We start from the raw sequence: 57,671 nt of genomic DNA, 5'->3' as shown, positions 1-57,671 counted from the left end.
TATTAATTCTTTAGCGCGATTGAGTTGACCATCATGATTAGATGCTATATCTGCAATAAAATAAGCAGGAGCGTTTAGAGATATCTCGCGCCCCTTAACTTCAAATTTATGATCATAGATCACTTAATTAACCTCCCATAATAAAGCGCTAAGCTTTCAATTACCTCTTTAAACCCAGGAAATCGATACCCTAATAATTTTTCTGCTTTTGAGACATCTAATCCTATGCTTTCTGCGCGAATGCAATCTGTTAAGCTTTTAACACTCCCCATTCGAGTCTGGTCCAGTGACAAATCTAATTTACTTGCTAGTGCAGTTATAAATTCCGCCTTATTAGAGACATCGTGTGAAGCTACATTTAGAATCCCTTTGGGGCGAAGTTCTATCAATTCAAAAAGTGCAGAAGAAAATTTTAAAACATCTAAACTGGAGGTATAGAAATCTTCAAATAAGGTAATAGGAGTCTTTTCCCGTAAAGCATGTATGATACCCTCTACAAAAGTTGGCTGCCCATTTATGTGCCGAAAACCAACAATATTCGTTCGTACCACTAGAGAATTTGAAATTGTAAGTGCAAATTGCTCCCCTGCATATTTGGTTCTTGCATATTCATTTATCAGGAAAACGGGATCCGATTCTGTATGTTTTTTATCTTTATCACCGATGTAATAATGATCTGTTGAGATCTGCACCAAATAAGCTTCAATTTGTTGAGAAATAGCAGAAAGTGATGCTACTGAACGCGCATTTATCATATAAGCTTCCCCAGGATTTCGCATACAAGCTTGCAAACTGGTCATAGCAGCACAATTAATAATTACTTGGGGTCCAAATGTAACTACAGCTGTTTTTAGTGCTTCCTCGTCGGTAATATCAATACAGATATCTGCTGCCTTTCTTGCAATTCCAGCAACGTTTATATTACGTTTATGCGCTTCGTGCATGACAGCCCTGCCAAGCATTCCTGTTGAACCTATAACTAGCACCTTCATCAGATTATCTCTTCTCCATTAGAAACCATGTAACATCATCCTGAGCAAAATTAGGATCTCTTTTATACACAAAGCCATAGTCCACAAGCTGAAGCTCCGAAAAGCGATCCATAAGTTCTCCAGCAAAGTCTCTTTTAAATAATTTACCTTCATGGCCTCGATATGTAACCTCTACTGGACTTGGATTATAATACTCTATAATACATATATATTTGTTACTGGTAGAATATAATAGGTCATAAATCTTAGATAATTCATCGGGATTAATATGAATTAAGACTGTTTTTATTAACGTCAAATCATATTGAACAGTAGGAACAAAGTTTAATAGGGACTCATGGTAAACTTCAACACCCTCTATCTGCCTTAGCTGTTCCACCGCCTTTTGATTAATTTCTATTCCCGCAAATTCAGCCCTTGGTATTATGTGTTGCAATGCTTTTAAATTCATCCCTATATTAGCACCACATTCAATAATTGAATTTACCCCTGTTGTTCGAGCAATAATTTTTGAGAATAGGGCTACGTTGCTACGAAATAAATTTTGATCTTTGTTTCTATCTATATAAGCATCCCCGAATTCGCTTGCCCAGAATTCCTCTTGCTCTGTTTTATATGTTTTCATTTTGAATTTTCCTCCTCTAATTTCAACTCGTCTAGCTCTTTTTGATGAATATGTCGATTGATTTCTACTAACTCTGGGTGCTTATCCATCAAATCAAGGCAAGCATTCAATGAAAATATTTGGCCTGGATGATAAAGTCGCTTGAATATTTCTGAAATAAGTTCCCAATCTTCTGGCGTGTCTAAAGTCCACCTATGCTGGGAATGGTCAACCTCTCCCTTATAGAAATTAAATTTAAATTGGTCCGGATTTTGATAAATATATGGCGTTACATGCTCGCGTTGTTCTGGCTTAACCGCTTTATTATATGCTTCATTGAGAGCTCCCATAGTGAATACCTCTGTGTCCAAGCCTCGTGGAAAGGTCTTCACTAGCTTATTAGTAAGATAATCTAAATCAGACTGAAGAAAAGCTTCAATTATTAAAGCTGTAGTCTCCGGATCTATTAAAGGACAATCCGATGTCACTCTTACAATTATTTCAGCATTTGCACGAATTGCAGCTTCATAATAGCGAGAAAGAACATCTTGTTCACTCCCCCTAAATACGGATACTCCACATTTAATCGCTTCGTCTTCAATTACATCATCCATCTGCAAAGTTGAGGTAGCTACAATTATTTCGTCAATGAATTTGACTTGCTGTAATCTGTTGATAACGTGCCCTAGGACGGAACGATCCATTAGTTGCATCATTACTTTCCCTGGTAGTCTAGTTGAACCCATACGGGCTTGTATGATGGCTACTGTTTTCATAGTTTGCTCATCCTTTCGATAATGTCTTAATTCAATTAGATCAGTTGCTCTGTTAATATCCAGTCACGTAAAGTTTCCTTGCTTATGGGGTCTCCGGAATGGGAATTAAGATTACTTATTATTGGTTTTGCTCCAAGCGGCATTTCTTTATTCTCAATAAATAAAGGTGGAATGACAAACATATCTTGCATTTCCCAGCCTAAACGGGTTTCGTCATCTGTCATTAATTCCTCATACATTTTTTCTCCGGGTCTTAGGCCAATTTCTTTTATTTCTATTTTCCCGCTAATGCCATATTTACTTGGAACTTCTTCAATCATAACTTCAGCTAGATCCCGCATGCGGACCATGGGCATTTTTAGTACAAAAACTTCTCCACCTAATGCAAGCTCATTCGCCTTTAGCATTAAGGTAATAGCTTGAGTAGATGTCATCATAAAACGAGTCATATTCAAATCTGTTACCGTTATTTGTCTGTTCTCTATTATTTGCTTTTTGAACAAAGGAATTACAGATCCCCGAGAACCCATCACATTTCCAAATCGCACCGACGAAAAGATAGTTTGGTTTGTACCTTTTTGATATTCGGCTGCAGATATTAATCTCTCGGCCATTAGCTTAGTTGCTCCATAAGTATTGGTTGGTGAAATGGCTTTATCCGTACTGGTAAACAGAACCTTAGCGACGCCTGTTTGAATAGCGGCTAGAATAACATTCTGTGTTCCTATTATATTAGTTTGTACCGCTTCAAAAGGATTATACTCACATGCAGGTACATGCTTCATTGCTGCCGCGTGAAAAACATAATCAATATCCTGCATCGCGCGTTGAACACGAGTACTATCGCGTATATCACCAATTAAATATCGGATATTCTTGTAATCCTTCAGCTTATGTTGAAGTTCAAATTGTTTAAACTCATCTCTACTTAATATTCTGACAACTGCAGGTTCGTCTGCCAAAATTCTCCGCAATACACTCTGGCCAATCGTCCCTGTTCCACCTATAATCAATACTTTTTTATCTTTAAAGAACGCCATTATCGCACCCCTATTGTCTGGTTTTTAATAGTTTATATCGGATGTTATGCTTCTGAAATAAACACCTTGATGTCCCAAATATGAGATTGAAATGGACTTTCATTCTCACTTCTAACTTCTTGGCAATATAATATAAAAGCACCAAATATTTTCACGATAGCTCTAGCTTTTTCGATAATATTTTCTATTGAATTTAATTCACTTAATGACTTTTGGAATATATCATGTTGTACTCTCATCATAGGTTTCAGATAAACACTATAGTATAAATTCTCAAACAGCTCTTGGTTTATAAGTGAAATTTGGTTGACTACAGCTGCCGTTTTAGTACCATGAAAAGTATGTGCTGTTACTTCCAATTTTTTTATTATCTTTACTATATTAACCATCATCTTGCCAAACTCTTCATGCTGTTTAAGCATAGCATTCATACGCGATTCTATAACTTCCTTATCATAAGAGGTCGTATCGCCCCTAAACCAATCTTCCTCGACAACTTTCACACTCAACCTTTGCTTTATCACTTCACTTAATTCAATATAAGTCGTGCCTTTTATAGCAGCCCCACCCTTGGTAGAATTGATTACCTCTACATGGGGAGCCGCATTAATAAAATGCTCCATTTGCTTCCGCGATAAATTATGCATTTCTTGTGTTTGGGCAATACCACCATCGACGGATTCAACATTAATTAATACACTGCGCTCTTGATCCGTAAGCTCTGTTGGTCGTTCCTGATAACTTATTCCTTTAGAATAGAATTGATTATTGCGTATTGCAAAGTTCTGTCCTACTAAAACTATAGTTTTAACATTCAATTTTGCTAATAACTGCAGCGTAAGGATCGCAATTGAAGTTGCATCCTGTATGGCCTCTTCATCTAAATAATAAGCAGATATAAAATCCTGACTTGTAAACATATGCAGCATAGGACCTGGATAAATTTTAACAGTTTCTGTGCCAACTGAACTTCCATAAATCAAGGGAATAGTATTTATTTTGTTATCAATAATATCATTAAATACACGATGATTGTAAGTATTCGGGTCATAAGAGAGCACCGCATCGGGATAAATATCCTGCGCTAATAAAGCTTTGATTGCAGATCCAACTGAAAATATATAGGCTAACCCATTTTCTTTTATATAGCGCAGATTATCAAATTCATCCTCTAAAGAAGGACCCGCCGCTACTAAGATTACAGGCTTATCCATAAAAAAAGATTTCTTTTCTCTAATCACATTTTGTGTATTCAGTACAGTCTTAAAGTTAGATTCACTATTATAGGTCCATAATCTCTCATACCCCATTAAAGCCTTATAATTGGCCGCTTTAATCCGAATTTGTTCTTTGAAAATATCAATAAAAAGCTTCGTTTGCTCAGGATAATGTCGTTCATAAGCTGGATTAATTATAATCAAAACATCCGTTGTAAAGTTTTCTAGATAATAACGAATGTAGTGATCTGCTGAATCACCAATAAAAACATTGCTCAGCTTTTGTATGGGCATATCAGATAATAATTTAGTTTGCATGAAATTATAAAAAACAGAGGGGTTGGGTTCATAGATTGTATAAGGTATCTTGGAATTCCTCATCAACTTATCTAAATGGTAACCCATGCCGAAGCCATAAAAGAAAACATGTTTAGCTTCTTTAACTGAAGCATGATAGCCTGCTATCCACTGCTCAGCTTCATTTTCTGGGTTATATTGGCTATGTAAGTATGCCGTTTTTCCATCCAAATCTAGTTTAATGTTGGGTTGACCATTCTTTGCCGGAAAGACCAGAGAATCCAGATCTTCAAGTTTACTAGCTCTATCCGTAATATACTCCCAGGCATTGAGATATCTTAACTTTAAAACCTCCATATTCTTATTGAAGATCATTTCGTTTAACCTCACTGTCTATCGTATGTGTAAATAAGCCTTGGAGCTTTTCTAAATGCGGCTTCAATTCATAATTTAGTATATCAGCCATTAATGCATTATCTTTATTTATTGAAGCTTCCATTAGTTGTTGAAGGACTAAATTAAGTTCCTGTAAGAATAAAGCGGAGTTTGGAAAGGTTGTATATCTATTTACAGATTGGCTAATAGAATCCAAAGTATAGATTACATATTGCAGCCCTTCTATAAACACACTAAATTTATTCCATACTAGATCATTAAGGCCCTGATACAATTGATTAATAAATAAAGTCATTTCAGGAAGTGCTCTTGTCAAGTATTGCGACGAAGTCACGAGCATTTCATCTAACATCTCACGTTTATCTATCACCTGAATATGAATTTCATCAATTGAATCTATATTTTCAGATAGGTAATCCATAAAGTCCCCGGTGATTTCAGTGTCGTCGATTATTATCTGTTGAATTACTAAATCCGCTTTATTCGTTAAATCATTTAACTTGGAAAATAGAGGTACTATCTCATTAACATGATTGCTATATTCCCATACTTCATCTAAAATATAAATTTTTATCATCTGCAGATTCCCCAATTCTTAATAGCTATCTTTAAGTTTTTATCGGTTATTTATCTATTATTATGAAGTGGTAAAAAAAAGAAACCCCGAAAAAGAGAGCACTGCAAAACGAATACAATATTTGTAAAATGGAATCCAGTACCGTATAGGTGCTGGGTTTTCTGCATTTTGGTATAATAAAAGAAAAAAAGAAAGAGTGAGAAAGCATGCTACACTCTGCCAAACAAATAACCGCCTCATTTCATGCGGAATTATATAAACTCATACCCGAAAGCCATTTACTTCGTAAGATTCATGAAGTTGTGGATTTTTCGTTTGTCCATGAACTTGTGCGATGCTCCTATTGCGAATATTATGGAAGACCCGCAAATGAACCTGAATTGTTGTTTCGTCTCTTGTTTCTGCAGATTCTCTATGGATTATCTGACGAAAGGATGATACAAGATGCTCAAGTGAATCTAGCTTACAAATGGTTCATAGGGTTGAACCCCGAGGAAGCCCTTCCAGATGCCTCGCAGCTTTCTCGGTTTCGCAATCATCGTTTAGGCGCAAGTCAAATTGACGAATTGTTGAAGGTAATAGTAAAACAATGTATTGAAAAAGGATTGATTAAATCCAAGGCGTTAATCTTGGATTCTACGCATTCTCTAGCAGCGAGTCAAAAGCAAAGAGCCTTAGATGTTTTGCGAGATGTGGCGAAGCGACTCTTACGAACCGTCGTTAAAAAACATCCCAAGCTCGAAAAAAAATTACCTAGACAACCCGAGCTTAAAAAGGATCAAGCTGATGCTGAAAAGGTGATGCTGCATTATTTGGCTCAGCTCGGTGAATCGGTCGAAATATTACTCCCTGATCATGAGGGTGCTATTTCAGAGAAATTACAGATCGCGAAGCAAATTGTTGAAGATGAACGTCTACTTGCAAACAAAGGGATTATGTCCGCCATTGACCCAGAAGCGCGATTCGGATGGAAGAGCAACACAAAATCTTTTTTTGGTTACAAGAACCATATTGCAATGACTGAAGAGGAAATTATTACAGCCGTTGAAGTGACGGGTGGCAGTAGTGATGATGGAAAGCAATTACCGAATTTGCTCAAACAATCTTTAGAATTGGGCTTGGAAGTGAAAGAAATCCTCGGAGATACCGCTTATTCTGGAAAAGATAATTTATCTAAATTGAAAGCACACGAAATCCAAGCCATTATTCCTCTAAACCCAATCGTACATAATGGAGGTTTGAAGCAAGAAGGGTTTGAGTATAACAAAGATGCGGACTTCGTTCTTTGTCCGGCTGGAGAACACAGTATTCGAAAAGCGCTTCAGGGAAGTAAAACGTCTGGAAACAGCCGGTCGTTGGTATTCTACTTTAATGTAGAAAAGTGCAAGACATGCCCACTCCGAGAAGGGTGTTACAAACCTGAATCCAAGAGTAAGACGTATTCGATTCGAATCATTGCCGAGCAATTTAAGGATCACATGGCATTCGAGAAGAGTGAGTCATTTAAAAAACGAATGAAACGGCGACCAATTATTGAACACAAAAATGCCGAATTAAAAAGACATCATGGGCTGGCCAAGGCGAAATACCGTGGTCTCTTTCGCATGCGAATGCAAACACTCCTCACGATATTTGTAGTAAACGTCAAGCGAATGATAAAGCTAATGGACAAAATGCAGCCAACCTCTTGAAGAGGATAGCTGCATTTTTTGGATAGAATCTCAGTTTTCTTGTATAAATTTAATTCCATACTTCTAAAAAAGCTAAATACGTGCTTTTTGCAGTGCTCTCCGAAAAACGAGGTTTCTTTCGATAAAGCATATAAACAATCTTATCTTAACAATTGCAATACGCCTTGTGGTTGTTGATTAGCTTGAGCCAACATGGATTGAGCTGCTTGAGAAAGAATGTTGGATTTAGTGAACTCCATCATTTCTTTCGCCATATCAACATCACGGATACGGGATTCAGCTGCAGTCAAGTTCTCAGAAGCTGTGTTCAAGTTGTTGATTGTGTGCTCCAAACGGTTTTGAACAGCTCCCATTTTGGAACGTTGTGAGGAAACATTTTTAATAGCAGAGTCAAGAGTATCAAGTGCTTTAGAAGCAGATGATGCAGTTGAAACATCTACAGTAGCTAATCCTAGAGCAGCTGTACGCATATCACCGATACCAAAACCAATAGTTTGACCACGGTTAGCACCAATTTGGAATACTACGCCGCCGCCGCCAGCTGCTTCAGTTTGTGCTTGAGACAAACCAAGATCAGAAAGACCTGTATTACCAGCGCGGTCTGAGAAGGAAATAGGACCAGTTGGGCTAGCTACTTGGAATCTACCATCTTGACTTACTGTTACAGAAACTTTTTCAATAAATCCAGCTTGTCCAGCCGTAAAGTTGTTTGTAGTGTTGTAACCACTGATTGAAGCGTTAATTCCTGATTGCAACGCAGCTGCGCCTGAAGCCATTGAAACGGCACCTGACATTGCTGGTACGTCAAGACGCAAGTTGATGTTTCCAATAGTCATGTCGCCTGATTGTGTAGCAGCGATAACTGAACCATTATAGTTCGTAGTCCCTACTGTACCACTAGCGCCAGCGCCTACAAATTTCGCAAGAACCCCACCTGAACCAGCAGTGATATGTGAATCTTTACCTTTACTTCCACTTTCAATTACAAGCACACCACTGCCATTTACATAACCTGTAACATGAGCTGTGTTGTTACCGATTTTATCGATAGCTTCATTAATTTTAGAAATAACCAAGTCTTTAGCAGCATTTTGGGTTGCTACAGTTCCGTTAACTCCTGTAAGAGTATTCTTCTCAGCAGTTGTCATCGATGACCAATCTACTTGGACATCCAATCCATCAACGTTAATTGATTCAACTATTCCTGAGTAATCAGTATTAGTAATTGCGCCTGACATTGCTGCACTACCACTAAGAGTACCACCAGTTAATTTTGCAACAATCGATCCAGTTGTGCTATTAGCGCCTGTAGCCCCACCAACAGATGACTTCAGATTACCATTCAACAATTTTTGTGTATTGAATTCAGTGCTGTTACCAATACGGTCTATTTCGTCTTTCAATTGCTTTACTTCTTCTTGTAGAGCTGCACGGTCATCAGCAGTGTTCGTACCATTCGCTGATTGATCGGCAAGTTCACGAACACGTTGAAGAATTGAATGAGTTTCGTTCAATGCACCTTCAGCTGTTTGGATCAAGGAAATACCATCTTGAGCATTCTTGGAAGCCATATCAAGACCGCGTACTTGCGCTCTCATTTTTTCGGAGATCGCTAGACCAGCTGCATCATCACCAGCACGGTTAATACGAAGACCTGAAGATAGTTTTTCCAAAGATTTGTTAGCTGCTGCAGTGTTACCTGTTAATTGACGGTGTGTGTTAAGTGCTGCTACGTTATGATTAATTCTCATTTTTCTTCCTCCTTGAAGTTGGGTTATTCCACATCCATGTGGATACTTGTGGTTTATTCATAGGCCGGCCGTCCTATTAAAAAGACCATTATCCTATTTATCGTACTTCGCATTATAAAAATGAATAGCAATTTAGAAATATTTGAAAATAAATTGTGTTTATTCAGGTTTTTTAAGGTATTTGGATATTTCATCCATAGTTAGGATATTCTCCGCAGCTTCCCGATTAGCTAACTGAATGGAACGATATACTTCTTTACGAAATATTTCGACTTCCTTAGGAGCCTTTATGCCAATACGTACTAAATCACCCTCTATGGCTACTATGACTAATTCAATATTGTCACCGATCATAATGGATTCACTCTTTTTGCGGGTTAGTACTAGCATTATAAACCCTCCTCAGTTGCAGCTGCTTGTTCTGAGTTCGGTAAGGACAGCTTGTGTTTAGTCTCATAATCCGAGTCGTGGAGAATGATTTGCTTGCCGCGTTTATCACGCACATTAACGACTATGGGGGCTAGTAAGTTTAAAGTAACTTCGTTGTTCTGTCTGTCAATTGTGACTACTGTCCATACGGCAACATCCGCTTCGTTTTCTATATTTAGTTCCTGTTGACAAGCATCAGAGAGCTGAAAATCATAATCTGCATAGAATAAAAATGGATTGCAAACGAGAAACGCTAAGCTGCTTACTTCAATTGATTGAATATAACAAAATTGCATCTCTGGATCGGGCTGTACAATAATATAACGTTGATTATCTTCAAAGCCTGGAATACCGCTAGTAAACTCATATACATCCTTTGGATCGATATCAAGCTCACCAAAGCTCTGTGTATTAACAATCATCTATCATTCCAACTCCATTCCTCATAATAAAAAGCTGTATATCAGCTAGCTATAGCTTGATTATACAGCTTTATAATTTCAAATCAATTGCAGGAGGTGTAAATTCAATGGATGGCCATTTTGCCATGTAGATCTCAAGCTTTCCTCTATTGTATTCAATTTGAGGGGGGCTAGGTTGAGTCTTAATGTTCACTTTACCCGCTGTATAGCTTACTTCTACTGGATGAGCGATGTACTGTTCCTTGACATTTAAATAAGAGGCTTCCCCTACTGTATCAAGCCCATTATTCTGAGGTGGATTCTTGGCGAGCTCTTTAATTACATTCTCATGGTTTTGGATAGCTGCCATCCGATTACCCTCTAGAACTCTCCTAGTTACTCCATCAATCGCCACTTGCTTTGAGTTAGTATAGATTTTTTGCATGGATTCCAGATGCCCACCAAGGCCCATAGCATCCCAAGCCCGGCTTGAATCAATGAATAACTCACCATTTGGAGAATGTAGTTCAACTTTAGGGCGATCAGTTGTCATTTCGTATACAGGTCTTGGTTGCTTAATATCTTGCTTGCCTAGATCAGCATCAATTCCAAGTCTAGCTGGTTGTTGTGAAAAGTGAATTTGGGGAATTGGCATATATTCCCTCCTTTAATCGGCTTATAAACTACCTTAAAAAGTCAATTAAACTAGGCTTAATCAATTTAGCACCAACATCTAAGGATGAATTATAAACATTCTCATCGGTTTTTAAGCTTGTTATAACTGCCGCTACATCAGCATCCTCTGTTTTCGATTGCAATGTTGTTAAGTTAATTCCAATGTCCTTGAGGCGGTCCTGAATCATTTCAATTCGATTGGTTTTGGCACCGATATCAGCACGTGTTTCAAGAAAGGCATCCATTCTTTTATCTAAACGTCCAATACCATCCGTTAAAGCTTTCATGTCATTTGCATCCATCGATTTCTGAATGTCCTTCAAAACCTTAAATAAATTATCTTCATCGCCTGCCTTGCCAAAAACTTGATCACCGTTTACACTGATAGCAATCTTGACACCAGCACCTAATTCAAAATTAATATTCGATTGATCAGTCTCTTCATTCTCTGCATTTTCGAGAGTATAAGGTCTCTTATCCGTTAGCTGACCATTAAAAATTTGTTTACCATTAAATTCACTATTCCCTATAGTAACCATTTGTTCTGTAAGTTGAGTTACTTCGCTTTTAATGGCTTGAAGCGATTCTGGTGAGTTAGTCCCATTAGCAGCTTCTACCGTTAACTCGCGAACCCGCTGTAGTACACTTCCTGCTTGATTCATTGTAACATCTGTATAATCCATCCAAGAAACTGCTGCATTTGCATTGGATTCATACTGATCATTGGCTGCAATTTCACTCCGATAACGCAGTGCAAATGCAATTCCAACCGGATCATCGGAAGGTTTATTAATTCTACGTCCCGTTGCCAATTGGTTCTGGCTGTTATCCATTCGACGCATATTGCTATTCAAGTTACGCATCAATTGTGTATTCATCATATTCTGTGTTATGCGAGTGCCCATTGTTTACCTCCCCATATCTGTAATGCAGTTGTACGTAGAGTAATAATAATTATCTACCCACAACTCCCATACTATTGATAACTTTATCTAGCATTTCATCAAATGTAGTAAGCGATCTTGCTGCAGCATTATATGCATGCTGGTATTTAATCATATTCGCCATTTCTTCATCCAGGGAAACACCACTTACTGATTGTCTGTTAGAATCAACTTGGTCAACTAGTACCTTTTGATTCGTCGCTTGCCTTGTGGCTTCTTGTGACTGTACACCTAGTTCGCCAACTAAAGAGCGGTAAAATTCATCAAAAGTACCATCTGTCAATATTGGGTTTCCTGAAGGGCTTGGTTCAAAATTAACCTTCTGATTTCGGACAGCAGATACTAACAGGGCCATATCGTTATTCCCTTTAACTACTTTTTCAACACCATCTGAATCCATGAAAGTACGAGTAGAGGTAGATATGTTAGCCACATTATCCAATATATCCTGATTTACTGTGACGCTAGTAGCATTAAATTCGGTACTGCCAGGCTTCAACGTAAAGAAAGGAACTCCTGTTTTTACAACTCCGCCAATTCCTGAATAGCCCAGAGAATGTAAACCATTAATGCCTGCAACAGTAACTTCCATTGGAGAAGTTATGGTCCGATCTTCAACTGAACCTGTATAAGTTGTAATCCCGTCGAATGAAGTTCCCTCAGGGATAACAGTCCCCTTAGGCAGAGTAACGTTTATATCTCCTGTTGCGATAACTTTCATCATACTATCCAATTGAAATTTAAAATTCGCGACATTAACATCTCTCGACTGTATCATCCCGTGAACTTCACCACTATCTAAATTACCATCAGCAAAGCTAGCATTAAAAATAGCGGATGTTAAGGTAGAAGTAACATCTTTACCGTTCACAAGTTCAATCGTACCCATTTTTACATTATATCCGGAAGGATCTTCAGTAACCGTTACATTAATTATCTTTGATAAATCATCTACAAGTAAATCTCGTTGATCTCTCAGGTCATTAGCATTATCGCCCAAACCTTCTACACGAAAGATCTCGTTGTTCAGTTTTGCAATTTGACCTGCATAAGAATTACTTTGATTGACCTTTACTTCAATATTCTCAGTTAGATCCTTAGACAAATCATCTAGCTGCTTGCCAGTATGATTAAAGGCATCGGTTAAAGCTAAAGCTCTTTCTTTAACTAAAACTCGCGCCGTTAAGTTTTCTGGTGATTTAGAAAGCTCCTGCCATGAATTCCAAAAGCCTTCAATAACTTGGCGAATTCCCGTATCTGAAGGTTCCGCTACAATAGCTTCTAATTTATCTAGAGTATCTCTTCTAATTTCCCAATCTCCGAGATTTTTATTTTCATTCTGAAATTGGTTATCCAAAAACTTCTCACGAATCCGATCTATATGATCAAACTCAACGCCCTGACCCATCTGTCCAGGTACTGTACTTCTCATCAACCCTACTGCCTCGAGAGGCTTTGCTGCGACCATATTCACGACTTGCCTTGTATATCCACGGGTATTTGCATTAGCAATATTATGCCCTGTGGTTTGTAATGCGGCTTGTTGCGTGAACAAGCTGCGTTTAGCAATCTCAATCCCAGTAAATGTGGATCTCATATGTTCACTCCTTCTACTATCTAACGAACTGCTTAAGCCCTCGAGTCAAACATTCCGTTTCGTTTCAAGCCTTGCTGTTGATGCGAGGGATTCTGATAGGTGACTCCGTCGTCGGGGGGACCCAAGACAAGATCCATAGAGTACTCGATGAAAGCAAGGGAATGCTCAATTAGTTTTTGGTTCAATTGATTCTTTTCGCGTAGTTGATCAATAGTTCCAAGCAGCTGCTTCTGCGCATCCGACAATAATTTCTTGTCTTCTGCTTTAACAACGAGCTTTATTATATCACCGACTGTAATTTTCGGATTAGGCTTGTATCCTCTTTCTAGAAGAAGCGCACTTATATCTTCTATTCGCTGAAGATCTAATATTGTAATTTGCTTCATAGAACTGGTCTCTTTGTTGACAATTTGGTTAAGTTTATCCACTTGGTTATGGACGAGAATATTAGTTTTCTGTTCAGCCAGCTCTAACAATGAGATGTGCACCTGAATCAACTTGCTCATGGTTTGTAATAATCCTTGTACAGACAATTCAGTCACCTACTTTTCTGTTGAGACTCTATAGATACGGCAGCAGTTTCTCTGCAATCTTACTAGCTTCAACATGATACGTACCCGTTTGATAGGATTGCTTTAAATCTTCAACCTGCTGTTTAGCCCCAGAAGCACCTTGTAACTCTTTGGCTTCAGAGGATATATTCACTTCATCTTTCTTCTTCTGTTTCTTACCTTCTGTTTGAATAACTCTATCCTCATTCGACTTACGATAAGTATTGGCCGCTGCAATTCGTTGTGTATCATTAATTTTCATTTAGCTCACCTCTTAGTCATTCTATAAAAATAAAAATACCGATATACTATATTAGTATTATCGGCATAAGTCGTTGTAAACTTTATATTTTATTTTGGACGATCGTTTAGGCGATCACTGATCTTATATGTAACTTTATTTTCTACTCTTTTTTGTTCTTCTATACGACGATGATCCTCCATTGTATTCCGAACATCCTTCTTGAGCTTCTGTCTGCAAGAATCACACATATTCCTCTCACGAATTCCTTGCCCGCAAACCTCGCACGGATAAAAAATATTACGATTGCCCATTATCGAAATGCGGCCCTCTCGCATAAACTTGATAATTAAAGATTGCGAAACATCAGTAGCATCGCTTAGTTCCTCAAGTGAGATACCGCGATGTTCTCTTAGATATTTAATACAAGTCTCACAGTGCAATTCAACCTCTTTAACACAAGACTGACAAATGTCGTGCAGAAGGTTCTTTACATATACTTTGCCACACTTCGGGCAATTGGCTACATTCATACTCACTCTGTTATCCCCCTGTACCATCCACGATCAAATCTATCAAATTTATTGTAACCTTTCTGGCTTATTTTGTATAGTTTCAAAGATTTGATTTACAAAAGATTACCTTGCCCATGTTAGTCCATAGACCTGTGCATTCAGATGTTTTCGAATACTGGATGATGCTTGATTCAAGGTACTTCCTGTTGTATATACATCGTCGACCAATATAATGTTTAAGGGTGTGTCTCCTTTTAATTCTAGGGTAGAATTATCTCTGTACTTAAAAACATGCTGTAAATCACTTAACCGTTGCCCTCTAGTTTTGTAGCTTTGTTTACCTGAATGTAGCACTCGTACTAATAGAGGTATAACCGGTATGCCATATAGCTTACCAATACCCTGTGCAAGCTGTTCAGCTTGGTTAAAGCCTCTTTCAGCCAACCTTTCCGGGCTTAATGGGATGTAGGTGATGCAATCAAATTGCTTTTTCGGTCTACTAAGCGCTTGTATTAAAGATTCACAAGGAAATCGCAGCATCTCGATAAGCAACGGAAGTAAGCTTTCATCCCCACGGTATTTATAGCGAGCTAGCCATTCCCGCATTTCATCACTATATTGAACAGCACTTCGATTGACCTCAAAATAAACCTCTTTTCGCTTTATGCAATCATAACATTTCTCATATCGTCCGCATTTTTGGCACTCAACACTACGAATCCATGGAATCGACTGCGTACATAGATCACACAAACCAAACATTCCCTTGTTATTTTTCTTTTGAGCGTGACAAAATACACATTGAGAATTGCTTGGTGAGAATAACTTTAAAATAGAATCAAACATTCACTTACCTCCAATTCATAGCAAAAAACCGCCGAAGCTGGGTTACCCCGTGCTTCGGCGGTTTAATGACAGATATCTTTATTAGAAAATATTAACTTACTACAATATCAACTGTTTTGGTAAAAGCGCCGTCGTCACTCGTTACTGTAATTGTTGCAGTACCTGCAGAAATACCAGTCACTTCGCCAGTTGCACCATTTACAGAAGCTATTCCATAAGCACTACTTTTAAATCTAAAAGTTTTAACTCCAGCATCTGCTGGAAGTACATTAGCTAATAGTTTAATCGTCTTGTCGATTTTCACTATTGCTACATTTTTAGATCCCCATACTATGTCAGTTACTGGTTTAGGTACAGTTACTGAAATAACTCCAGTTTTCTTAATATCCCCTGCTGTTACTGTTACAAGGATTGATTGTTTACCAACTTTAATTGGTGTTATTACTCCTGTAGTTGCATTAACATATACAACATCTGTTACATTTTTAACAGGTACAACTGAGTAAACAATATTAGTTACGGAAACTGGATCAACAGTTACACCAACAGCGTCTGTAGTTCCCATCTTAACTGTTACAGTTGTTTTAGCTAATGTAATTTTCGTTAAATTTGCGTAAACATTTAGAGCTACAGTTTTAGTAATGGTTGAATCGTAGTCAGATGTAGCTGTGATTGTAGTTACGCCTATTTTTAATGGTGTTATAACACCTTTATCAGTAACTGTAGCTACTGTAGGATCTCCAATCGACCAAGTTACTACTTTGTTAGTTGGAACTGAAGCTGTAGTTCTGCCATTGACTGTTACATCAGGTCCTACAACTGTAAAAGCAACAGGTGCTGACTTTGTAGCAAGGCCATTCTTTACAATGTAATTTAAATTAATTGCAGGTTTAACAAACTTTATTGCAGCTACTGGAGTCGGTACAATCACAGTATAGGTTGTAGTCCTTTTTGCTGCTGCTCCAACTAACCCATCGAGCATTACAGTTGCTGTGATAACTGTTGTTCCACCGGCAATTGTAGTTACTGCGCCTGTATTTAGATCCACAGTTGCAACACCAGGTTTGCTGCTAGTATATGTGATACCGGTCACAGAAGCATTAGCAGGGGTAAGAACTGGTTTGTAAGCAGAAGTTGTTACATTCGGTTTAATTGTAACAAGCTTTTTATCATATGCTACGGTAGTTAAAGAATTAAATACTTTAACAGTGATTGAATCTGTTAAAAGAGGATAGTCTTTAACAGTCCCTTTAATTATTGCAGTTCCAGCTGCTACTGCCGTTATCAATCCTGTTGTAGGATCAACCGTAGCTACTCCAATTGCATCTGAAGACCACGTAACTACCTTATAAGTTGCATCTGTTGCCGTTGAAAAAGTTACCGCTGGTTTATTAGTTTTTACACCAACTGTGAAAAGATTTACTGAAGCTGCAGTAATATCAAACGTAGTTGGTTGTACTTTTGGTGCCCCAAATGCTGTTAAACTAAAAAGTACCGCCTGTAAAACCATTAATACGACCAAAAACTTAGCGGTCATTTTCGATGTTGCTTTGAATTGTTTTCCCATTCGTCTTTCACTCCTTATGTGATAGTCTACTTACTCATTCTCCTAAAATACGACAGCGCTCTACAAAAGTCAAACCATTTTTTGTAAATTTTATTCGGACTGTGCCGATTTAACAACCCCTTTCAAAGTGTGAGCTACCCTTAGCTCTGTTCTTACCCGCGCCATCTAGGTAAAAATACACAGTCTTCAAGTAATTTCTTGTTAATGAATTATATATCGGCAGATCATGTCCAAAAACTGACACTTTTTTTGAAATTTTTTATATTTTTATTTTATGAAGATTAAGACCTTAGAACTACTTATGTATTTTGCTTAAAATAACCCTTCTGCTTGGCTATCCCGTTCATACGGCTGATTTGATTGATTGCGCTTACTTGAGCTTTGGTTCTCTGGTATGCGACAAAATATACATTTCCAAATGGATCGTCTTTAGACCTGCCTGCTCTACCTGCCATTTGCACTAATGAAGCTTCATCAAATAATGCTGCGTCTGCATCTAGTACGAAGACGTCTGTTTTGGCTACGGTAATACCCCTTTCCAAAATCGTTGTTGTAACTAGTAAATCGATTCGTGTTTGGCGAAATTCAATAACTTTCTCGCTGCGCTCCTCATCCTTGGAATGTGTTCCTTGAATCTCTTTATCTTGAAAATAACTTCTTAATAGAAGAACCAAAGGCTCAACGTTGCGAATTTGCGAGACAAATAGAAATAACTGCGCATCACGCTCCAGCGATTGCTCTAATCTACTTAGCAGCTTAGCTGGTATTTGCCGTTTATCAATCCAGTTTCTTAATGGTGGAATGGAAAGCACCTTAGGTACTGGCAGCGGATGCTGATGAAAACGTACGGGTACTCTAACATGTGGGAGGCGATTACGTTTAGCACTCTTTTGCAGCTTGGGTGGTGGAGTGGCGGATAGATAAATGAAGCGGCCATTTGGCTTGCATGCTTTTTGGGCTGCGAATTCTAGCATCGGGTTATTATGGTAGGGGAAGGCATCCAACTCATCTAAAATAACCAGATCAAAGCCCTGAGAGAAACGCAGCAATTGATGTGTGGTTGCCAAGGTAATTTCCCCTTGCTCCCATCGCTGACGACTTCCTCCATATAAAGCTATAACAGACTGCTTTGGAAAGGCAGCTTGAATACGAGGCAGCAGCTCCAGTACAACGTCTTTACGCGGAGTCGCAATCATGACTTTACGTCCCTGTGCAAGCTCATGCTCAATTAACGGGTAAATCATTTCTGTTTTACCCGCTCCTGTTACCGCCCATATTAAAAAACACGGTATATCTCTTGGAAGCTGCGCATGTCCTGTCAGTTGTATAGCTGTCTGTTCGAGGAATTGCAGCCCCGCTGCTGCCGCCTCAGTTTGCGCCGCATTCAAGCTCCATTGCGCCAATGACTTCATAGGTGCAGCTTTCCAAGCAGTCTCCACTACATTCACTCCGTGAACCAGCGGTGTGCAGAATCGAGCTCGTCCCATAGTCAAGCATTCCTCACAATAGGGGCATGGCCCCTCACAGAAAACACAAAAAGTCCAACGCAATTGCGCTGAACCACTTCCGCATCGAGAACAGCGAGGTTCGTAATTAGTTCGCCATAAAGACTGTTTCTTCACAAAAAAAACACCTTGCGATACTTCAATAAGTCCTTTTAAATAAGCTTCCTGTAATTGAAGCGTCCCTTCTGTAATGGATAACGGCTGTGGTGAAGGCTTCATTTCATTAAGAAAATCAATCCATTCGTTAGGAAGCAGCGCCCTTCCTTGCATAGCCTTCACCCATACTAAAGAGCTTCCTTTATTAGTCGTCTGCTCCAACAGCTGTCCATTCCATAAGCTCAAGTTCAGCTTTCTCAATAAATCCGGACTCGCTTTTACAACTCTTAGTGCTTTTATTAATTCCCACCTGACCTCAGTTAAATCAACATCTTTAAATCGTTGTGAACATTCATTCATCCATTGCTGCAGCCATAGAGCCTGTCCCCATGAAATAAGCGGATACAGCTGCATAATTTCCGGTTTACCCTCATTATGGTGAAACCAGAAGGCTTGATCCACTTTATCATTCAAAGATGCTCGCCAGGACCACTCTTGATTGACTCGAATTGCATAAAGCGATGCCTTCATTCCATCCCACCTTCTGACCAAATTAAACTTAATCTTTTGTAAGCGCTCTACAAATGTGGTTTAAGCCAGCTAGCTTCCTTAGATTGATTCATTAATTGCAGTACGATCACCGCATCCTCGCCATGCTGATTCATATAAGTAGAAACTCCATCTGTAGAAGTCTCAACTTTAATATTATCCCGATCTAAAGCAAGCTTAGTAACGATAGCTAAGGTCTCATCCGTTGAGCCTGCATCGAACACCGTTAGGTAAATCGAACGGCCTCTTAGCACGGATACCCATAGAAACGAACGTAGATACCACTCAATCTGTGTTTGGTTATTCAGCGTAACCAAAGCCACATGAATCGGCTTTTTCTGCTGCAATCGATGTAACCCAAGCACTAGCAAAGCACATAACCCATATATCCCCATAATCCAAATCAATCCTATTACCATAAGGAATCCCTCCTCTTAGCGACAGTATATGCCGAAAAGTGAAGTAGAGTTCCTAGGGTTCATAGGATGAATACTGCTATTTTTTACTATTTTATAAAGTGACCCAGCCGTTTTTAATAGCATTGATTACTGCTTGGGTACGGTCGTCCACATTTAATTTCTGTAGAATACTGCTTACATGATTTTTTACTGTTTTCTCACTGATGAATAGGAACTCACCAATTGACTTATTGCTCTTTCCTTCAGCCATTAAACGTAGAACCTCTGCCTCACGTCTTGTTAACGGATTCGTTGGTGAATCCACAAATTTAACTCCAGCTTCCTTAACCTCTGCTCCGCGGTTGGCTTCGCTCACTTCGTCCAGATAAGTCATGCGGCGCAGCTGATTAATCAGTTTACCTGTAACCTTAGGATGTATGTAAGCATGCCCAATTACAACAGAGCGAATTGCGCTTATTAATGATTCTGGTTCCATATCTTTCAACAAGTACCCAAGCGCGCCCTTGCGCAAGGTTTCAAAAACATATGACTCATCGTCATGAATAGAAAGAATAATTACCTTAATATGTGGAAAAATTTCGCGGATTCGTTCAGTGGCCACAACTCCGTTCTCAACGGGCATGTTAATGTCCATAAGCACAATATCTGGATTCAACTCATTACACAGCTCAATGACTTGAATACCGTCACCACACTCACCGATGACTTCCATATCGTTCTCCATATTAATAATTCGCTTCACACCTTCACGAAACAGCTGGTGATCGTCGGCGAGAACAACTTTGACTACTCGATTGCTATTAATTGCTGCATTCATAATACGATCCTCCTCTATTGTGTTTCGGAACTTATAGGAATAAGCATGGATACGCGTGTACCTTCGCCTTTAGCAGATTCAATATCCATCCGCCCCTCAAGCAGTTCCACGCGTTCTCGCATGCCCATTAATCCAAAATGGTTGCCAGCAGATGCTCTAGCTTCTGTATAATCCACATCAAAACCAATTCCATTATCCATAATCATTATTTTGACCATTTGCTTCTGAAACGTTATTTCTAGAGTGACCGAGGTAGCACTGGAATGCTTAAGAACATTAGAGAAAGACTCTTGTACTAAACGAAAGATCGCTATTTCCATACCTGACGGCAATCTAGTCTCTCTTCCCAATATATCTAGCTTCGTGTGTACCTTGGTCTTATCTTCAAAATCTTGTATATATTTACGCAGCGTTGGCGTGAGACCTAAATCATCAAGCGCCATTGGACGTAGATTAAAAATAATCTTCCTTACTTCTTCCAAGCTTCCTCGTACCTGTCCTTTAAGATCAATGAGCTCTTCCTTCACAGCGGGGTACTGCTGCATACCTAGCATTCGTTCGGCAATCTCCGACCTAAGAACTACGTTAGCCATGGTTTGTGCCAACCCATCATGAATCTCACGAGCGATCCGCTTACGCTCCTCTTCTTGTGCCAGAACAATCTTCAGACCCAACAGCTGACGATTCTTCGCTGACTCCAGAATTCGCGTAACTTGATTCAAGTCACCAGTTAAATATTCCGTAACTACGTTCATCTGGGAAACAACTGTTTCCGCACGTTCAACTTGCTTGTCCACGTTCTTGACACGCTTCTGCAGGTCATCCCTGCGTTGCTTCAAGTTCTCTTCCTTCTCGCGAAAGAGGGTCAACTGCATCTGAAAGCCAGTTGCAGCCTCATATGCAATGCGAATGTCATCTTCCGAGAAGCGACGAAAATCACGACTGACTTCGGTTAAGCGAATACGTGAGCGTTTGTAATCCAGCTCCAGCTTATCGACAATATCAATCGTTTCCGTCGTTTCCTCCATAACTCGCTGAAGCTCACTATACAGTGAATTCCTCTCACCACGAGCCGTTTCGCATATTTCAAAGATTTGATACTTGCTGCTTTCTACCGCTTCAAGAGCATTTTTAAGAATATTATCTATGGAATCCAGCTGCAATTGAAACGAGCCTCCCTAAAAACGTATACCTTTGTAATCTATTTTATCATATTTGTTCACAATTGAAAGATCATATAGACCTAATATCAAAAGTAACCAAATTATTCCAAGGTTATTGATTTCGTTTTATCATTCCAGGTAACCGTCCAGCCCAGTTTTTCGGACAATACACGAAGCGGCACCATCGTACGGCCATTAATAATTTGTGGGGCTGCTAAAGAGGTAGCTGCTGTTCCACTCATAATAAAATCCTTTTTGCCGATCCAGAAATCAATCAACTGATTGCCCCGCAGGATAGAAACTTTTTCTTCTTTTGGATCCCACTTAATAGCTCCACCTAGCTGCTCGATTACAAACCTTACTGGAACTAGAGTATTTCCGTCTATATTTAGCGGAGCTTGGTCAATCGTTTTAGATGTACCATTAACCGTGATGGTTCTTTTATTAATCGTCAGCTTCACCTGATTCTTAGCAAGCTGCGGCAATGCAGTTTTATAAGAGAAGATAACATCATCAAAATAAATTTCGCCTGTCGTAGCTCGTTCATCCTGACCTAGCGCTGGACTCGCCACATAAATGTGTTGAATGGAGATCGGATAAACAAGGTTGAGCGAGCTTAGGTCCACTTCAACTGTTTTCCACCCCGTCCAATTAATACTTTTAACGATATCAATTCTTTGCAGCTTACCATTCTTATCAAAAGCTTCAGTACGCAGCATATTCAAGCTATTATCTCCATATAATCGTAGACTTAGCTTTTGCGGCTCGCCCTTAACAGGTGTACCTTTCTCAGGATCGCCAAAAACCGCATAGGAAGCTTTATTGCTTGCTCCGCCACCGGTAAAATCATATTGTAGATGAATCTCGTTGTTGATATTATATACAGCCCCTGTTACGCCAACAGGATATGCTTCATAGGACAATGTAGGATTCACTTTTTCAAAATCAGCCCATAATGTGCTAGTACCAATTGGTAGAGTAAGCATGCTGCTAAAGCCGTCATAATGCACTACGATCTGTCCCATAGTACTTCCATCCAAGCTAGTTACATGAAGCTTATCTCCATTAATTTCTCCTTTAAACCCACTGATTTCCATAGGCAATCCTGCCGCAGAAATAGTACGGGATACTCCCGATTTAGTAGTAACCTTAATGGTCAATGGGATGGTAGCATCCTCACTTAAGAATGGCGTAGCTGGAACCAGACTCAAGCTAGCAATATCCTCTCTACCAATAACCTGCACTTTCAAGGTTTGACTAATTCCGCCTACCGTTGCCTTTACCGTCGCCGTACCCGTTTTTTTGGCTTTAAATATATTGCCTTCAAAAGTACCTATACCCGATGCATCTGTCCATTTGGTATCCGCAGGAACTTCTATTGGATTATAATACTCGTCGTAGCCTTTAAGCGTAAACGTCACAGGCTCATTCAAAAAAACCGCGTTAGAGCCTGTAAAAACTAAGCCCTTCAAACTGCCTTTTGGTGCTGAAGAATAGACGCCTACACCATTTACAACGGGACGTTCATAGCTATTCTCAGTTTGATTAACCATAGAGACCGTTGTCGATCCCAAAGGACGAGCCACCAATTGAGTAGAACCGCCACCATCAAGATTCATACCCTTCCAAACCCCTGCCGCTACCATAATTTGCTGGAACTCTGCTATACTTGCCCCAGCACTATCATTGCTAGCTTCTGCTGTAATCAAATAAGCATATCGCTGATCCTGTGAATATCCAATCCCTGTGCGTGAACGGTAACCGCCAATTTCAGCGCTTGTCCGCGAGTATGCAGAAGGCTTGCCATTGTCCACCAAAATCGTTTGTCCGCCTATCATCATTTTAAATTTACTAGTGTCATAGGTTTTCGTTGGATCTTGCGGAATAATTCCATAGGTTGATGTAATCGGATCGCCAACATGCATATGATCTCTTACAAATTGAGCCGCCGTTCCCTCTGTCCGTAGAATATAACCATCTACTGGAGCAATGATCGGCAACGCACCTTTATCAGCAATTTGCTGAATAACATTATTTTGCACCAAAACCTCTTTTAAATTGGCATTTCTATCAACTGCACGACCTGTCTTTCCCCATGCATTGGTATAGACAAAAATAGAGTTATCATGACTGTGGTGCACAGTTGGGGACTCCGTCCAATAATAGGATTTGTTCACACCATTAATCGGGAATACGGCACCGTCTGCTGTTTGAACCTGTCCTTGGAAAGAAAACATATCAACGACCGGCTTATTATCCGCCGTAATTGCAAAATTATAATAGCCTGGTGTCTCCAGCTGTGGAGATGTCATCAGCACGCCCTGTGCAATATCCGCACCCATCGGCACATTTTCAGATTGTGTATTGAAAAAGTCTCCATTCGTCCCTGCTACGGCTCCTGTTGAATTTGCCATATCACGAACACTATCTTTTATAGTAGTCTGATTGTTCACTCCTGTCATCACATCTAAACGGACATAGGCATTCTGTAAATCTACTTCTACGACAGACACATCCGTGTGAATCTCTTTATTAGCACGTATAGAAGACCATACGTAATTGCGCAAATAAGCTCCTGCTGTAAGAGGCTCCTGTTTTATATTCACCCAAGCCGGGACGGATAATTTCGGTGTTGTTGCTGCTGTAGCTACGTTAATAGAGGGTGCCAAATTCCCTAAACCAAGTGGTTGTAAAGCGGATACGATCAAGGTGGAAGCGATACAAATCCCTGTAATTTTCTTCAATAATGGCTGCGTTGTCTTGATTTTTTGCAGATTCATAGCTGATCTCCTTTTAAGTGTTATGACTAATAGACTCCTAAACTAGTAAAAAAGTTACGATATTCGTTATAGGGCTTTAGTCACAAATCCAAAAAAGGGCTGGAAATATAAAAAAGCCACCCCGAAGGATGGCCTTAATTTATCGTTATTATATATGCCGAGGCTTATGCAAACGCATCTGCTTTAAGCTTGTCCGCTTTGTCTGTTCTTTCCCAAGGAAGATCTACATCCAAACGGCCAAAATGTCCATAAGCCGCTGTTTGACGATAAATCGGACGACGAAGATCCAATTCCTTGATAATCCCAGCCGAACGCAAATCAAAGTTCTTGCCAATAATTTCAACAAGCTTAGCTTCGCTGACTTTACCAGTACCAAATGTATCAACTGCGATAGATACCGGACGTGCAACTCCAATAGCATAAGCCAATTGAATTTCTACTTTATCCGCTAAACCAGCAGCAACTACATTCTTCGCTACATAACGAGCAGCATAAGCTGCAGAACGGTCTACCTTAGTTGGATCTTTACCCGAGAAAGCGCCGCCGCCATGACGCGCATATCCGCCGTAAGTATCTACGATGATTTTACGCCCAGTTAGCCCTGCATCCCCTTGCGGTCCACCAATTACAAACCGACCCGTAGGATTAATAAAATATTTGGTTGCTGCATCCAATAATTCAGCTGGAACAACAGGTTTAATCACGTGTTCATGAATATCCTGTTTGATCTGCTCTAATGTAATTTCTTCTGCATGCTGTGTGGAAACAACAATGGTATCAACACGAACCGGTGTATCGCCTTCATATTCAACGGTTACTTGCGTTTTACCGTCTGGACGAAGGTAGCTTAATGTACCATTCTTGCGAACTTCTGCTAAACGGCGTGCAATACGATGTGCAAGTGCAATTGGCAACGGCATTAGCTCAGGTGTCTCATTAACTGCAAAACCAAACATTAAACCTTGATCTCCTGCACCTAGTGCTTCGATCTGCTCGTCCGTCATATCGCCTTCACGGGCTTCTAACGCTTGATCTACCCCTTGGGCAATATCAGCTGACTGTTCGTTCAAAGAAACCAGTACAGCGCAAGTCTGGGAGTCAAAACCGAACTTAGCACGAGTATAACCAATTTCTTTAATTGTTTTGCGTGCAATTGCCGCAATATCCACGTAATCTGCTTTACTGCTAATCTCTCCAATAACCAAAACCAGACCGGTAGCAACGGCTACTTCACAGGCAACACGCGCATTAGGATCCTGTTCTAAAAATGCATCCAATACAGCATCCGAAATTTGATCGCATATTTTATCCGGATGACCCTCCGTCACTGATTCTGATGTAAACAAACGCTTAGCGTTTGAAGTCGTCATATCCTCGACCTCCCCAATTTATTCTACAGATTATGGTACTTGATTTGTCGGGTAGTGTCAATTTTTTCGGTCCCTTGAACCAAAATCTTAACAATAATTATCCGCATAAAAAAACACCAGCCAATCATAGATTATCTACGTTTGGCGGTGTTTATTTAGTGAGGAATTATTTTATAGAAAATAGCGTTTCTTCTGCCCGTTGAATCAATCTTTGTGTAATTGTTCCACCTACAGCTCCAGAATCTCTTGAGGATATATGTCCCCAATAATCTTCATGTAAACTTGAAGCTTGGATAGAACCTAACTCAGATGCAAACTCTGTGTTGACATCAAGTTTGCTTAGATAGCTTTTCCCTACTGGCAAACCTAATTCAGCGGCAATTTCGTACTTTAACATATCCAATGCGTTTTTCGATTCTGGAACAACCTTAGCTTTACTTCCTCTAGCCATTATGGTTTCACCTCCTCGTTAATGGTGTAACCTTAGTATGGCTTTAGGCAGGAATCTAAGACGAATAGAATTTTGTCACAAAGGGTAAAATTAAGGAGAAATCACTGGTGCATTAGTTGAACCTGCGGTTGGAACAGCTGTTGGAGTAGCAGTTGGCGTTGCATCTGGTGTAGCTATTGGCGTAGGCGAAGGAGTGGCCTTTACCGCTCCACTTCCACTAATCAGCTTATACTCACCGCGTACCATTAGGAAAATGGTGTCGGTTTTCTTAGGATCTGGTTTTACCCCTCTTTTATCCGTTGGGAAAATCAGCAAATGATTCGTTGCAATGGCTGCATTCACTGCAATATCTTTACCCCCTGTAACATCAGGAATCCCATTACCATCGTTGCTAACAGCAGTGACATAACCATTACGCACAATTACCTCACTACCGGCCTCAGCCATCAAGGTTTGTCCTGGTGCAAGCTGAACCACAGTTAAATCTGAACTAGTCCCCTTGCCGCCACTTAAAGCTGCTATAGCCTTCTTTAATTCCTCAATTTGCGCTGAAACATCTTTATTTGCCTGGTCTTTGATTTGTGCCGCCACCTGAAGCTTCACCTGTTCATCCACATAACTCTTGGTCACTGCTGGATCGTTAACAGAACCGGGTTGTATAGCTGCACCATCAGCGCTAGTCGTGTAATAAGTAAATACTAAGAATAGCAAGGAAGCTCCAAGTAATACGGTAAAAATCTTCTTTTTATCCATGATTTTCACCATTCTTTAGAATTATAGAATTCTTGCCGTCAGCTGCAGATCTTACATTTAAACCTGTAATATCCGTTAATGAGTTGAATTTAAAAGTATAACTCTTTGTTAAGTCAAGATTATCGAATTGAAGTATCAAAGTAGTGGCGTCGTATAAGGTAACACTATAAGGTGTTTTAAGAATAAATGTGTTTTTCCCATCCTTCAATTCCAATGAATAGTTATTTAACGTTAAGTTATTACCATTATCAAGAAGCTCTTTGGAGCTTTTAATTTTAATAGTATCTTTACCAATAATAATAGCTTCTGTAAGCGTGGGTTTTATATCCATATTACTAGAACCCGTAAACGGTACTGATATAGTATCTAAAGTAGAAATATTCCCTAATTCGTCAGGTACAACATTCAGTACTTTAAGCTTATATAAATTTGAAGCAATAAATTCATTACCTGCAGCAAAATAAAGCGTTAATTTAGAGTAGTCCTGTGGATTAACATAAACTTTATTAGGAATAGTAATATAGTTTGGATCCGTTATACCAGTAATCAAATAGTATGGAGCGTTATTTGCGATATTACTATCGAGTTTTCTATCAAAGCTAACCTGTAATGTCGCTTTATCAGTGGCAGCAATACTATTAATTTTAAAAGTTTTTAAATCGGAAATTGCTTTGCCTGAGAATGAGGTGCTTAGATCCTGAATTGTAGAAATTTTTAATAAGTCCTCAATAGTACTCATTTTTAATAAGTAGTTAACTGCAGGATCAAAAGTCGTGGTAATCGTCAGTTGAACCATTTTACCTTTACCTGCTGCAGACATTACAGCTTTACTAACAGGAAGAACAGTACCGTTTGGATGTGTAATCACATAGTTATTAGTTTGTTCAGCAGTCCTTTCATCTATATCCTTGTTAAATTCAATATTCAATGTTTTGGAATCCAAAGCAAAGACACGATTGACTTTTAATTCTGGATTTTCTAACTTCTGCCCTGTAAAGATAACACTATCTCCAACACCATCATTTAGTTGAACACCATAAGCACTGCTGATATCACCGCTAATTTTCAGGCTATATAGCGCATCATCTGAAATCAATGCATTTTTCAAGTAGACGCTAACCGCATTGTTATTACTTGCAAGTACATTTACCGTCATATTATTTTTACTACCTTTTACATAAAGGCTATTATTCTTATAAATATCATAGTAAACTGGCAAAGCTGCTTCATTGTTAATGATTGGCTGTGTAAAGTAAACATTTAATATATTCTTACTTACTGTCTCAATCTTACTTATTCTAAAATAATCGGATTTGATCTCAGTAATTGGAAGTGCTTTAAAGACTGCCGTTACTTTACTTATATTCTTACTATCATCCGTTGTAGTAACCTCTAAAGTATAGCTTTTGTCCGGAATCTGAGTTGAAGTATTGATACTGATAACACTATATACCTGTGAAGTTACAGATGCCGTGAGCAAATTGCTTTTATTGTCCGTTTCATATATAACAATATCGCTATTGCCTATTAAACTGACCGTCTTGTTTAATGTGACGTTAAGATTCGCTTGATTTAAAACTTCAATCTTATTAATGGTGGTTGGTATGATTTCGTTAACCAATCCTAATTGAACTGCAGTTGCTTGAGTTACCACATTCTTTTCTATGAGAGATTGAATGATTGATTTCTTTAATCCATTGATATTAATTTTTAATGAGTTATAAAGCACCTCAACAACGTCAGACCTCAAATATTGAGTATTATCTGCATCTTGAGTTTTATATTTTACATCACTCACTACTCCTAAGTTAAAAGAAGACTCATAAATGGTATCCCAAACAAAGTTCTTATCAATAATATAACCCAACGCACCTAAAACAAGCTTTAAAAAAGCTTTTTCACTAATGGGATCGTTAGGATGAAACGCACCATCTGGAAAACCAGCCAATAGGTTTTTTTCCTTGCAGAATCCTACATAAGCAGCAAACCAATCTGTAGCTTTTACGTCACTAAAGGTATTTGTTGTATATTTAGCTGCATTTGTTTTTACATTAGCTTCCTCGCCCATGATTCTAACGATAAACGTAATGGCTTCACTTCGTTTCAATTGTCCAGTCAGATTAAAGTTAATGCCATCTCCTTGGAGAATAGCAAGCTTGTTCAGCGCACCTGCCTTACCATCCACCGTTGTTTCTAATGCATAGGACATAAAAGGTAATGCTATTAGTGAGATTAGTGTTGCAAATATTACAATCATCTTCTTCAAAATTGGGCCTCCTCTTTTTTATTCTATCTTACCATTAAGACGTCGAAATATGTCATTTGTTGCGGATTCAACATATGTAAATTAGAAAAATAATGAAATGTTTATAAAATACAAAAAAGGCCCGAATAAACCGGGCCTTTTTCGTTCAAACTAATTATTAAAGATTATTGAACACCAAATTGTAAATCGTCTGATACTGCAGATTGACCATTAAGATCAGTAATTGTAGCATTAGCATGAATTTTAGCAATTTGTGATGTAAGAGCAGTTGCAAGTGTGATTGTTACTGTTTTGCTATCTACCCAAGCAACATTACCAGTAACAACAGTTCCATCTGCTTTAGTGATTGTAAAGTCTGAAGGAACAAAAGTTGTATTACGAATATCTTCGCTGAATGTTACTGTAAGAACTTTGTTGTTAACTGAAACACCAGAGATTGTTGGTTTAGCATTATCAAGTGATGAACCGCCTAATTGTTTCGTGTTAGCAGTTGCAGCCGTATCTAATGTTAAGCCTGACAAATCATGGATTACAGAACCTGTTGCAACATTAACTGTATATACCGTACCGCTTGAAAGTGCTCCACCTGCAGCATTTAAGCGGACATTTAATGTTTTACCATCATCATCTAAAGATTTGCTGTAAGTAAGAAGTGTTACAGTACCACCAGTAATAGTATAAGTTGCATTTTTTGCATCAGTACCGTTAACTGCTTCGCTAAAGATGATTTTAAAGTTGTATTTATCAACAGGGATTGTAGTTACAATTGTTGGAGCAACGTTTACTACGTTAGTTCCACCAAATGTCTTAATAACTTTAGCTCCAGAAACTGAAGCAACTGCGAAATTATATCCTGCTGCGTCTGAGAATGCAGTTATTAATTCCAAGTTATTAATTGTACCTTGTGCAGTAGCTGGTGTGTAATAAAGAATTGCTTCTGTTACTACATCACCAGTTGTTGCTACTGAAGTGGTTGTTGGTAATCCATTTACTGTAAATGTATTATTGTTAATGTTCTTAACAGGCTCTGTGAAGATTACTTTAACACTAGTGCTATCAACTGGAATTGCTGTTTTAATTTCAGGTAATGCGTTAGCTATTGAAGTTCCACCAAAAGATCTGATGTTAACAGCAGTTGTTGATGAATCCAACCCAGTTACACCTGCAACTGCAGCTGTATATACCTGACCTTGAGCAAACAAGTTAGGATTTGCATTTCCGTTATTAATTGCAAATTGAACTCTTACAATTTTCTTATTAGCTTGAATAATTGCTTTGTAAATTAAATTTGATACTGTAATGTTTGGAGTAACTGAAAGATTTGTAATTGCTGCATCTGTCACTTCGTTGTCGAACAATAAATCAACTGTATTATAATCTACAACTGATGCTCCAACATATTTGATAACGGATGCTGTTGAAGTTGCTTTACCAACGAATGATTTAACAACTGCTGCTGTAGCATTAGCGTTAAGATCAGCAACACCAGTTACTGTAACGTTGTAAACTTTACCAGCTGTTTGAGGAGCTGTAGTTAAAGTTACAATCATGTTAGTACCATCTGTGTCAAGAGTTGCTCCGATTGGATAACCAAGGTCACCATCAAAGCTATAGTTTGTTAATGTAGTAGCTGTTTCAAGATCTACTTTTTCACCGTATTGAATAGTTAATTTAGTATCTCCTGTTGAAGTTGCTACCGTAATTGTAGGAGCCGCTACGTCTTTAGCAATACCACCAAAGTAGTTAGTAACGCTGTCCATAGTAGTACCTAATGCAGATTTAACATTAGCAACAGTAAGACCATAAACGATACCTACTGATTGAGCTGATGTTGTAAGTGATACAACTGTACCCGCAGCGTTAAGCTCTGCTTTTGTTACTGTTAATGAATTGTCAAGCGTGTAGTTAGCAACGTTTGTTGCTGAAGCTACTTCAACTGCTTTTCTGAAAGTTACTGTTACTTTAGTATTATCAGTTACTTGAACTGAATCTACTACCGGTTTGCCAAGATCCTTAGCAATACCACCAAAGTATTTAGTGTTAGTTACTGTGTCGATGTTGTTATCCAAAGTATCTTTAACATTGCTGATTACGATTTTGTAAACAATTCCTACTGATTGATCTGATGTTGTAAGATTAACTGTTTTACCAGTTGTATCTACAGTATCAATTTCTGCTTTCAATACAGTCAAGTTGTTGTCAAGAACATAGTTAGCTACGTTTGTTGCAGATACTGGATCTGCTTTTTTACCAAATACTACTACTACTTTGTTGTAATCCATAACAGTAAGTGAATATACTGTTTGGTTTACTGTATCTTTTGCAAGACCACCAAAGTATACAGTTGCGGAATCAATTACGTTTCCTGAAAGATCAGCTACTCCTGATACTGTCAAGCCATAAACAACTCCTACTGATTGAGCTGAAGTTGTAAGAGTAACAATTTTACCTGTAGCATCAAGAGCAGCTTTTACTACTGTTAAGCTGTTATCGATTTTGTAGTTAGCTACATTAGTTGCTGTTGCTGCACTTACTTCTTCGTTGAAAGTTACAACGTATGATACATAAGTATCAGTAGCGCCTGTAAATGTTGCTTTTGTTGTATCAACTGGAAGACCAACAAAAGTTTTTGATTTGCCGCCTGCAGTTAATGTATAAGCTCCATAAGCTTTTTGAGCTGCTGTAGTAAGTGTAACCACTTTACCGTCAGCGCTTAATGTAGCAGCAGATACTGCCAAGTCTACTTTTGCAAAGCTTTGAATTGCGAATTGTGATTTATCAACTGCAGTAACTGCATCTTTCAAAGTTACTTTTACAGATGTATTAGTGCTTGATGCAACTGCACTAAGTGCAAATGCAGCTGGAGTTGGTGTTGGTGTTGCGACTGGTCCTTTTGATGCTTGGTATGCTACATAACCTTTGATACCAATTGTGAAGATTTCACTGCGTTTTGCAGCTTTTGTGAAGTCAGCTGAATCATCAACCAACTTAGCTCCAACTACAGCTCCTACATATCCTTTAGCCCAAGTTGATACTTTACCAGTACCAGCATATGCTACTGCAGGAAGTTTAAAGCCAGTTGCGATTACTTTAGCGATTTCTTCAAGTTTAACGTTGCCTGACGGGTTGAACTTACCGCCGCCTACTCCGTTAAGCAATCCTGCTTTAGTTGCTGCGCCGATGTAACCAGCTGCCCAACCTGCTCCTGAAAGGTCACTGTAAACAGTTGATCCTTCTGGTAATTCTTTTAATTCCCAAAGCTTAGCGATTACTTTTGCGAATTGTGCACGAGTTAGGTTACCAGTAAGGTCAGCGCCTTTAACTGGGTCACCTTCAACGATACCTGCTGCTTTTAATGCTTCAAATGCTGTTTCTGGTGTGTAAACTGTTGCAGTCACCGGTGTTGGTGTTGCTGCTGGTGCTACTGGATCCGCTGCTGAAACCACGGAAGCAAACATTGTGAAAACCAAAGCCAATGCTAATATAAGTGATAAACTTTTTTTCATAACCTTTTTGTCTCCTCCTTGAATCTTGTTTAGTTTTTGAGAGTTGCTAGGTACTAAATTTGAGCTCGATTCCCTCATTGTTGATTCACCCCCTTTCCAGAGTTGAGCGAAATATCTATTTGATGTATCTGAACGCCCGTAAGCGACAGAAACTAGTAAACAAAAAGAAAACAAACTAGAGGCACTTATGCCACACTTAAACATTATACATGGGCACCGAATCGTCGTAAAGATATATTTTGGGAGGAATATCCTTCTTGATCATTACTGATCACCACTCCCTGTTGGTTTCACAGTATTAAACGCACAGTTTCGAAAAAAGTTGCGGATGTGATAAAAGATTTTTTAATATATCATCTCGTATATATGTTTCCACAAAAGTTAGTATATACTGACGAGCCTATTACTGTCATGCCGCAGATTTTACCAAGCAATTATGGGCTACAATCTAATACTTAAACCTTCTAATAGATAATGAAACATCCTAATTACAAAAACACACCTCGGACCGAACCTATAGCAGGTCCCGATCTGAGGTGTATGGTAAGTCCTAATTTGAATCAATTATTTAGGTATTTTCTTTTGTTGCTTCAATACTTGAATGGAGACCTGTGCGGCTTCTGCACGGGTTAATGTAGCGCCTGGGTCATAACGGAAGCTTTGTTTCTTCTGACCTTCTATTAGAACATTGGCTATCCCATTAATTAAGCCCGCTTTAGTGACTGCTTCTATAGAAGTACGTGCATAAATGCTTATTGAATTTGCATCTGTGTATGCCTTCTGTAAAGTCACAAGTGATTTATCGGTATCAGTTCCAAGCTTAAGATTAGCTGCTCTGGCGATCATAGTTGCAGCATCTTCTCTTGTTATAGTAGCGCTTGGAGAGAACAGTCGTTGTCCTCCTCCACGTACAATACCGACCTTTGCTGCTGTTTCAATACTCATGTAGTCATAAAGCCCATTAGTTGAGGGATCCTTACGATATACATCATCAAAAGTTGGTGATTCGGAATATTGCAGAGGGAAGTCGAAAATTTTCACTAGAAGTGTAGCAAACTCACCTCGACTAATCGGATCCTCTGGTTGAAACATTGTTTCGTCTTTATTCAACATTATCCCTTTGGAGAACAAAGTATCGATTTGATTTCTTGCCCATCCATGCCCCGTTACATCATCAAAGCTTTGGTTCATGTACATGACTTGATAATAGCCGAAGGTATCGAATGGTACTGTAATCGTATGTTTAGATGTATCCACTACACCGCCAAGGTTCTTCCAATGATATTGAATTGAACCTGTGTAGTCCTCGTAAATATCATAATGATAAACGGTTAGGTACTTCCATGAATCATTACGAATATTCGGATCATACTTCAATGTCAAAGTACCTCGCTTGGAAGGCACAACCAAGTCAGAAATTGCACGGCTATTGAAGTTTTCAGTGTCATATGGATCTTGGCCTGTTCCGTTCAGAGCCTTATTCATATCGGTTTCATTAGAGGAAATTGTTCCTGCATCAAGCCAATACAATTTACTAGCTGCTCTAAAATGAAGGGGTGTATCCAGATATGCTGCTAAATTCGTGTCAATTTCCGGATTAGGATTACCTATCTGTGCATCATCACCTGATGGATGCAAGATCTTATCGACGCGGCCATCCTTACTGCTGGCAATTCCAAACAGGATGGAACGATTGGTGGAGATAAATTGATTAACTAACGTTGTGTCATTCCGCAATAAATTTGTATTGGCCGGGAATGAAAGTTGAACCTCACTATTAAAGGCATTCAGCTTATTTTTTAGAAGGGTTTTAAATTGGGCTCCTTCTATTGGAGTATCGGCATTAAACAGAATAAAGGATTGTTTGGTCGTTACATCTCCCTTTACAACTGTAAAGCTGATGTTGTTCGCACCCGCCTTTAACCCTTTGGCTTCATAAAAGTAACGAGTCACTAAGGAATTGCTATTATTAATATCTGGGACCTGCCTTGCAACTGCCTCATCCTTACCGAAGGTAACTTTATCTGCCCCTTCTGCTTCCATTTCAATTTCAATGTAATTGGAATTGATATTGGCCTGCAGCTTTTTAGCTGGTGTTAAGGTAAGCTGCGGCTTAATGATACGATAGGTTTGTGGCTCTCGTATTATTGTTACCGTGCGAACGACTGTTTGTTGTGTTGAATTGGTGATTGCAAATTCAAAGGTAGTATTCCCTTTCTTAGCTAATTCAATTGATCTTGTTGTAAATATACCCGTACTTCCATCTATATCAAGATACAATGGATTGTTGTCAACCGGATCTAGTGTACCAAATGTTGATCCATTGTATAGGTCATAACGTCGATCGTAATTAGCTACGATTTGCCCGGTCTCGTCTACGGTTTTGACAGTAAGCTTGATATCCGTTGCATTGGCAATCTGTCCGATAAAAGCAACCTGTGTTTCACTGGTGGCATAATTATCTACTTTAGCAGTCGCCACATATTTAACTAAATTTGCGTTAATTATAGTTTCATCAGGCTTAAGCGTAACAAACGAAGGGCCTGAGCTTAATAAGATAAAGACATCAAAACTATTGACAGCCACAAGCTTGCCACTGCTGTAAATGGAGAACTTAATCGTATTTTTACCTTCTGTGAGTGCTTGTTGTCTTTCAGATGCTGTTGAATTAGGGCCAAATTGAAAGGTGAATTTACCAAGCGGCGGCAAAGGATCAAAATCCAATGGGTTTCGCAAATTAGATTTCACGCCATTAATGCTTACTTCAACATTAGAAAATTCAGTCTCTGGCACATTAACCAAACGACCGGAAAAACAGCTATCCTTAGAATTCTCGTTACAAGTCAATAGATTCGTCTGATCTTCTACAGCTATAGTACTTGGGTCATCTTTAAGAATTAAACCATTATATAAATTATCCAAAATAACATATGGCGTACTTAGTATGTTCAAATCATATGTTCTTTGACCAACCAAATTTTCACCTAATTTAGCAGGCTTTGTTGCATCATCTACTGTACTTGGTACTGCTGTTATCTGAGTTGGTCCATTAGGAAGACCGCTTATATTAACAACAAAAACATGATAGCCTCCATTAATTGTAAACTCTAAACTTTCTTGAGAAAGACTAAAGGCATGCGTTTGTTTAAAAATGATATCGCTAGTTCCAGACGGGTTGGAAACGGTATAGCTGCCAATCCCAATCTGATTCAATCTTGCTGCAATACTGGATGCTACTTGATCGGCATTTTTTCCTTTTACAGCTATAGGATCGCTGGTAATAGGAAGCGTCAGGCCCCCTTTATCAACAGTAACTGTAATGGAATCAGCATCTCCAGCTGAACCCATTACTGTTGTCTTAAATGCGCCTAATGTAACCGATTCGTAGGGAGTTTCTATTGAGACACTAGCTGTTCCCCTAGCAGAAGATTCCGTTACAGTGAGCTGTATAGGGGATTCATAACCGCCATTCTGTTGAAATGTCACTGAAGTACCTGAATAAGTTGTCGAATACTTAGTACTGATAGCTGGATTACCAAGTAATGCTGCAGCTAAGTTTTGCGCTATTTCACCGGCTGAACCATCGCCAACATCAAAGCTATTAGCGTTGGCTGTTAGATTTGTGGCTACAAAGGTTATATTATCTATAACTATCTTATCACCTGGCAACCAGCTATCCTCTGCCCCCCCGATATTTAATTTAAATTCTCCAGGAATTGCTTCGGCAGCTAGACCCTCTTGAGTAGGTCCTGATGCTGTCCATTGGGTATTAAGTTCTTTGTATGCTCCTGCTGTCGATTTGTGAATAGTTTTGTATATCGGTGCATTAATTGAATCACCTAGATATAAATTGACTTTATTCGTATTCGTGTCGGCGTAAATATTAAAAGTTTCTGGAAGTTCATTGATTTCATTAACACTGTTTAATGAAAGTGGGAAATCACTTAACAGCTCTCCCTTGCTTATATGATCCACATAAGGAAGACTGGAATCAATATAATTGAATAAGAAGGTTCTCGGCTGCAAGAGCACTCGATCCGTTGCTACATTGTAGAATTGGAATTTAACGCTTTGAAGCTTGCTGTTGCTGAGACTTAGATCTGCTTTGAAATCGAAGACTTTATATCTCCCCGATCTAGACAATTCAAGGTTTTCCTTTAACAAAGAGGCTGATGAATTGACTACATAGGAAGTACTTCCTGCAGGAATTCCATCATTAAGCAATGTGACAGTGTATGTCCCTTGTGCAAGATTTGCAGGAACCATAAACTTAGCTTCACTGCCTTTAAGCAAAGAATTAGATACCACGGATTGAAGTGAAATAACCACAGTTGGATCTGTATCATAGGTGAATTTCAACTTAAGCTTAGTCTCATCTCGTCCAAAGCCCGTACCAGACGCAGTAATTGCAACATTCTCAGAGCCAGCAGAAGCAGGTGAGATTTTAGTTAAATTGGGATTAGCTAATACAAAAGGAAACTGAGCTAATGTATACGATGAGCTTATACCATACATGACCCGAAGCATGTAGTTGCCTGGAGCTAAAGTTGGTGATAAGTGACTAATAACCGTACCCGGTGAAATAGTTCCATTGGTTAATGTTCCTGATCCTAAAGCAACCTTTGCCCCATCTTCAAAGAAGGCTTGTACCTTAACATTTGCATTTAAATCATTTCCATCCAATTTAATGTCTTCTGTATTTTGAGTAGCGCTTTTATTCAGCTGAGACGGACTTAAATTAGTAATATATTGACTATCGTAGGCAATATTGCCGGATGCTACGGGAACTATGACATGCGTACGTCCTACCTTTTGAGCTTTAACAATAGCTGTATCCGTTGATGAAAGTGTACCATCTGCATACCGCAATTTTTGTTCAAATTCTAAATTATACGTCACTCCATTAAGATCATCGAATACGGAATCTGAAGTGTTATCTACTTTGAATATTATGCTGGTGCCTTGCATAATGACTGGGATTATTGGTTCTGTAGTGGTTATCACAGTTGCTGGATCGGCAGCAGCTGAATTCTCGAAATTAGGTGGTGTACTAGCTTGAGAATAAGTATAGTCATTGTACCCAATGACCAGACCCGCACTATCCAAGCTAACTATCGATAAATGCTGACCATCTGCAATATCTACAGTTGTACCTATTTTTAATTGACCTTTATAAGGGGATCCAGCACTTAGCACATCGCTAGCATTAGAAGCAGATGCACCTATTGAGTATACAATAGATGTAACAGTAGCATCATTTCCACTTAAGCTTAGGTTTTGACTGCTTGCATTATAAGTAACCTGTGGCCCTGCCGTCAAATTTGCAGTTAATTTAATTGAACCATCTACGATATCTTCAGGTGCTGTAGCAAGATTTGTTCCCGTTACCGCAAAATAAGTAGCAGTTGAATCCGCCAATGTAGGTATTGCACTTTTAAAATTAGTCCAAACTAATGGAGTTGAAGGTGTTTTGGTGGTTGGAGCTGCAGGAGCTGGCCTTCCAACTTTAAAGAAACGTTCTGCCAGCTTATTGCTGGAATAAGAAACTCGCATTTTGTATGTGCCTTCTTTTAAGCCAGAAAGCATGTTGAAATCGACACTTGTATCCTTTAAACCTGTATAAGTAGCAAGCGGATTGCCTTGTCCGTTTAAGTTTAAGACATCAACGGTCACTGCTCTAGAATCAAAATTTGTTGTAATACCGTTAATGGTTAAAGATTGAATTATATCATTATAGCCTTCATTTATTGGATTAGTGTCAAAATCAGGGAAGGTCACTTCTGTTTGAGTGAAAAGTGTGGTCGGTGATGGTAGACCCACTGTAATAGCAAAGGTATTCAATACAGTCTGACCGTCCATGACCGTTAATTTATAAGGTGATTTCGAGTTAGTAAGCCCTGCGTCTGCTTTTAAGGTGTATAGGATAGTTTGTTTATCCTTACTCATTACTTGCGGCAAATCAGCACCCTCAAGAGTGGGCTCAAAAATGGATGAAACTCCGTCAGGCATCCTGACTTCTTGGGCCGTTTTGTCTTCCAATACTAGGGTATATCCACCAATCTCCAAGCCTGTACCCGTTAGTGAAAGCTGGGTGTCCGCGAATCCCTGTACCAATTGATCAGGTGTAACACTCATAACGCGCGTAGCAGAGGAAGCTCCATTCAAATCATAGGTTCCTGAGATTATACCGTTAACCAGTACATCAACATAGCGATATTTAACTGAACCACCAATTCCTGATACGTCAGCTTTAAGCTTCGAGGAAACCTGTGCATGTTGGGTTGTAATTGTCGGGACAGTAATTAAATCCTTGATCGGACCGACAGGCAATTTAGAATTATCTTCCGCTTGTATCTTAGTGGAATAGGCAAAGGGTTTTCCGTTGTCATAAATTAAATTCCGTTGAGTTTGAAAGGATTTTGTTGTATTCTGCGATACCAGAGTTAATTGATTGTCTCCTGGCTCTAGTCCGAATGTTGCAGTCGTATTGTTCTTATTGTTGTCATCAGCTGTAAAGAAAAATGAACCGCCATTCAAGAAGGCATTTCTCGGCTTAGGATTCCCTAACACATAAGCTTGAACAGATGTTGCATTCGTCACATCGCCTTTAATAGTTAAGGTGCTTCCTGCAGCTGGGTTATCCGGATATATCTTAGTATCATCATACGGCTGATTATTAATACTCATATTGGAAATGCTCGTCGTTCCCGTATAGTACGCCCATCCGGGTGCAGAAGCTATCACATTGGAGCTGCCGTATTTAATCGTAACCTTGTTAAGCCCATCTGTTAGAGCCACATTGTTAAATGTGATATCGAATGAGCCTGGCGTATGAACCGCTTTATTGTTCGTATTGGTATTAATTATTCCTGTATTAGAATTTTCAACCACATAGAAAATCTCTTTAATCTGATCTTCACTAATATTCTGAATGGTTGCTGAAAGTGAAATTGTTCCTGAAGTAAATCTTTGCACTTTAGAATCTTCTTCGGGTTTAATCGGCACCGAATTGGCTTTGGATATTGCATACAAACTGGTTATATTAATTTGAGCAACTGCCCCTAAAGCTGCAGATGGTATTAATGTCGTTATAAGCATGGTAAGAATGATAGATAAACTCATCCATTTGCTAATTTTTGTTTTCAAGATTATTTCCTCCTAATGTGCAAGCATATTTTTATAAAGCTAGTTATTATTCTATTTCATGTGGTTGAACCCATTCAGCTGTTTGTAGCCCCTCCTTCAAAATGGTCCCTAACACTTACAACATCGAATAGACTTGTATTGGCTTGCAAAATTACATGTACTTTTTTTATCGGTCACAAGGTGCGAAAAATTTAGCGAATAAATGGAATTTAAGTCGAATGACACAATATTGTGCATAGAAATAAATAAAAAGCCGCCCAGTTGGACGGCTTTCATGATGTGTATAGAAGTTATGACTTATTTGGTTGCACGGAAAAGTGCGATTCCGCCAAAGAAAACTCTTTGGATAAAGGAGATAACCGGTTTACGGTTTTTACTGATGATTCCAATGGCTTCAGCGCATATCACCATGATTAAGAACATGACAGCAACGATAACCAATGTCCACCATTGAGTAGCCTGTGAGAGCAATACGGCACATAATCCGAATAAGGTTGAAACACCATAGATAATGAGCACTGTTTTGCGTGTGGAGTAGCCAAGGCCCATTAAACAATGATGCAGATGCCCTTTATCAGCGGCAAAAATAGGTTTATTGTTAATTTTTCGACGTAAGATTGCAATAAAAGTGTCTGAAAGTGGAACACCCAGAATTAGGATCGGAACGATTAGTGAAACAATGGTAGCTTGTTTATACCCAAGAATCGATAAGGTGGCTAATGCAAAGCCTAAGAATAATGCGCCTGTATCGCCCATGAATATCTTAGCAGGATGGAAATTGAAGAACAGAAAACCTACAATACTTCCTAAAAGCACCGCACAGATTAAAGCAACTCCGTAATTGCCCATTATAATGGACAAAACCATTATGGTAGCCGTTGCAATTCCTGAAACGCCTGCTGAAAGCCCGTCCAATCCATCAATTAAATTGACTGCATTGGTAACGCCGACAATCCAGAGAATGGTAACCGGAATCCCGATCCATTGGTTTACATCGATGGGTCCTCCGAATGGGAGGTGCACGAAATCAACCGCTAAGCCAAAATATACAACAACTCCAGCTGCAGCAAATTGTCCGAGCAGTTTAATCTTCGGTGACAATACGAAGCGGTCATCCAATGCCCCGACCAATACAATTATTGCACCGCCTATGAGCAAAGCCAAAGCAACTTTTAAATTAAAGCTTGCGGTTAATGGTGCTATTATGAAATAAGCCCCGATGAAGGCAAAGAATATGGCTAAGCCTCCCAATTGCGGCATGATCTTCGAATGAACACTGCGATGGTTAGGTACGGCAACCGCCCCGACCCAAAAAGCAAACTTCTTAACGATTGGAGTTAGGATGACCGATAGTGCACAAGAAGCTATAAATCCGATCACATACAACCAAACATTCATTTATTGAACATCCCCTTAATGTTTCTTTCTCTTACGAAGTAACACCGTTTCAAATTATACGCTCTATAGAATGAGAACACCAACCGCTAATTTTGGCAAAAAACCGTATATAGCGACCAAATACGTGATTATTATCACTATAATCGGAGCTTTCCTTTGTCTCGAATCACTTTCACTACGAATTTCGGGAGTAGAAGCATTCTCTTGTACCGCCAAGGCTCCTGCATAAGCCGATAAAACCATTCTAGGCGTAAGCGAATGAAGAGCTTTGGTGCTCGCTTTAGCTTGCCCGATAATACATCAAAGCTGCCGCCAATACCCATGATAATCGGTACTCCGAGCTGCTCTTTGTAACGATCGATCCATGGCTCCTGCTTGTCTGCTGATCTTCCAACTAAGAGAATATCAGGCGCTGCTTCGCGAATTTGATTAATGATCGTTTCATCTTCATTCTCTTGAAAGTATCCATCCCGAACACCAACTAGCTGAAGCTTGGGATAACGCTCTCTTAGCTTACCAGCTGTTACTTGAATGATTTCTGGTGACGTTCCCAATAAAAAAATACGCCAGCCTTTTACTTCAGCCAATGCGAATAGCTCGTGCATCAAATCGATGCCAGCCACTTTCCCCGCAACTGGTTTCCCCACGTAGGATAAAGCCCAGACTAAGCCAGCACCATCCGGCACGATTAGCTCTGCTCTTTGCATCATAGCCATATACTTAGGTTGCTCCAAAGCGGTCATTATCATGATAGGATTCGCTGTTATCACCTGCGTGATTTGGCGACTCTCAATCGCTTGGATCAGACCCTCAACAGTTTGCTGCATATTTAATTTAGATACCCGAATTCCATAAATTGAAACATGTGAGTTATTCAACTGATCTTCATCCTCTATATACTAGATAGTTAACGATTTGTTGCGCCGGACGATGGGCTTCACTTTGAAGCTTCGTGATAGACGCTTTTTTGCTTTCGACCCAGTCGACTTGGCCCTTATCCGTCAGCAGTTCTATAGCGGTTGCAGCCAGATCCTCTGGAATGAATTCATTAGTGGTAGCTGCGGCTTTCATATCTAGTCGGTGCAAGAATTGATCAATCTTCGGATCATAGGAAATTCCAATTAATGGAACCCTTTGCGAAGCTGCATAAATTAGCGAATGAAGCCGCATGCCAATGAGCAAATCACATGCCTTAACTGCCGCCAGCATCTGTTGGGGGTGAACCAAATCTTCAGCAATGCTAACATTCCCAGCAGCCTGCATATGTTCGATTACTATTTGTGAAGCCTCTATATCGCCTGGAAGATGAAAGGGCAAGAAACAGATATGTACATCTCGCTCTGCCTGAATAAGCTGCAAGCTTTTCGCCAATTGATGTAATTCAGAGCGATTCTCATTCCAGATTCGGACAGAAACGCCAATAATCGGTTTGCTGCTTCCGCCTGCTATATTTGGATCAGTACCACTTAAGGTATTAACGTTTAATCCGTCCCCAGCCTGAAGAGGCAGACCCATTACAGGGTCCGGTACAACTTCAAGCTGCTCTCGCGGTAACCCGATATGTTGTAATAGCTGAGCCGATTCTTCGTCTCTAACAGAAACATACCGACACTTGCGAAAGATAGAGCGAATAAAGGGATGGAACGTTTTGCTCTGAACTGGCCCAACTCCTTGCGCATAGATAAATGTAGGCTTGCCTAACCATTGCGCCAGCTTTATTATGCCCAAATAGTAGGGAATGCTCTTGCGTCCTGTTGCATCCTGCAGCAAGCTCCCGCCACCGCTGATCAATCCATGGCTTTGCCTGATAGCTTTAAGAACTGGAGCTAATCTCATGCGATGCACGGACTGAACACCATAGGTTCTCGACGTCCTCTCTGGATCTATGGACAGTACAATAGGTTCAATGGTAATCCCTTGCTTAACTGACTCTGCCGCTAAAGCTAATAATATCGACTGAAGTACAGCTTCATCCCCGCTATTTTTGAACCCGTAATAGCCGGAGATGATTATGCGTTTAGTAGATGACCCCACCGTTTCCAACTCCTTGTGCATAGTTCCCATATTCCAATCAACAGCAAAGCAATGAATGCCCCTATAACCATCCCATAGATTCCGCGGATCATCGAAATGAGTAGTGGTGTGTGTAAATGAGTAAAGGAACCAATTAATGAAGCTTGTCCAATCACTCCAATAACAATTAGATATAGTGCATTTAATCGGCCCTTAAAGCATAGATAGATCCCCAAAATTAGTAAAGGATTGCCAATCAGGAACTCTTTGGTTCGCGGGCGCACTTTTAAGGTGTTTTCTAAGAATGAACGGAACATTAGTTCGAATGGAGAAGCAGTTCCTTCATTGCCCGTTCTTGATAAGTAATAGAGTGAGATGCCTACGAATAATACAGCAACCACGATCCATATAACACTGACTGACGAGTTTAAAATCCGCTTAGCTTTCATTGTTATTTGCTTATAAGACATTCTCTCGCTAAATAATAGCAAGTAAAGTCCAGTTACTAACAACGGTGCAAAAGCTAATATATTTACTCCCTTGAACTGTTGGATCACAAGGTTATACGTAATGTTGTTCAACAAACTAACTATGAAAATTGCACCAAGCAACGAAATGACTGCAGTCCGTATATAGAGAAATGCAATACGTGCGTGCCGACTGGAGAAAGATGTAGTTTCAGCAGCTGGTTTAGCTGATTGCTTACGCAAGGTTTTAATTAGGGTAATGATCGCTAAGCTGACCGCACAAATACCTACTCCCAATGCTAGAACCTGCTGCAAAACAGATAAGGAAAGCACGCTTAATGCGGCTGATCCAAGCAGACCTACCGCAAATATAGGAAGCAATAAATAAGGCAAGAATGCAGCTATCAGTAGTGCTATTAGAGCTACGCTGCCAACAATGGCAAACGGCTTAAACTTCTTCTGCCACGAAGCTGGATGATAATCAAGCGAATGTGCATCTCCTAGACTAAACCCGTTATTCTGGATTTGGTTAAGCGCACCCTCTTCACCCATCAAGCTTTCAAAAAGCGGCTTTAAAGGATCTGTGAATGTTGCTTTTCCAGGGTTTTTCGACGGCTTAGCATTCAAGAGCACCATCCGTACGTTGCGATCCTTGACTGCAAGCGATACTCGATCGGCAATCGCACGAATCCGTACTTCTATATCTTTTTCTGGAATGTTCTCTGTCAGTTTATCCGCATCGAGCTCGGATATGGAGTGCAATCTAAAAACATTATAATCCATTTGTTTAGCAAGTGTAGTGACGCCACGTTGAGCTGATTTTAAGTTTAGCGGCTCGATAATGGCTAAGCCCATATGATGCTTAGTCATTAAATTGCCCATTTCAACAATATTCTCCGATGATCTGCCTTCGTTCATGAAGCCTGGTGCAGCATCTCCATCGACTATCATTGATTTCACGCCATAACTAGTGGTCAGCGTAGTTAAAAGCTGATCCATTTCCGTTGCAACAAATTCACGTCTATTCGACAAACGAATAACAATATTAAAGCCCTTATCCTTCAGCATCTGTAAAGTAACTGGATCAGGATCCATCGGCTTCATGGAGGCTTCATCCAATTGCATCTCGATAATGAGCCCTTTATTAGAATTGTAGGACCATTCATGAACCGGCACATTTAGTTTTTTAAAGGCGGGAAGAATGAGGTTTAGCAACTGCTCCTGTGATGTCGGCTCCGTAAATAAAACATAAGTAAAATTCTCATTAGGCAAGCCTGGCTTTTGTAAAAGTGCGGCAGCTTCATGCGAGGAATATAGCTCGACTCGGCGGCTCTCTGCCAATTCAGTCAGTGTGCTTTCATATACAGCTAGTGATGGGACTTGTGCACGTTTCAATTGCTCCAATTGCTCGTCCACAAATTTGCCTGGGTTAGTATGGTAGACAGAGATATCCAATAAATCACGATAATCCATGACGAATTCAACATCTTTGAATTGAGCTTCCATCTTATTACGTTCAAATACCAAAGGTAAAGAGGCCAGCATACAAACGATGACAAGCCCCCATAGAATAACTACAAACTTACGGTTCCATGCTTTATATATTTCAAACAAGCCGCCCACTCCTCCGTACAATTATTGATCCACTCGGGCCATAACTTCATTGACTATAGCTTGGATTTGGTTGGCTGATTCTTCACCCGTTGTGCCGCACACTGCAAAATACACTTTGATTTTTGGTTCAGTGCCAGATGGACGCAAACAGAACCAAGAATGATCGGCTAAGACGTATTTAAGAACATTTTCGGTTGGCAAATCATCTATGCCTTTGGAATAATCGAGAATGGTGGTTACTTTAATCCCATTTACCAGCTCTGGCGGGTGGTTGCGCCACTCATCCATAATTTGCCCAATTTTCTCCAAGCCATCCTTGCCTTTAAGCGTACGAGATTCCAGCTTCTCTTGAAAATGACCATGCGCCAGATAGAGCTCCTGAAGCACGTCGTACAAGCTTTTACCAATACTCTTGTAGTAAGCAGCTGCTTCGCAAATCAGCATGGATGCTACCACTGCATCTTTATCGCGCGCATAGTTCCCCGCTAAATATCCGTAGCTTTCCTCATATCCAAAAATAAATTGATACTCGCCGGATGCATCGAACTGGGTCATTTTTTCACCGATATATTTAAAGCCTGTTAATGTATTTAAAGTAGGGATTCCGAAGCTTTTGGCCACAGCCGCTCCCATTTCACTAGTCACTATTGTTTTAATTACTACACCATTGGCTGGTAGCTTCGCTTGATCCTTCAAGCTGCCTAACAAATAGTGAGCCATCAGCGCTCCTGATTGATTGCCGCTCAACACAAAATACTCACCGTGAGCATCCTTAACAACAGCACCCATACGATCGCAGTCTGGATCCGTTCCAATGATAATATCTGCATCGATTTGACGAGCTAGTTTAATCGCTAAGGTGAAGGCTTCTTTTTCCTCTGGATTAGGCGACTTTACGCTAGAGAATAAAGGGTCTGGTTTTTCTTGCTCTGGTACAACGGTAACTTTATTGAAACCAAGCTGCTTCAAAGCACTGCGAACCGATAGATTTCCCGCTCCATGCAATGGCGTATAGACGATTTGCAATTGCTCGCCCATTTGCTTAACGATTTGTGGATTGGGGCTAATGGCTGTAACCGCATCGATGAAATCTGCGTCCACTTTCTCTTCAATCCAGTTAAGTAAGCCGTTAGCTTCCGCTTCCGCTTGAGATAATTTACGGATTTCAGCAAAGGATTGCAAGCCTGCGATTTGGCCTATAAGCTTCTCCGCTTGATCAGGCACCAATTGGCCTCCATCGTTGCCATAGACCTTGTAGCCGTTGTATTCCGGCGGATTGTGGCTTGCGGTCACGACAATGCCCGCAGAGGCGTGTAACGACCTCACGGCAAATGAAAGCTCAGGCGTTGGGCGCAAAGCCTTAAATACGTGGGCAACCACGCCATTACCTGCTAGAACCAGCGCAATTTCTAGTGCAAACTCTGGCGACTGGTTGCGTGAATCGTAGGCAATTGCTACAGAGTGCTGCTTGCGTGAGCTATCTTCTTGTAAATATTGGGCAAGGCCTTGGGTAGCAATCCCAATTGTGTAGGCATTCATGCGATTAGTACCCGCTCCAATGACCCCGCGCATACCGCCTGTTCCAAATTCTACATCTTTATAAAATCTATCCTCAATTTCAAGTGGTTGGTTAGCTATAGCGTGCAACTCTTGCTTAGTTTCGGCGTCAATGTTTGGATCCTGCAGCCATTGCTGATATTTCGTTTGAACTAGATCATTGGTTTCCATAATTTATTCCTCCTTGGTTTTCATACCTAATTATTGACGTTCGGACAGAGCAAACATAAGCCCACCTTCAGCTACTACTTTATCGCCGACTTTAGCTACAGCTGTACCTTTACCGATGGCACCTTTTAGACGTGTAATATGAACTTCAAGAATTAATGTATCACCTGGCACAACTTGACCGCGGAATCGAAACTCATCAATGCCTGCAAAGAAACCAAGCTTGCCGCGATTGGCTTCGAGGCTAAGCATGGCTACAGAGCCCACTTGTGCTAATGCTTCTACAATCAGAACACCTGGCATAACTGGATATCCTGGGAAATGCCCTTCAAAAAAAGGCTCATTCATGGTTACATTCTTCAGACCTACAGCTCTAACTCCTGCCTCTAGCTCTAGAATGCGATCAATTAATAGAAAGGGAAAGCGATGGGGAATAATTTCTTGAATTTGTTGGATATTTAGCAACTATTTCAGCTCCTTTTTGATGTATAGGTATAAAATTCACTGCAACGACTGACACTAGAATTGTCCTTCATGGTCTGCAGCAGTGAGGGTTCACATAAGGAACATATTTCTATACGCGTAACGGGCAACCAATCCTAGATAGATTAGGTACTCGTTAACCGTAACAGCGAAAGCTGGTTTAGAAATATGTTCTTTTTCCTAAATTCCTTGCGGCGTTCATTTCTTATTCAACTGTTTGATCTTGAGTATGTAAATGAAAGAGGTCACAAAAGAAAAAATAATCACGACCCATAAGTAAGACAGCGCATAGCGTACCTCAAACATAATAAGAGGAATAGCCAAATAATAAAGCACCGTTGTTAGTTTGCCCATAGTATTAGCAGGCACCGTTTTTTTACCACGAAAATGAAAAATAGCTGAACCGATGATCATACCCCCATCACGGATAAACATCGCAATAGCCTCTGACCATTGAATCATTCCTACATACAGAAAAGAAAGCACAACCGTCAGCATCATCGTCTTATCAGCCAATGGATCTAGCATACTGCCTAAAGCCGTTGTCTGTTTCTTCTTGCGTGCCAAATAGCCATCCAGTACATCCGTAGCCCCAGCCACGAATAAAACTAAGAAAGCCAACGCCGTATGTCCTGCAAGAAATATATACAAATAGAGAGGGATGAGAAAAAATCGTGCTATGGTTATTGCATTAGGCACATTCAACTTTTTTTCTCCTCTACGTATTGGTTTCCGCATCCTTCTTATTATACATTTGAATGGTTAACTTTAAAACCCCCACCTGCCACACAACAAAAAAAGCACCCGAGCTGAGGGCGCTGTTATTCATGGATAGCTTTTGGCCTATTAACTTTTTGAATACACAAGCTCATAAAGATGCTTCCAGGTCGCCATATCAAAAATATCAGAGTATGGCTGATGTCCAATTCGAACGTAACCAATAACTAATCCTGCATACAAGGCAGCTAAACATAGAGCAGGAACTAGCAATAATCGTAATGTGAAAAGAACAATACGCAGCCATAGCTTTTTTCGCTTACGCTTTTTTTTGGCAGGTGCAGCTGGCTTTGACGCTTTAGCTGCTTCTGGCTTTTGGGGAACCTCTTGAATTTCAAACTCTTCGACTGAATTAGGTGGCATCGTCATCCGCGTAGGTTATTGGCCAAATTCATCATTGTATCTGAGGAAGTAACCGCACGTGCGGTTAATTGGTATTCCCTTTGTACCATGATGAGTTGAGTCATTTCGTCTGCTAGATTTACGTTGGATTGCTCTAAGTACCCTTGTCTAATGGCTACTGGGCTATCTAAGTTTGAACCTGTATTTACATTTTGGAGAATCTGCCCATTGGCATTATCTAAACCTTCTGGCAGCGCGTAAAGATTCTCACCAATTTGCTGTAAATATTGAGGTCGAACTACACGAACAAGCTTAAGCTGACCAACCTGTAGAGGAATCGCGCCGCTATCGCTTGGATTAATTGCCGTGACGTTCCCTTTATCATCGACAAACATTTTTAAATCCTTAGGAAATTTAATGGGCTGTCCATTAACGCCATTAACGAAATTACCTTCTTTGGTTTGCAGATATAAATTGGCTGGATCCTGCGGATTGACTGCTAAATTAAAGCTTCCATCACGGGTGTAAACCGTTTTGGCTACAGGCTCACCTGTTGTTTCATCCACTGTATTCATAGTCACTTCGTAAAGCGCATTTCCTTCTACTGCTAAGTCGGAGGAAATATTCGTTGCAGCTAATGTACCCTGAGCTAAATTCATTTGGGCTTGACTCAGCTTAGCGCCCCAGCCTTGGTTAAATCCAAGGGGTGAAAGCCGCCCATCCTTCTGAAAGCCCTTAGGCTGTTCTTTAATGTTCGTCAGAATATCTTCAAAAGTAGCGTCTTTTCTTTTGTAGCCATTCGTATTCGAATTCGCCATATTATTCGATATGATGTCTAGCTTTTGCTGTATAGCATGCATGGTCACCGATGAGTTAATTAATGAGTGATTCATCTAGAGGTCCCCCTTAGCCATATTGTTAAACTCGGCCTATTTCGTTTACGGTCTTTTCCATGCTTTTATCATAATATTGCACCATTTTTTGATTGGCTTCATACGCTCGCAGGGCGGCAGTCATATCTATCATGGATTGGGCTGCATCCACATTCGACCTTTCCACATAACCTTGTTTAACTTGGACCTCGTTATTAGGTATTATCGAAGTCACGCTTGCCACATCATCTGGATTGATTTTATATACACCATTACCTTCACGAATCAAACGGTTGGGGTTATCCACACGTGAAATCATGAGAGCTAGGGGTTGTCCATTAGCATTATTAATCGGCTGGCCATTCACCTCATCAAGAATGGTACCATCTGGCCTGATCTTGACATTCGCTAGATAAGTATTAGTTGTCGGGTCTCTCAGAACGATAGGTTGTCCATCACGACCTAAGACTTTATAGCCTTCGGGTGTTATAAGCTCACCTGTGTCATTCGCTTGAAATTTACCATTACGTGAATAACGTTGCTCACCGTTGTGGTCCAATACTGTAAAGAAGGCTTGTGGTTGAAAAATCTTCTCACCATCAGCGGTAATGGTTTTACCAGAGCCATCGAACTGCAAGCCAGGAATCTGAATATCCGAGACCAATGCCACATCTAATGGGTTTTTTGTTTCTTCCATATCGCCTTGTAAGTAAATAGAAACATCTTCCTCTGCAAAAACCCCTGTATTAAGCCTTCCAATTTGCTTTACTGAACGCGAACCACTTTCCCCATTTGAAAGAGAGATCATGAAATCAGGAAAGGATCGGGAAACCGCGTTACCTTGCTTAAATCCAGGTGTATTAATATTGGAAATGTTATTGGTAATCGTATCATGCTTTCTTTGCTCCATGATCATACCTGCTGCAGCAGTATAAAGTCCTCTTAGCATATGGATTCCCTCCTGGGAGTTTTCCTTGGAAAACTTGCTTCGTAAGCATACTCTTTAATAAAACTTCTGTTTCGAGACACGGTCTAGGTTGTCCAGCATCGCTCCGGTTCCTTTAACAACACAATGCATTGGGTCTTCGGCCACATTAACAGGTACCTTAAGCTCTTCAGCAAGCAATAAATCCAAGCCGTGTAGTAACGCTCCGCCACCTGTGAGGATAACTCCTCTATCTATAATATCCGCCGAAAGTTCCGGCGGCGTCTTTTCTAATACGGATTTAGCTGAGGCAACAATTGCGGATACGGGCTCCCACAAAGCTTCTCTCACTTCATTGGAATTGATCGTAACCGTTAATGGCAAGCCGGACACCATATCTCTGCCGCGGATATCCATTTCTTCTGCACGACCACCTAGAAAAACAGTACCAATTTTCAGTTTAATGTCTTCGGATGTACGTTCGCCAATAAGCAGCTTATATTTATTCTTAATATACTTCATGATCGCGGAGTCGAATTTATCGCCTGCGATCTTGATCGAAGATGAGGTGACGATGTCGCCCATCGATAAGACGGCGACATCTGTCGTTCCTCCACCTATGTCAATAACCATATTCCCACTTGGCTGATAGATATCCATACCAGCTCCAATAGCAGCAGCTTTAGGCTCTTCTTCCATAAAAACTTCTCTGGCCCCCGCGCGCTCTGCAGCTTCGCGAATGGCCTTCTGTTCAACGGATGTAATATTCGTTGGTGCACAAATTAGGATACGAGGATGACTGTACCATTGCTTGCCGCCAACCTTGGCTATAAAATATTTTAACATAATTTCTGTAATTTCAAAATCGGCTATGACTCCGTCCTTCAAAGGACGTATCGCAGTAATATTGCCTGGTGTGCGTCCAACCATGCGACGTGCTTCTTCTCCAACAGCAAGTACTCGCTTAGTATCGCTCTCAATAGCTACCACGGATGGTTCATTCAGAACAACTCCGCGACCTTTAATGTGAATCAGAACATTTGCCGTACCTAAATCTACTCCAATATCCTTGCTGAACATTTCTTAGTGTCCTCCCAAGCTAAACATAAGCTACCGTTACGATAAGCCCAAAAAAAGGCGTCGTTTTAGGTATATTCGCCATAGAAAGCCAAATCCCTTTTTTTTCGCGAATTTTTGCGATTTAAGCATTTACAGGTATTAATAGCTCTGCACCTTTGTAATGACGCGTCTTCTTATACTTCACCTTCGTTGCCTCTCCCCCTCTCAGATGTCGAATCGATTTGTGGTATTCCAGAATCGTTTTCACTTGATTGGCGAGATCCGGATTGATTTCGGGCAATCGTTCTGTTAAGTCCTTGTGCACTGTGCTTTTGGAAACCCCAAATTCTTTGGCTATCATTCTCACGGTATTTCTCGTTTCCACAATGCAGCGGCCGATCTTAATCGTCCGTTCTTTGATGTAATCGTGCACTCCGCTCGCCTCCCTATTCGAGATAGTTTGGTACATTATATGAGGAGCGAGCCTATATATTCGAAATTTGGACATTTATTTTGTCGGACAGACCTTATTTAGGGCAAAAGAAAAAGCAGAAGGGAATTCCCTCTGCTTGTCCTTGTGTGCGCTGACAGCTTATTCGTGCTCTGCCATTAACGCAGTAGGGTTAAGAACTGGACCGTCTTTGCTCTCGCGTACTTCAAAATGAAGATGAACGCCGTCGTCTTTTTCCAGCTCGTTGACTCCTGCTTTGGCAATGATATCGCCTTGTTTAACTTCAGCACCTTGAGTAACAATGATGTCACTCAAGCTCTGATACATGGTGATCATTCCATTGCTGGATGTGATCTCCACTTGACTGCCGGTGAGCGGGTTTTTCTCGACAACAGTGACCTTACCAGTAAGGGCGGCTAAGACATCAAAAGTCTGATTGTCTGCTCTAACAAGGTCTAAACCCGTATGCGGAGTAAACGTATCACCGTACTGCACCATAGCGGCTTGTTTATCCTCGTTGGATGCCTGAGTGTCATAGAAAGGAATCCCGGCTACAACATCATTACGATTCACCACTGGCCATTGCATTTTTTCTGTCGCTGCAACTACTGGAAGCGCATTAACTGGTTCGTCTTTTAGATCCTTAGCTGCTGTTCCTGTCTTAGCAATTTCAGTGCCGGCTTTATCAGCGGTCTTAGAGCTACCCAAATCCTGGTAGACCCACATGAACGTTAGAATAATTGCCGCTGCCGCCATGTAAATTGCTGGAAATGCCCATTTCTTCGCCATTAATCCCCGCCATCCTTTGGATGGTACTGTTGTGTTGGATGTTACCTCTTTAGTTACAGTAACTTCCTCTTTAACTTGAATGCCCTTTTTTTGTTCATTCATGTTCATCACCTCTGTAACCATTGTTGCCACAACATTAGGTTTTATACGTGAGATGATAGAGGTTTTTAATAATTTCATATATATAGCAGTCTCGAGCTACTGTTTACTGTAGCTTGTTAATAGGTTTTGAGCCGATTTAAGCTTAATTCCTTTATAGTAATATTGCAGAATCTTAGCTGCCGATTCTCCCATTTGTGCCATTCCGTTCGCCCCCCATTGACTCATTCCCACGCCATGGCCGCTTCCTTGTGTTTGAATAACCATGGTATTTCCTTTCTTCTGCCAAGTAAAAGCGGAGGAGGCGAGGGCCAGACGCTCTCGGATTTCTTTACCAGTAAACTGCTTGCCTGCGATTTTAATAGAAGAAATTCGGTGCCCTTCTGAAATTTGGACATTTGAATTTACGTTAATTGATAAGCTTGCAGGAATGGCTTTACTTGTAGTTTTTGAGTTTGAGAGACCTAGTTTAAGTAGAAATTGCGTTATCGATATCTCTATGGTCTTATTGAAGCTAGGTGATATTTTACGATCCCAGGGACTGGCAACACTACGTAAGTAAGGCTCATACACACCCCAGTAGTCCTCTGAATTCTCTGTAAATCCATTACTCGTTGAAAAATAAGTAGCATTGATCGGTTCGTTGGCATAGGTGATGATTACTCCCCGTGTTTCGTTAACCGCTTGGTTGATTTTCTTCATGTTAGTTTGGAAGTTTTTCTGGCCCCAGTTTTTCGCTAGCTGTTGATCGGTTAAATATGCTTGATGTACAACTGTATCCGTTACCTGGGCTCCCTTCATTGGAATACCGCTTAGATCATGGTTGACAATTCTGCGTACAATGTATGTTCTAGCTGCAATCGCCTGGGCTTTAAGAGCCTCTAGTTGAAAATTTACTGGCATTTCCGCCGCCACAACTCCAGCAATATAGGACTCCAAGGGAACTCTAGCTATTTTCTGTTGGTGGCTTAAATAAATAGAAACGACGAGAGATGATTGGTACAATTGGGAAGAAACCGCTATGGAATCTAGATCTTTTGTAGAATCTGTGGTACCTAATGAATTTGTTTGAGAGTCACCCTCAATTGCGACGTGGGGCTTGCTTTCTGTTATTTTTTCTAAGCCAAAGGTAATAAGAGCCGTGAGTAGCACTACACCAAGCCATGCAGCTATGCGTACTTTGGTTTGATACTGAATCGTTACCATTAATAGGCGTCCTCCTACAAATCTACTCTTGCTGCATACAATATAGGCAAACAATCTGCTTTTAAGGATAAACGCTAGATTGTTATGCATATTAACATTCTATGAGAGTTGTAGGGTTGGTAGAACACAAATTAAAGTCTGAAGTGGCAGAAAAAATCGCAGAAATGCTAGGAATGGCTTTGTTTGGGGGATTGGTATGAAATGCTAGTTTGGTTGAAGAGTTGTAAATGAAATTTCTAATTAACGAAGAAGGCCTGTTTAAATTGGCAAAAAAAGATGTTATCACTCTGGACAGAGTGGCTTTCTATTCAGGCAATAAACTCAAAGCAGAAAAAAACCTAACGAGGCCCACAAAAATAAATTTCAAGCCCAGCTAGGTCTAACAGTGGCGAACAAAGCCTTAATCTCACTAAGCTCTTCCTGCACCTCAACATCCTCACCACGTCGAATATTGGCTCCAAGCTCACGAAGCTTACGGACAATATCCACGTAGCCTCGCTCAATATGATGAATGCCACTAATCTCTGTATCGCCTTCTGCAGCAAGTGCTGCAAGCACTAGAGCTGCTCCAGCGCGCAAATCGGTGGCCATGACTTTCGAGCCGACTAAACGACAGTTTCCACTAACAACCGCAGCTCTTCCGTCCACCTTGATCTGTCCATTCATCCGATTAAACGCTTCCACATGCATAAACCGATTCTCGAACACAGTCTCCGTGATGATGCTGGTACCGTCAGTCGTCAATAGCAAAGCCATCATTTGCGATTGCATATCTGTGGGGAATCCAGGGTATGGTAAAGTTTTAACATCCACAGAGCGTAACGGATGCTCAGCGCTCACACGCATTCCATTCTCATCAATATCGATAATAACTCCCATTTCCTGCAGCTTGGAGATAATCGGCGTCAGATGGTCCGCTATGATCCCTTCAATGTAGATCGTACTTCCCGTTATTGCCGCAGCAATCATATAAGTACCCGCTTCGATCCGATCTGGAATGACCGTATGCTCTACTCCTCTAAGCTCTGTCACACCATCAATTCGGATGATTCCTGTGCCTGCACCGCGAATACGTGCACCCATGGCATTGAGGAAATTGGCAAGATCGACAATTTCCGGCTCTTTTGCTGCATTCTCAATAATTGTAGTGCCTTCCGCTAATGCTGCTGCCATCATGATATTCTCTGTAGCTCCTACACTGGCAACATCGAGATATATCTTCGCACCTTGCAATCGTCCGTTCACTTTGGCTTCAATGAAGCCTAACCCAAGCTCAATTTTTACACCCATGGCTTCGAAGCCTTTCAAATGCTGATCAATCGGTCTCGTACCAATGGCGCATCCACCAGGTAAAGCAATTCGCACTTCCCCACAACGAGCCAGCAAGGGACCCATAATAAGAAAAGAGGCACGCATTCTGCGAACCAGATCGTAAGAGGCTTCTGTGCACTGAATATGGGATGCATCCACTTTAATCGTGGAGTGATCGTAATTAATGGTGATGCCCAACCCCTCTAACACTTGATGCATCGTGCGAACATCGTCGAGGTTTGACGCTTCATGAATTATACTGACACCTTCTGAGGCTAATATGGATGCTGCAATGATGGGTAATACTGCATTTTTGGCGCCATTAATCTTAACTTTACCGGATAATCGTTGACCCCCGCGGACAAATATTCTACTCAACCGGATCACCTCAACGTTTATAATCTTATATCTCCATTGTTAGCAAGATGGCTTGATGTTATGCGGAAGTAAATTATCCACTTTAAAACATTCCTTTAAGCAAACTCGACCAATGAAAATATTCGATAATGAACCGAGCTACTTCACTACCTAATGCAATAGAAAGCAAAATTTGCAGAAATATGGCGGGTGAGCTTTTGGGACGCTTCAAAAATAAATCAAAACGTATTGCTTGCAAGCCCCACCAAGATAAACCGATACAAATAACCACAATACAAATGTTCATTAAGCTGTCGAGTGCTATTGATTGATTAAGCGCACTAGAAGCACTAGATGTATCCACTATAGTAAACCCCCTTTTCTAATAGTTCATTATTTTTACCAGAAGCTGCGCAAACTCTGCACGTGTAGCTAAACGATCAGGTTGAAACGAACCATCCTTAAATCCAAGAATCCAACCTTTTGTCTTCATTTCACCTAGAATGTCCGCACCCCAGTAGGTTTTATCAATGTCACTGAAGCTGGAAATGCTGGTATCTACAGATTGTTTCCCCTGCGTTCGCGATAACAGAGCTGCCATTTCCATTCGATTGAGCTCCTGATTCGGCTTAAAAGAACCATCTGGATACCCTGACGCTACGTTCTCTTTTGACGCGTTCACGATGGCTTGATTATACCAATCCGTTGCCAGCACATCCTTGAATGTGCTTGTACTTTGGTTTTTCCAGCTAAAGGCTTTATTTAAAATAGATACGGCCTCGGCTCTTGTAATGGTCTGATCCGGTAAAAAACGATAATTGCCATACCCATTTATGAGGTTTAAGTTAGCTAATTTAACAATGCTATCCTTAGCCCAATGTTTGGAGATATCTGCAAATCCAGCAAGAACAGGAGAGGCTTCCATTTTTATATGGTAGAGCTGGTTTTGGAAGCTTTCATCTACCTTTAATTCGATATAATATTTTCCAGGCAGTAGATAGGTATCTAGATTGATTTTTGTGCTATCTGCCGTATTCTCGCTGTTATTAATAGTCTTCAATACATAATTCTGCAGGGATAAATAAATCGTCCGGTTATGCGGAATATTCGTCAGCTCCAAATGGACCAAGCTTTCCTTCTCCACATTAAAGCTAAACCAATCCACATCTGTGCTCTCATCTAGCACTCCATCGTAAGTAACGCCTGAATTCATCCCTGTGGACTGAAAAGAACGGTCATTAGGCTCATTGGGATCGATATAATATTTATCATAATCAATTTGCAGAATATACTCACCGATAATCGGAAAGCTATAATCCTTAACATTACTGACCAGAAAATAATAATTTCCCGGGGTAACTTCTAGGGGTAAGGATGTTTCAGTCTGACCATCGCTTTTTTGGTCAATTATCTGGGTTTTCATTCCCGTCTTTTCTATGCGCAGCACGGAATCAATTCGGCTTGTATCTGTAGATAGCTTTAGACGTAAGGTTCCTGCTTCTGTAATAGGCAGCATAAACCAATCCTGATCGGAATTCTGATGAAAGGTCCCCGTTATCATTTGGCTTCTCGCTGGCAAAACATAAGCTTTAAACTTACGATCATTGTCTTCAAAAGAGTCGGGATTAACAAATAATTGCGGATACATTTGATATTTTATTATTGTAGTCGCACTGGCTGTTAATGAACGAATCCTTAGATAATTACGGCCTTTGGTTACTTGAAAAGAAACTTCTTTGGTCGCGAGTCCTTTATACGTGGTTCCTGTCTCGGTTAGTTTCTTATAGTAGGTCATTTCAATGCTCTTGGCTTCTGTTGAGTCGGATACAATATCCATTTGCAGCGAACCACTATA

At 40.2% G+C, this 57,671-nt stretch carries 47 protein-coding genes (2 of these 47 running past the window's edge); 1 reads left to right on the top strand and 46 read right to left on the bottom strand.

The genetic code is table 11. The annotated features are described in order from the left end of the window. The 7 genes in view from EHS13_RS00610 to EHS13_RS00580 are tightly spaced (at most 44 nt apart) and all read right to left on the bottom strand, a layout consistent with a single transcriptional unit that may run on beyond the window. Positions 1-123, bottom strand: partial view of an N-acetylneuraminate synthase family protein gene (locus tag EHS13_RS00610; protein ID WP_155698386.1) — the 5' end (the start) only. It extends 957 nt beyond the left edge of the window; 123 of the gene's 1,080 nt are visible here — the first part of the coding sequence; it begins with the start codon at positions 121-123; its stop codon lies off the left edge, out of view. Then, entirely contained in the window at positions 120-992 is an 873-nt protein-coding gene (locus EHS13_RS00605) for an SDR family oxidoreductase (protein ID WP_155698384.1), read from the bottom strand. The genes EHS13_RS00610 and EHS13_RS00605 overlap by 4 nt, the downstream gene beginning before the upstream one ends. 4 nt (positions 993-996) lie before the next feature. Beyond that, positions 997-1,617: a pseudaminic acid biosynthesis-associated methylase gene (locus tag EHS13_RS00600; RefSeq protein ID WP_155698382.1), complete on the bottom strand. Its 621-nt coding sequence runs from the start codon at positions 1,615-1,617 to the stop codon at positions 997-999. Continuing rightward, complete coding sequence (locus EHS13_RS00595; RefSeq protein WP_155698380.1) at positions 1,614-2,372, bottom strand: cytidylyltransferase domain-containing protein; 759 nt, start codon at positions 2,370-2,372, stop codon at positions 1,614-1,616. The genes EHS13_RS00600 and EHS13_RS00595 overlap by 4 nt, the downstream gene beginning before the upstream one ends. A 35-nt stretch (positions 2,373-2,407) precedes the next feature. Then, positions 2,408-3,412, bottom strand: a complete 1,005-nt coding sequence (locus EHS13_RS00590) for a UDP-N-acetylglucosamine 4,6-dehydratase family protein (RefSeq protein WP_155698379.1) — start codon at positions 3,410-3,412, stop codon at positions 2,408-2,410. A 44-nt stretch (positions 3,413-3,456) separates the two neighbouring features. After that, positions 3,457-5,301 (bottom strand): motility associated factor glycosyltransferase family protein, encoded by a 1,845-nt coding sequence (locus tag EHS13_RS00585; protein ID WP_155698377.1) that lies wholly within the window; start codon positions 5,299-5,301, stop codon positions 3,457-3,459. Beyond that, entirely contained in the window at positions 5,288-5,899 is a 612-nt protein-coding gene (locus tag EHS13_RS00580; protein WP_155698376.1) for a DUF8042 domain-containing protein, read from the bottom strand. The genes EHS13_RS00585 and EHS13_RS00580 overlap by 14 nt, the downstream gene beginning before the upstream one ends. A gap of 206 nt (positions 5,900-6,105) precedes the next feature. Between EHS13_RS00580 and EHS13_RS00575 the strand changes: the two genes are divergently transcribed. Then, positions 6,106-7,590 (top strand): IS1182 family transposase, encoded by a 1,485-nt coding sequence (locus tag EHS13_RS00575; protein ID WP_227013715.1) that lies wholly within the window; start codon positions 6,106-6,108, stop codon positions 7,588-7,590. 140 nt (positions 7,591-7,730) lie between these two features. Here EHS13_RS00575 and EHS13_RS37325 read toward each other — a convergent pair whose 3' ends face one another. The 39 genes from EHS13_RS37325 to EHS13_RS00380 form a co-directional block, all read right to left on the bottom strand. Further along, complete coding sequence (locus EHS13_RS37325) at positions 7,731-9,341, bottom strand: flagellin N-terminal helical domain-containing protein (protein ID WP_155698374.1); 1,611 nt, start codon at positions 9,339-9,341, stop codon at positions 7,731-7,733. A gap of 159 nt (positions 9,342-9,500) precedes the next feature. Further along, a complete protein-coding gene (gene csrA, locus EHS13_RS00565) occupies positions 9,501-9,731 on the bottom strand; it encodes a carbon storage regulator CsrA (protein ID WP_155698373.1) in 231 nt (76 codons plus the stop codon). Then, positions 9,731-10,192 carry a flagellar assembly protein FliW gene (gene fliW, locus EHS13_RS00560; protein ID WP_155698371.1) on the bottom strand — a complete coding sequence of 154 codons (462 nt, stop codon included), beginning with the start codon at positions 10,190-10,192 and terminating at the stop codon, positions 9,731-9,733. Before fliW ends, csrA begins: the two co-directional genes overlap by 1 nt. 70 nt (positions 10,193-10,262) lie before the next feature. Beyond that, the gene (locus tag EHS13_RS00555; protein WP_155698369.1) at positions 10,263-10,826 is read right to left on the bottom strand and encodes a DUF6470 family protein; all 564 of its coding nucleotides are present in this window, start codon (positions 10,824-10,826) and stop codon (positions 10,263-10,265) included. Between the two features lie 28 nt (positions 10,827-10,854). Further along, positions 10,855-11,751 carry a flagellar hook-associated protein FlgL gene (gene flgL / locus EHS13_RS00550; protein ID WP_155698367.1) on the bottom strand — a complete coding sequence of 299 codons (897 nt, stop codon included), beginning with the start codon at positions 11,749-11,751 and terminating at the stop codon, positions 10,855-10,857. Positions 11,752-11,800: 49 nt separating this feature from the next. Continuing rightward, a complete protein-coding gene (gene flgK, locus EHS13_RS00545; RefSeq protein WP_155698365.1) occupies positions 11,801-13,387 on the bottom strand; it encodes a flagellar hook-associated protein FlgK in 1,587 nt (528 codons plus the stop codon). Positions 13,388-13,419: 32 nt separating this feature from the next. Further along, on the bottom strand, positions 13,420-13,929 hold the full coding sequence (locus EHS13_RS00540) for a flagellar protein FlgN (protein WP_227013735.1): 510 nt from the start codon (positions 13,927-13,929) through the stop codon (positions 13,420-13,422). A 19-nt stretch (positions 13,930-13,948) separates the two neighbouring features. Next, a complete protein-coding gene (locus EHS13_RS00535; protein ID WP_155698362.1) occupies positions 13,949-14,200 on the bottom strand; it encodes a flagellar biosynthesis anti-sigma factor FlgM in 252 nt (83 codons plus the stop codon). Between the two features lie 89 nt (positions 14,201-14,289). Further along, positions 14,290-14,712 carry a helix-turn-helix domain-containing protein gene (locus EHS13_RS00530; protein WP_227013984.1) on the bottom strand — a complete coding sequence of 141 codons (423 nt, stop codon included), beginning with the start codon at positions 14,710-14,712 and terminating at the stop codon, positions 14,290-14,292. Between the two features lie 105 nt (positions 14,713-14,817). Then, positions 14,818-15,540 (bottom strand): ComF family protein, encoded by a 723-nt coding sequence (locus EHS13_RS00525; protein ID WP_155698358.1) that lies wholly within the window; start codon positions 15,538-15,540, stop codon positions 14,818-14,820. A 91-nt stretch (positions 15,541-15,631) separates the two neighbouring features. Then, positions 15,632-17,107 carry an Ig-like domain-containing protein gene (locus EHS13_RS00520; protein WP_155698356.1) on the bottom strand — a complete coding sequence of 492 codons (1,476 nt, stop codon included), beginning with the start codon at positions 17,105-17,107 and terminating at the stop codon, positions 15,632-15,634. Between the two features lie 299 nt (positions 17,108-17,406). Further along, positions 17,407-19,239, bottom strand: a complete 1,833-nt coding sequence (locus EHS13_RS00515; protein ID WP_227013734.1) for an ATP-dependent helicase ComFA — start codon at positions 19,237-19,239, stop codon at positions 17,407-17,409. Positions 19,240-19,286: 47 nt separating this feature from the next. Continuing rightward, a complete protein-coding gene (locus EHS13_RS00510; RefSeq protein WP_155698354.1) occupies positions 19,287-19,676 on the bottom strand; it encodes a glycosyltransferase family protein in 390 nt (129 codons plus the stop codon). A 91-nt stretch (positions 19,677-19,767) separates the two neighbouring features. Continuing rightward, on the bottom strand, positions 19,768-20,493 hold the full coding sequence (locus tag EHS13_RS00505; protein ID WP_155698353.1) for a response regulator: 726 nt from the start codon (positions 20,491-20,493) through the stop codon (positions 19,768-19,770). A 14-nt stretch (positions 20,494-20,507) separates the two neighbouring features. Next, positions 20,508-21,656: a sensor histidine kinase gene (locus tag EHS13_RS00500; protein WP_193571471.1), complete on the bottom strand. Its 1,149-nt coding sequence runs from the start codon at positions 21,654-21,656 to the stop codon at positions 20,508-20,510. A gap of 101 nt (positions 21,657-21,757) precedes the next feature. Continuing rightward, positions 21,758-24,436: a stalk domain-containing protein gene (locus tag EHS13_RS00495; RefSeq protein ID WP_155698351.1), complete on the bottom strand. Its 2,679-nt coding sequence runs from the start codon at positions 24,434-24,436 to the stop codon at positions 21,758-21,760. Between the two features lie 164 nt (positions 24,437-24,600). Then, entirely contained in the window at positions 24,601-25,806 is a 1,206-nt protein-coding gene (gene metK / locus EHS13_RS00490; RefSeq protein WP_155698349.1) for a methionine adenosyltransferase, read from the bottom strand. 166 nt (positions 25,807-25,972) lie between these two features. Continuing rightward, entirely contained in the window at positions 25,973-26,257 is a 285-nt protein-coding gene (locus tag EHS13_RS00485; RefSeq protein WP_155698347.1) for an alpha/beta-type small acid-soluble spore protein, read from the bottom strand. Between the two features lie 90 nt (positions 26,258-26,347). Next, a complete protein-coding gene (locus EHS13_RS36500) occupies positions 26,348-27,022 on the bottom strand; it encodes a hypothetical protein (RefSeq protein WP_227013733.1) in 675 nt (224 codons plus the stop codon). Continuing rightward, complete coding sequence (locus tag EHS13_RS00475) at positions 27,003-29,267, bottom strand: S-layer homology domain-containing protein (RefSeq protein ID WP_227013983.1); 2,265 nt, start codon at positions 29,265-29,267, stop codon at positions 27,003-27,005. Before EHS13_RS00475 ends, EHS13_RS36500 begins: the two co-directional genes overlap by 20 nt. 173 nt (positions 29,268-29,440) lie before the next feature. After that, a complete protein-coding gene (locus EHS13_RS00470) occupies positions 29,441-32,782 on the bottom strand; it encodes an S-layer homology domain-containing protein (protein WP_162462912.1) in 3,342 nt (1,113 codons plus the stop codon). Between the two features lie 564 nt (positions 32,783-33,346). After that, complete coding sequence (locus EHS13_RS00465; RefSeq protein ID WP_155698341.1) at positions 33,347-39,928, bottom strand: S-layer homology domain-containing protein; 6,582 nt, start codon at positions 39,926-39,928, stop codon at positions 33,347-33,349. Between the two features lie 297 nt (positions 39,929-40,225). After that, positions 40,226-41,326, bottom strand: a complete 1,101-nt coding sequence (locus EHS13_RS00460; RefSeq protein ID WP_155698339.1) for a glycosyltransferase family 4 protein — start codon at positions 41,324-41,326, stop codon at positions 40,226-40,228. Positions 41,327-41,463: 137 nt separating this feature from the next. Then, positions 41,464-42,153, bottom strand: a complete 690-nt coding sequence (locus EHS13_RS00455) for a WecB/TagA/CpsF family glycosyltransferase (protein WP_155705168.1) — start codon at positions 42,151-42,153, stop codon at positions 41,464-41,466. Between the two features lie 58 nt (positions 42,154-42,211). After that, positions 42,212-43,360 (bottom strand): polysaccharide pyruvyl transferase CsaB, encoded by a 1,149-nt coding sequence (gene csaB / locus EHS13_RS00450; protein ID WP_193571470.1) that lies wholly within the window; start codon positions 43,358-43,360, stop codon positions 42,212-42,214. Beyond that, positions 43,336-45,420: a DUF5693 family protein gene (locus EHS13_RS00445; protein WP_155698335.1), complete on the bottom strand. Its 2,085-nt coding sequence runs from the start codon at positions 45,418-45,420 to the stop codon at positions 43,336-43,338. The genes csaB and EHS13_RS00445 overlap by 25 nt, the downstream gene beginning before the upstream one ends. Positions 45,421-45,441: 21 nt before the next feature. Next, positions 45,442-47,148 (bottom strand): phospho-sugar mutase, encoded by a 1,707-nt coding sequence (locus EHS13_RS00440; protein WP_155698333.1) that lies wholly within the window; start codon positions 47,146-47,148, stop codon positions 45,442-45,444. A gap of 30 nt (positions 47,149-47,178) precedes the next feature. Continuing rightward, the gene (gene fabZ / locus EHS13_RS00435) at positions 47,179-47,610 is read right to left on the bottom strand and encodes a 3-hydroxyacyl-ACP dehydratase FabZ (RefSeq protein ID WP_155698331.1); all 432 of its coding nucleotides are present in this window, start codon (positions 47,608-47,610) and stop codon (positions 47,179-47,181) included. Between the two features lie 216 nt (positions 47,611-47,826). Then, complete coding sequence (locus tag EHS13_RS00430) at positions 47,827-48,333, bottom strand: CDP-alcohol phosphatidyltransferase family protein (protein ID WP_155698330.1); 507 nt, start codon at positions 48,331-48,333, stop codon at positions 47,827-47,829. A 141-nt stretch (positions 48,334-48,474) separates the two neighbouring features. Next, positions 48,475-48,774 carry a DNA-directed RNA polymerase subunit beta gene (locus tag EHS13_RS00425; RefSeq protein ID WP_155698328.1) on the bottom strand — a complete coding sequence of 100 codons (300 nt, stop codon included), beginning with the start codon at positions 48,772-48,774 and terminating at the stop codon, positions 48,475-48,477. Beyond that, positions 48,771-49,640 (bottom strand): flagellar hook-basal body protein, encoded by an 870-nt coding sequence (locus EHS13_RS00420; RefSeq protein ID WP_155698326.1) that lies wholly within the window; start codon positions 49,638-49,640, stop codon positions 48,771-48,773. Before EHS13_RS00420 ends, EHS13_RS00425 begins: the two co-directional genes overlap by 4 nt. Before the next feature lie 25 nt (positions 49,641-49,665). After that, on the bottom strand, positions 49,666-50,568 hold the full coding sequence (locus tag EHS13_RS00415) for a flagellar hook-basal body protein (protein WP_155698324.1): 903 nt from the start codon (positions 50,566-50,568) through the stop codon (positions 49,666-49,668). Positions 50,569-50,622: 54 nt separating this feature from the next. Beyond that, positions 50,623-51,624, bottom strand: a complete 1,002-nt coding sequence (gene mreB / locus EHS13_RS00410; protein ID WP_155698323.1) for a rod shape-determining protein MreB — start codon at positions 51,622-51,624, stop codon at positions 50,623-50,625. Positions 51,625-51,745: 121 nt separating this feature from the next. Next, a complete protein-coding gene (gene spoIIID, locus EHS13_RS00405; RefSeq protein ID WP_155698321.1) occupies positions 51,746-52,036 on the bottom strand; it encodes a sporulation transcriptional regulator SpoIIID in 291 nt (96 codons plus the stop codon). Positions 52,037-52,195: 159 nt separating this feature from the next. Next, positions 52,196-53,023, bottom strand: coding sequence for a M23 family metallopeptidase (locus EHS13_RS00400; protein ID WP_227013731.1), 828 nt, complete (start codon positions 53,021-53,023; stop codon positions 52,196-52,198). A gap of 18 nt (positions 53,024-53,041) precedes the next feature. Beyond that, on the bottom strand, positions 53,042-54,148 hold the full coding sequence (gene spoIID / locus EHS13_RS00395; RefSeq protein WP_162462910.1) for a stage II sporulation protein D: 1,107 nt from the start codon (positions 54,146-54,148) through the stop codon (positions 53,042-53,044). Positions 54,149-54,511: 363 nt separating this feature from the next. After that, positions 54,512-55,837, bottom strand: coding sequence for a UDP-N-acetylglucosamine 1-carboxyvinyltransferase (murA, locus tag EHS13_RS00390; RefSeq protein ID WP_155698317.1), 1,326 nt, complete (start codon positions 55,835-55,837; stop codon positions 54,512-54,514). An 82-nt stretch (positions 55,838-55,919) separates the two neighbouring features. Continuing rightward, positions 55,920-56,180, bottom strand: a complete 261-nt coding sequence (locus tag EHS13_RS00385) for a DUF1146 domain-containing protein (RefSeq protein ID WP_227013729.1) — start codon at positions 56,178-56,180, stop codon at positions 55,920-55,922. A gap of 18 nt (positions 56,181-56,198) precedes the next feature. After that, a protein-coding gene (locus tag EHS13_RS00380; protein ID WP_155698316.1) for a S8 family serine peptidase crosses the window boundary here: on the bottom strand, positions 56,199-57,671 show its 3' portion. It continues 987 nt past the right edge of the window; 1,473 of the gene's 2,460 nt are visible here — the last part of the coding sequence; its start codon lies off the right edge, out of view; its stop codon occupies positions 56,199-56,201.

It is taken from the genome of Paenibacillus psychroresistens, assembly GCF_009728935.1.
In the GTDB taxonomy this organism is placed as follows: Bacteria; Bacillota; Bacilli; order Paenibacillales; family NBRC-103111; genus Paenibacillus_AC; species Paenibacillus_AC psychroresistens.
This window is presented reverse-complemented; position numbering and strand designations above follow the sequence as displayed.

Coding starts and splice junctions, on each gene's coding strand:
- EHS13_RS00535 (WP_155698362.1), bottom strand. CDS start 14,200: ATGAAAATTAATGATACACAACGAATTGCAGCGGCCAATACTTATCGT.
- flgL (WP_155698367.1), bottom strand. CDS start 11,751: ATGGGCACTCGCATAACACAGAATATGATGAATACACAATTGATGCGT.
- EHS13_RS00460 (WP_155698339.1), bottom strand. CDS start 41,326: ATGAATGTTTGGTTGTATGTGATCGGATTTATAGCTTCTTGTGCACTA.
- EHS13_RS00525 (WP_155698358.1), bottom strand. CDS start 15,540: ATGTTTGATTCTATTTTAAAGTTATTCTCACCAAGCAATTCTCAATGT.
- fliW (WP_155698371.1), bottom strand. CDS start 10,192: ATGATTGTTAATACACAGAGCTTTGGTGAGCTTGATATCGATCCAAAG.
- flgK (WP_155698365.1), bottom strand. CDS start 13,387: ATGAGATCCACATTTACTGGGATTGAGATTGCTAAACGCAGCTTGTTC.
- EHS13_RS36500 (WP_227013733.1), bottom strand. CDS start 27,022: ATGGTGAAAATCATGGATAAAAAGAAGATTTTTACCGTATTACTTGGA.
- EHS13_RS00530 (WP_227013984.1), bottom strand. CDS start 14,712: ATGAATGTAGCCAATTGCCCGAAGTGTGGCAAAGTATATGTAAAGAAC.
- metK (WP_155698349.1), bottom strand. CDS start 25,806: ATGACGACTTCAAACGCTAAGCGTTTGTTTACATCAGAATCAGTGACG.
- mreB (WP_155698323.1), bottom strand. CDS start 51,624: ATGTTCAGCAAGGATATTGGAGTAGATTTAGGTACGGCAAATGTTCTG.
- EHS13_RS00575 (WP_227013715.1), top strand. CDS start 6,106: ATGCTACACTCTGCCAAACAAATAACCGCCTCATTTCATGCGGAATTA.
- EHS13_RS00600 (WP_155698382.1), bottom strand. CDS start 1,617: ATGAAAACATATAAAACAGAGCAAGAGGAATTCTGGGCAAGCGAATTC.
- EHS13_RS00420 (WP_155698326.1), bottom strand. CDS start 49,640: ATGAATCACTCATTAATTAACTCATCGGTGACCATGCATGCTATACAG.
- EHS13_RS00495 (WP_155698351.1), bottom strand. CDS start 24,436: ATGAATCTGCAAAAAATCAAGACAACGCAGCCATTATTGAAGAAAATT.
- EHS13_RS00485 (WP_155698347.1), bottom strand. CDS start 26,257: ATGGCTAGAGGAAGTAAAGCTAAGGTTGTTCCAGAATCGAAAAACGCA.
- EHS13_RS00455 (WP_155705168.1), bottom strand. CDS start 42,153: ATGCAGCAAACTGTTGAGGGTCTGATCCAAGCGATTGAGAGTCGCCAA.
- EHS13_RS00475 (WP_227013983.1), bottom strand. CDS start 29,267: ATGATTGTAATATTTGCAACACTAATCTCACTAATAGCATTACCTTTT.
- EHS13_RS00415 (WP_155698324.1), bottom strand. CDS start 50,568: ATGCTAAGAGGACTTTATACTGCTGCAGCAGGTATGATCATGGAGCAA.
- EHS13_RS00590 (WP_155698379.1), bottom strand. CDS start 3,412: ATGGCGTTCTTTAAAGATAAAAAAGTATTGATTATAGGTGGAACAGGG.
- EHS13_RS00605 (WP_155698384.1), bottom strand. CDS start 992: ATGAAGGTGCTAGTTATAGGTTCAACAGGAATGCTTGGCAGGGCTGTC.
- csrA (WP_155698373.1), bottom strand. CDS start 9,731: ATGCTAGTACTAACCCGCAAAAAGAGTGAATCCATTATGATCGGTGAC.
- EHS13_RS00505 (WP_155698353.1), bottom strand. CDS start 20,493: ATGAATGCAGCAATTAATAGCAATCGAGTAGTCAAAGTTGTTCTCGCC.
- EHS13_RS00440 (WP_155698333.1), bottom strand. CDS start 47,148: ATGGAAACCAATGATCTAGTTCAAACGAAATATCAGCAATGGCTGCAG.
- spoIID (WP_162462910.1), bottom strand. CDS start 54,148: ATGGTAACGATTCAGTATCAAACCAAAGTACGCATAGCTGCATGGCTT.
- EHS13_RS00470 (WP_162462912.1), bottom strand. CDS start 32,782: ATGAAAAAAAGTTTATCACTTATATTAGCATTGGCTTTGGTTTTCACA.
- EHS13_RS37325 (WP_155698374.1), bottom strand. CDS start 9,341: ATGAGAATTAATCATAACGTAGCAGCACTTAACACACACCGTCAATTA.
- EHS13_RS00515 (WP_227013734.1), bottom strand. CDS start 19,239: ATGAAGGCATCGCTTTATGCAATTCGAGTCAATCAAGAGTGGTCCTGG.
- EHS13_RS00400 (WP_227013731.1), bottom strand. CDS start 53,023: ATGAAATTATTAAAAACCTCTATCATCTCACGTATAAAACCTAATGTT.
- EHS13_RS00425 (WP_155698328.1), bottom strand. CDS start 48,774: ATGACGATGCCACCTAATTCAGTCGAAGAGTTTGAAATTCAAGAGGTT.
- EHS13_RS00580 (WP_155698376.1), bottom strand. CDS start 5,899: ATGATAAAAATTTATATTTTAGATGAAGTATGGGAATATAGCAATCAT.
- EHS13_RS00555 (WP_155698369.1), bottom strand. CDS start 10,826: ATGCCAATTCCCCAAATTCACTTTTCACAACAACCAGCTAGACTTGGA.
- EHS13_RS00595 (WP_155698380.1), bottom strand. CDS start 2,372: ATGAAAACAGTAGCCATCATACAAGCCCGTATGGGTTCAACTAGACTA.
- EHS13_RS00510 (WP_155698354.1), bottom strand. CDS start 19,676: ATGGTAATAGGATTGATTTGGATTATGGGGATATATGGGTTATGTGCT.
- EHS13_RS00520 (WP_155698356.1), bottom strand. CDS start 17,107: ATGGGAAAACAATTCAAAGCAACATCGAAAATGACCGCTAAGTTTTTG.
- EHS13_RS00585 (WP_155698377.1), bottom strand. CDS start 5,301: ATGATCTTCAATAAGAATATGGAGGTTTTAAAGTTAAGATATCTCAAT.